Genomic DNA, 57,434 nt, shown 5'->3' on the forward strand with positions numbered 1-57,434 from the left:
GTTCGTGCGGCCTGACAAGCGTTTATTGCAAAAAGATTACCGTTCGAGGTAATTTTCATCAAATCGCGTTATTTCGCTACGATTTGCCTGGTAACTGTGCAAATTCCTGAGCAAAAGCACGGACCTGCGCCCAGTCTGTGTACTCGACTTCTTTCGTTGAATCGGTTTCTCCACCGGTCATCCGCATAATTAATTGAATCATAACCCGATCAAACCAGCGATAACGCGGATAGTAGAGCGCCCCTGCGAACACGGCGCAGCAATCGGGCTGCCACGGTGAAGCCGCCAGAAACTTCCGGGTATAGGCATTCGTCTCGGGAGAACGTTTCTCCGGTTTACGCGCCGTCAGGTTCACCGAGAAGAATCCGCTGGTACGCTGCTGAAGCGCCTGAAGATGTTGCTTCACAAATGTGTCGACGACCGGCTGAAAATGACCGTAGCGGATGGAGGCGCCGATCAGCACGCGATCGTAGTCTGCCCATACAGGCTGAGGTGCATCCTGAATGTTCATCAGGTCACAGGGTTGCTGCGGACGGATCGCTTCAGCAAGCGAAGCGGCAATCTTCTGCGTTTGTCCGTCACGGGTCGAATAGAGAATCAGCGCTTTCATATCAGCATCCTTATTAATTATTCACGCCAGAATGTCGGCGTGAACAGCACCAGCAAGGTGAATACCTCGAGGCGTCCGAATAACATAGTCGAGATCAATATCCATTTCGCTACGTCATTCATTGAAGTGAAGTTATCGGCGACCACGCCTAAGCCTGGCCCAAGGTTGTTCAGGGTGGCGGCAACAGCGGCGAAAGCCGAGAAGTCATCTACGCCCGTGGCGATGATGGCCAGCATACTGACCAGGAACACCAGCGCATACGCCGAGAAGAATCCCCACACGGCTTCAAGGATGCGTTCCGGCAGCGCACGATTGCCCAGCTTAATGGTGTAAACCGCATTCGGGTGAACCAGACGTTTAAGCTCACGGTTGCCCTGCTTGCACAGCAGCAGGATGCGGATCACCTTCAGGCCACCGCCGGTAGAGCCGGCACATCCGCCGATAAAGGCAGAGCACAACAGCAGAACCGGCAGGAACAGCGGCCAGCGTGAGATGCTGTCGGTAGTGAACCCCGCCGTCGTGGCCATCGAAACCACCTGGAAAAAGGCCTGGTTCAGCGTTTGCCAGCCATCCGAGTAAACATGATGGAACCAGAGCACCAGCGTGCAGATCAGCACCAGCGTCAGCTGCACGCCAATGAACATGCGGAACTCAGGGTCGCGCCAGTAGACGCGCGGATTGCGTCCGCTGAACATGGCAAAGTGCAGGCCGTAGTTACAGCCGGAGATCAGCAGAAACACCGCCACGATAGTGTTGATGGTGCCACTGTTAAAATAGCCGATGCTGGCATCGTGGGTTGAGAAACCGCCGATAGCGATGGTCGAGAAACTGTGACCGATGGCATCGAACGCTGGCATGCCCGCCAGCCACAACGCCAGCGCACAGGCTACGGTCAGCAGGACGTAGATCAGCCAGAGTGTTTTGGCTGTCTCGGCAATACGTGGCCGCATCTTGTTATCTTTTAATGGCCCCGGCATCTCAGCACGATAGAGCTGCATGCCGCCGACCCCCAGAATTGGCAGGATCGCCACGGCTAACACGATGATCCCCATCCCGCCCAGCCACTGCAGCATCTGCCGATAGAAGAGGATCGCTTTAGGCAGCGAGTCCAGCCCCACCAGCGTCGTGGCACCGGTGGTCGTCAGACCGGAGAAAGATTCAAAGAAGGCGTCCGTCACCGAAAGGTGCGGCTGCTCGGCAAAGATAAAGGGCATCGCCCCCACGCTGCCCAGCACCGTCCAGAACAGCACGACGATCAGAAACCCTTCCCGCGGCTTGAGCTCGGTTTTCTTTTTGCGGTTCGGCCACCACAGCAGCGAGCCAATCACCAGCGCCATCATAAAGGTCTGGCTAAACGCCCGTCCTGCACCATCGCGATAAATCAAGGCGACCAGGCCAGGCAAAATCATCGTCACTGAAAAGAGGATCACCAGCAGACCGACTATGCGGGTAATGGCGCGAAAGTGCATTCAGCCGTTCCTTTAAAAAAAGATGAAGATCAGGGTGTGAGCGGGACAAGCGATAACGCTCCCCGACTAAAGTCTGACAGATTTTTTTTGAATCCGTCGATCTGCCCGTAAGGCACGGCCAGTGTCAACGCGATACGATCCTGAAAGTCGCTCTCCGTCACCTTAGCGCCGAAACGCTGTACCAGCCGTTCGATATCACTCAGCTGCGGATAGTCACATTGAAGAGTGAAGAACTTCATTGGCACTTTGCGCTGTCGTGGCAACTGCTTAAGGCCCTGCTGGACACCGCCGCCATACGCTTTCACCAGGCCGCCGGTTCCCAGCATAATGCCGCCGTAATAGCGCACCACCACAGCGGTAATCTCGCCAATACCGGCGCCCATCAGTTGCGCCAGCATCGGTTTTCCCGCCGTGCCCGACGGCTCACCATCATCGGAAAAGCCGAGCTGCTGAGAATCATCCGGCGCGCCCGCCACCCAGGCCCAGCAGTGATGCCGGGCGGCAGGATGCTCGCTTTTCACCTGCTGAACAAAAGCACGCGCCGCCTCTGCTCCCTCGGTGTGCGCCAGCAGCGTAATGAAGCGACTCTTCTTGATCGTCTCTTCACTGCTGCTCACGGGCACAGCGGGAATATCAAAAGCCTCCATATCAGGCCAGATGCAGATCGCGGGTCATGTTCTCAACGCGATGCGCATGGATCACCACGTTATCCTCGATACGAATGCCGCCATAAGGCTGCAGCGCATCGATCGCCTGCCAGTTGAAGTGCTGACTGAAACGTCCTTCGCGCAGCGGTGCCAGTAGCGAGTCAATAATATAGAAGCCCGGCTCGATGGTTAAGACCATGCCCGGCTGCAGCACACGCGTGCAGCGAAGATAAGGATACTGCGCGGGCGCCGCCAGGTGAGTGCCCTGCTCATCCTGCATGAAACCGGCCACATCGTGTACCTGCAGACCCAGAGGATGCCCCAGACCGTGCGGCATAAACGGCCCGGTCAGATCCTCAGCCACCAGCGCCTCTTCACTTATTCCCCGGACCAGCTCGAACTTCAGCAACATCTTCGCAATACGATGGTGCATCTGGAGGTGATAATCGGTGTAACGTACGCCCGGTTTCAGCGTGGCGATCAGGGCCAGCTCTTCAGCATTCATCGCCTCCACCATTCTGGCATAGAGCGAACTGCTCTGGGCGGCATAGCTGCGGGTCAGATCGGCGGCATAGCCCAGATACTCGGCGCCGGCATCAATCAGAAAGCTGTGACGTTTCGCGGGCGGCTGATGGTCCAGTCGGGTGTAGTGCAGCACCGCAGCGTGTTCATTCAGCGCAATGATATTGCCGTAGGGCACGTCGGTGTCGCGGTGGCCGGTCGCGGTCAGGTAAGCCTGATTGATGTCGAACTCGCTTAAGCCCGCCGAAAAGGCCTCTTTCGCTGCACGATGGCCCGCAACCGCCAGCTTCTGCGCCTGGCGCATACAGGCCAGCTCATAATCTGTTTTGATGCTGCGGTGGAAGTGCAGGAAGTCGATAACCGCTTTGGGGTTGATATTGTCTGAGGCGATGCCGAGCTGGGTGGCACGCGCGCTGACCGGCCCGATATAGGCGACGTTATCGCGCTTAGCAGGCAGCAGCTGCCCAATCTCCTCTGCATTTTTCAGACCGACAACGTCAACATCTTTCGTCCAGAAGCTATCCGGCAGCGGCTCCACGTTATGCCAGTAATCCACCGGCGAGTAGAACCAGAGTTTCGGTTTGTTTACGCCGTCGATCCATAACCAGCAGTTGGGAACCTGCGTCACCGGAACCCAGGCTTTAAACTGGGGATTCACCTTAAAGGGATAGGTGTGATCATCCAGAAACACCGTCAACAATTCACCGGAATGGATCAACATGGCATCCAGTTTATTGCGTGCCAGCACCTGCTGCGCCCGTTGTTGCAACGTGGCGATATGCGCGTGATACAAGGTCTTCAGTGAATCCATTGACGTCTCTCCAGTGTCGCGAAATGGCCGCAGTTTAGCATACCCCTTGCACAGATGACGAAGTCGACGCAGCTGTGATCTTGTTAGCAAATAAGCAAAGAGCGGTTTGCAAAAAATTAACATCACTCCCACACTCACGATCATCTGGTATGACCAGATCACCTTTCGCGGTTTCAGGAGACGCACATGCTCTACCAAGGCGCTAACCTTACTCTTCACTGGCTGGACGATGGCATCGCCGAGCTGGTTTTTGACGCTACCGGCTCGGTCAACAAGCTTGATACGCAGACTGTCGCCAGTCTGGGCGAGGCGATCGCCGTGCTGGAACAGCAGCCCGATCTGCGCGGCCTGCTGCTGAGCTCCGCTAAACCCGCCTTTATTGTCGGCGCGGACATCACCGAGTTTCTCTCGCTGTTTGATGCCCCGACCGAAAAGCTGAGCCAGTGGCTGAGCTACGCCAACAGCATCTTCAATCGTCTGGAAGATCTTCCGGTGCCGACCCTGTGTGCCATTGACGGCTATGCGCTGGGCGGTGGCTGTGAATGCGTGCTGGCCACCGATCTGCGTATCGCTACTGAGGACGCCCGCATCGGTCTGCCGGAGACAAAACTCGGCATCATGCCCGGCTTTGGCGGCAGCGTCAGGTTGCCGCGCCTGCTGGGGGCTGACAGCGCACTGGAGATCATCGCCGCCGGCAAAGATGTCGACGGGGCCGCAGCCCTTAAGCTCGGTCTGGTCGATGCGGTGGTTGCCCGCGACAAACTGCGCGAGGCGGGCATCACCATGCTCAAAGCCGCGGCCAGCGATGGCAGCTGGCGGGCGCGCCGTGCGCCAAAACTGGCCCCGTTAAAACTCAGCCCGATCGAGGCGGCCATGAGTTTTACGATTGCCAAAGCCATGGTGATGCAGACTGCCGGTAAGCACTATCCCGCTCCGCTGATGGCAGTCAAAACCATCGAAGCGGCGGCCACGCTGGGCCGCGATGATGCACTGAAGCTTGAAAACGCCGCGTTTGTGCCGCTGGCGCAGTCTGATGAGGCGCGTGCTCTGGTCGGCATCTTTCTCAACGATCAATACGTTAAAGGCCTGGCGAAAAAGCGTGCCGCCGAAAGCGGTGCGCCTGCTCAGGCGGCGGTACTGGGCGCAGGCATCATGGGGGGCGGCATCAGCTACCAGTCTGCGTGGAAAGGCGTGCCGGTCAGAATGAAAGACATTAATCCGCAGGCGTTGACCCTGGGGATGAACGAAGCCAGCAAGTTGCTCAATAAGCTGCTGGCGCGCGGTAAAATCGATGGTAATAAACTCGCCAGCGTGATCGCCACCATCCAGCCCACCCTGAGCTACGCCGGTTTTGAACAGGCCGACGTGGTGGTTGAGGCGGTGGTAGAGAACCCGCAGGTCAAAGCCAGGGTGCTGGCTGAAACCGAACAGCATCTGCGCGAGGATGCGATTCTCGCCTCCAATACTTCGACGATTCCGATCAGCCAGCTGGCTCAGGCGCTGCAGCGCCCGGAAAATTTCTGTGGCATGCACTTCTTTAATCCGGTGCCGCGTATGCCGCTGGTTGAAGTGGTGCGCGGCGAGAAAACCAGTGAAGCGACCCTGAGTAAAGTGGTGGCCTGGGCCAGTAAGATGGGGAAAACCCCGATTGTGGTCAATGACTGCCCCGGCTTCTTCGTTAACCGCGTGCTGTTCCCCTACTTCGCCGCGTTCAGCCTGCTGCTGCGCGACGGCGCCGACTTCCGCCAGATCGATAAGGTGATGGAAAAACAGTTTGGCTGGCCGATGGGCCCCTCCTGGCTGCTGGATGTGGTCGGTATTGATACCGCGCATCACGCGCAAAGCGTGATGGCAGAGGGTTTCCCGGATCGTATGAAGCATGACTACCGCGATGCGATCGACCTGCTGTTTGAAGCCGGGCGCTTTGGCCAGAAAAATGGCAAAGGCTTCTGGCGCTGGGAAGATGACAAAAAGGGCAAGCTGAAGAAAGTGCCGGATGCAGAGGTGGATACGCTGCTGCTGCAGGTCTGCCAGCCCGCACGGGTCTTCAGCGATGAAGAGATCCTGAACCGCATGATGCTGCCGATGCTGAATGAGGTCGTGCGCTGCCTGGAAGAGAAGATTATCGCTTCGCCTGCTGAAGCCGATATGGCGCTGGTTTACGGTCTCGGCTTCCCGCCTTTCCGTGGCGGAGCTTTCCGCTACCTCGACACGCTGGGCAACAGTAACGTCGTCGATCAGGCACGGCGCTACAGCGCGCTCGGTGGCCTGTACACCCTGCCCGCGCTCCTGGTCCAGAAAGCCCATCAGCATGAAAACTGGTATCCCGCTGCCAAACCGATTGACGAAGCTGCGCTGAAAAGCGCCTGAGGGCATAAAAATGGAAAATGTGGTGATTGTTGATGCGGTACGCACCCCGATGGGCCGCTCAAAAGGCGGCGCCTTTCGTCATGTGCGTGCTGAAGATCTCTCTGCGCATCTGATGCGCGAAATCCTGAGCCGCAACCCGGCGGTGGATCCGGCATCGCTGGACGATATCGTCTGGGGCTGCGTTCAGCAGACGCTGGAACAGGGATTTAATATCGCGCGTAATGCCGCGCTGCTGGCCGAAATACTCCATTCGGTGCCCGCTACGACCGTTAACCGCTTATGTGGCTCCTCCATGCAGGCGCTGCACGATGCGGCCCGCGCCATTATGGTCGGTGATGCGCAGTGCTGCCTGATTGGTGGCGTGGAGCATATGGGGCATGTGCCGATGAATCACGGCGTCGATTTTCATCCTGGCCTGGGTCGCACCGTGGCGAAAGCGGCGGGCATGATGGGCTTAACCGCCGAAATGCTGGCGCGTATGCATCACATCAGTCGTGAGCAGCAGGATGCGTTTGCCCTGCGCTCCCATCAGCGAGCCTGGCAGGCGACACAGCGCGGGGACTTTGCAAACGAGATTGTCGCGACCTATGGCCATGACAGCGACGGCATCCTTAAACGCTATACGTTCGATGAGGTGATCCGCGAGGAGACCAGTGCCGAAGGCCTTGCCGCACTGAAACCGGCATTTGATCCGGTCAATGGCACCGTCACGGCCGGCACCTCGTCCGCGCTGTCAGATGGCGCGGCCGCGATGCTGGTAATGAGCGAATCACGTGCCCGGGAATGGGGGCTGACGCCACGCGCCCGCATCCGCAGCATGGCGGTGACAGGCTGCGATCCGTCGATCATGGGCTACGGTCCGGTACCGGCAAGCAAGCTGGCACTGAAACGGGCAGGACTGAGCATCAGCGATATTGATATCTTTGAGCTGAACGAAGCTTTTGCCGCGCAGACACTGCCCTGCATCAAAGATCTGGGTTTGCTGGAGATGATGGATGAGAAGGTCAATCTGAACGGCGGCGCGATCGCGCTGGGCCATCCGCTCGGCTGCTCCGGCGCACGTATCAGTACGACGCTGCTGAATATTATGGAACGACGGGATGCCCGCTTTGGTCTGGCCACGATGTGTATCGGGCTGGGTCAGGGGATCGCTACCGTATTCGAACGTCTGTAATACGTTGAGTCTTACTTTGTCAGATTTACCCGCCGTTACCGGCGGGTTTTTTCTCGCTGCGGCAGGCCGCTACCGGCCATCAGATAAAGGCAAACGCATCGCCATACATCTGTGACTCCACGGCACCACGTTCGGCACAGAAGCGATCGCGGGCAATCTTCGCCATCTCAAAGCGGCCGGCAATGTAGATCTCATGCTCACTCAGCGTGCTGAAGTCCTGCATCACTGCCGTCAGGACCGTACCTGAACGACCCTGCCAGCCCGCTTCCGGCTGCTCGACCACCGGAATCACCTTCAGGTTAGGATGCTTCACCGCCAGCGCGTCCAGCTCTTCCAGATCGTACAGATGCTTAAGCTCACGTCCGCCCCAGTAAATGGCGATATCGCGTTCAGGCTGTTCCGCCAGCGCCGTCAGCAGAATCGAGCGGGCATAGGAGAAACCGGTGCCACCGGCGATCAGAATCAGCGGCTTGCGGCTCTCTTCACGCAGCCAGGCATCGCCGTGCGGGATATCTACCGTGATCTGTCGATCGTTGCGGATCCGATCCATTACGGCCATGGCGTAGAGATTGAGATCGGAGGCACCGATGTGCAGCTCAATGATCTCTTTTTCCATCGGCGTGGAGGCCAGTGAGAAGGGACGCTTGTCACGCTCATCCATCACTACCATCAGATACTGCCCCGCGCGAAAGGTGAATTCCGCTTCCGGGATCAGGCGAACGCGATAGACCGTGTCGGTAATCGCCTCAACCGAAGTTACTTTACAGCTTAACGTTGTCATGCGTTCCCTCTGTCGGGTCGTCTTTATGGTTGTGCTCGCCATCAACGCTGTGGCGGCTGATCAAAAATACCTAGCTCATCCCAGATAGCATCAATGCGCGCGGTCACCGCAGGATCCTTGACGATGGGTGTGCCCCATTCGCGCTGCGTTTCACCCGGCCACTTATTGGTTGCATCCATTCCCATCTTCGACCCCAGTCCGGAGACGGGTGAAGCGAAATCGAGATAATCGATCGGGGTATTTTCCACTAATACCGTATCGCGGGCCGGATCCATTCGCGTCGTAATCGCCCAGATCACATCGTTCCAGTCACGCGCATTAACATCATCGTCACACACAATAACAAATTTGGTGTACATGAACTGCCGTAAAAATGACCAGACGCCAAACATGACACGTTTGGCGTGTCCGGCGTACTGCTTTTTAATGGTGACGACGGCCAGCCGGTATGAGCATCCTTCCGGCGGCAGATAGAAGTCCACGATCTCCGGGAACTGCTTCACCAGAATCGGCACCAGCACTTCATTCAGCGCCACACCCAGCACCGCAGGCTCATCCGGCGGCCGACCGGTGTAGGTGGAGTGATAGATAGCCTGACGACGCTGAGTAATATGCGTGACGGTAAAGACCGGGAAGCTATCCACTTCATTGTAGTAGCCAGTGTGGTCGCCGTAAGGGCCTTCAGGGGCCATATCCCCCGCTTCGATATACCCTTCGAGCACAATCTCCGCGCTGGCGGGCACTTCGAGGTTGTTCGACAGACACTTCACCACTTCGGTTTTGTTACCGCGCAGCAGACCGGCAAAGGCATATTCCGACAGGGTATCCGGTACCGGCGTCACGGCACCAAGGATAGTGGCGGGATCAGCACCCAGCGCCACAGACACCGGAAAACGCTCGCCCGGATGCGCTTTTGTCCACTCCAGATAATCCAGCGCGCCGCCACGGTGCGACAGCCAGCGCATAATCAGCCGGTTTTTGCCTATCACCTGCTGGCGATAGATGCCGAGATTCTGCCGCTCTTTGTGCGGTCCGCGCGTCACGGTCAGACCCCAGGTAATCAGCGGAGCCGCATCGCCCGGCCAGCACCGCATCACCGGGATACGCGTCAGATCGACCTCATCGCCGCTGAACACCACCTCCTGACAGGGGGCATTACGCAGCCGTTTGGTCGGCATATTCAGCACCTGCTTAAACTGCGGCATCTTGTCGAACAGATCGCGGAAACCTCTTGGCGGTTCCGGCTCTTTCAGAAAGGCCAGCAGCTTACCCACTTCGCGCAGGGCGCTGACATCCTCCTGGCCCATGCCCATGGCCACGCGCTTTGGCGTGCCAAACAGGTTGCACAGCACCGGCATGTCATACCCTTTGGGGTTTTCAAACAGCAGAGCGGGGCCACCGGCACGCAGGGTGCGGTCGGCAATTTCAGTCATCTCCAGTTCGGGATCGATCGACTGGGTAATGCGCTTTAGCTCACCACGCTGTTCGAGCAGCGCGAGAAAGTCTCTTAAATCGTGATATTTCATGCGGCTTTAACTTTCCGGCCAGAGTGAATCGGCCATTATAGGTCTGATTAGGCGGATATGCTGAGGTTTATACGACAGCCGCCGTGATGGTTATCGAGTCTGATACAGAGCGGTAGCAGACGTCAATTTTCCGTCGCGGTTTCTGCCATGATCCGGCAGGTTAAGAAAAGTCTCAGTTTATTTTCACCAGGGGACGCTTTACGCTGCCCCTGCGCTATAACTCTGGCAGCAGGTTTGCTATTCTTAGCGTCCATTCGATGGGAGCAGTTATGGAATCCTGGTACTTACTCTATTGCAAACGTGGACAGCTATTACGCGCGAAGGAGCATCTGGAGCGGCAGGAAGTGCATTGCCTGAGTCCGATGATCGCTCTGGAAAAGATCGTGCGCGGTAAACGCACCACCGTGAGTGAGCCTCTGTTTCCTAATTACCTGTTTATCGAGTTCGATCCCGAAGCGATTCACACGACGACGATCAGCAGCACGCGCGGCGTCAGCCACTTTGTGCGCTTCGGCACCGCGCCTGCCACGGTGCCGACGGCCGTGATCGAAGCGCTGGAAACCGACGTCCCGCAAATCCTGCTCGACCCGGAAACCCCTCAAAGCGGCGATGAAGTGGTGATCACAGAAGGTACGTTTGAGGGGCTGCGCGCCATCTTTGCTGAACCGGATGGTGAAACGCGCTCAATTCTGCTGCTCAATCTGCTGAACAAGCAGGTGATGCGCAGCGTCGATAACAAGCAGTTCCGTAAAGTTTAAGCCAGTCTGAACAGCGTCCGCGCATTCTGATCGACACGGACCGCCAGCGCCTCAGCACTCTCGCCACGCCAGGTTGCTACCTGATTCACAATATGCGGTAAAAAGCAGGGCTCGTTGCGGCGCGAGGTCGGACGCGGACGCATATCGCGCGGCAGCAGATAGGGCGCATCCGTCTCCAGCAGCAGACGGTCGGTCGGGATCAGCGGCAGCAGCTCACGCAGTTCCAGCCCCCGTCGTTCGTCGCATACCCAGCCCGTAATCCCTACCGATAAGCCCATCGCCAGACAGGCTTCCAGCTCATCGCGCGTGCCGGTAAAGCAGTGGATCACCGCGCCAGGCAGTTTTGGCAGCCAGGGGGCCAGGACTGCGGCAAAACGCGCATGGGCTTCGCGGCAGTGCAGAAACACCGGCATATTGAGTTCGGCCGCCAGCGCCAGCTGCGCGTCAAACGCATACTCCTGCTGCTCATGCGCGGAGAGGTTGCGGTTGAAATCGAGTCCGCACTCACCGATAGCCACTACTTCCGGTTTTTCCGCCAGACGACGCAGGGTACTGGCGATTTCCGCAGACCACTCGCTGGCGTGATGCGGGTGAACGCCCGCGGTGGACCAGCAGAAACCCGGTTGATCTTCAGCCAGCCGCTGCGCCTGCTGGCTCTCCAGCGCGTTGGTGCCGGTAATCAGCATCCCGGTGACGCCCGCATCACGCGCGCGTTTAACCACCTTTTGCCGATCGGCGGCGAATTGCGTGCTGGTCAGGTTTACACCGATATCAAACATAATTTTTCCCACAGTTTATAAAACAAAAAACCGCCCATCAGGGCGGTTTGCAGCGATCGCTTCCCGCCAGGGCGGGTAAGAGTGTCAGCGTCAGGAGTCGGTGTTCTCTTCCTCATCCTGCAAGCGGCGGCCTTTACCCACGTAGTAACGGGAAAAGAATACGCCGACTTCAAACAGGCAGTACATCGGAATAGCGAGCAAAGTTTGGGAAAAAACGTCCGGCGGTGTGAGCAACATCCCAACCACAAACGCGCCCACCAGAATATAGGGACGTTTCTTTTTCAAATCTTCCGGGCTGGTAATGCCAGTCCAGCAGAGCAGCACGATCGCCACCGGCACCTCAAACGCCACACCAAAGGCCATAAACAGCGTCATGACAAAATCGAGATACTTGGCGATATCTGTCGCGACGGTGACGCCAATCGGCGCGGTCTTGGTGAAGAAGCCAAATGCCAGCGGGAAGACCACGAAATAGGCAAAGGCCACACCGAAGTAGAACAGAAAGGTGCTGGAAAACAGCAGCGGCATCACCAGCCGGCGTTCATGCCGGTATAGCGCCGGGGCGACAAAGGCCCAGACCTGATAGAGGATCACCGGCACCGCAAGAAACACCGACACAATGATGGTCAGCTTAATCGGGGTAAAAAAAGGCGAAGCCACATCGGTCGCAATCATGCTGGAGCCGACCGGCATCTGGCTGATTAACGGGGCCGCAATCAGCTGATAGATGTCGTTGGCGAAGAAAACCAGCACCAGAAAAATGGCTAAGACGGCGATGATGCAGTTCAGTAATCGCTTACGCAGCTCAATCAGATGACTGATGAGCGGTTGGGTATCTTCAACGGCCATTATCGTTCATCACCTGCAGAAGAGGAGGGTGCGGCAGGACGCCCGGCATCAGCCGTTCTGACCACATCGCCAGCGGGCGCCTGCGCGGGTGCGCTGGCCGTACCGGAAGAGGCAGCAGAGCCGTGCGCAGCCGGATCGGAGGAAGCCGCAGCCGGTGCCTGCGCGGGTGCGCTGGCTGCACCGGAAGGGGCAGCAGAGCCGTGCGCAGCCGGATCGGAGGACGCCGCAGCCGGTGCCTGCGCGGGTGCGCTGGCTGCACCGGAAGGGGCAGCAGAGCCGTGCACAGCCGGATCGGCGGACACCGCAGCGGGTGCCTGCGCGGGTGCGCTGGCCTGCTGTTCTGCCGTCGCCGGAGTTGCCGCAGGCTCAGCGGCCGGCGGTGGCGTGGCGTTGTGCCGGGCAGAATGGATGGTGTTAGCCTCGTCTTCCTCTTTTTCAATGTCGATGCTCTGACTGACCGAGCGCTTCATTGAATCCGCGGTTTTACGCAGCTCTTCCATCGACTCTTTCAGCTCAGGGGAGAGAGTGCCGCGGCTCGCCTCTTCCACCTTTTTCAGGCTGTCCTGCAGCTCCTGCAGCTTCAGCTCCTGCGCCAGTTCATGTTGTACATTGGCTGCCAGCGAACGAATCGCCCGGATCCAGCCGACCACGGTTTTCACCGCAACCGGTAAACGTTGCGGGCCGAGAACAATCAGCCCGATAACGAACACCAAAACCAGTTCACTAAAACCAATATCGAACACGGTTTACACCTGCTTGTCGTTCTTGGCTTCTTCTTTGTTAGCCGACGTGGGCTGTTTGTCCGCCAGCGTTTTCGCCGCGAAGTCAGCGTCCTGATCTTTCGGTTGATCCTTTTTGTCATCTTCATCGCTCATGGCTTTTTTGAAACCACGAATCGACGAACCTAAATCTGACCCCAGATTACGTAACTTGTTGGTACCGAACAGAAGTACAACAATCACGGCAATGATTAACAATTGCCAGATACTGATACCGCCCATGAGATAGCCTCTGATGTTCTATGAAAATGATGAGGTAATGCACCACAGCGAGCCCTTCTTAGCCGGGCCTGAACCAGCGACATTACCTTTTTTTAGCCAGACGTGACAATCAGTTTGTCTTACGCCAGCCGATAACCCAGGAGACGATTCCCGCCGCCATCAGCACCGCCGGAAAGAAGTCCCAGTCCGGCCTGGCGAGCAGAACCGCTGTTCCGCTTAACAGCAGTGTGGCTCCGACACCAAACAGGTAACGCGCCTGATGATGACGGACGCGCTGCACATTCAGATCGCCCACTAATTTATCGACGCTGTGGCGCAGAAGTTTGTGCTGACGCATGCTGTCGTAAAAGAGTTCGGGCAGCTCGGGTAACTTTTCAGCCCAGAATGGCGCTTTCTCTTTAACCGCCCGCACCAGCGCGGAGAGTCCCACCTGATCCTTGATCCACTCCTCCAGGAATGGCTTCGCCGTCTTCCACAGGTCAAGCTGGGGATAGAGCTGACGGCCAATGCCTTCCACGTAGAGCAGCGTTTTCTGCAGCAGCACCAGCTGCGGCTGCACTTCCATATTAAAGCGACGGGCCGTGTTAAACAGGTTCAGCAGCACATGCCCGAAGGAGATTTCAGCCAGCGGCTTTTCAAAAATCGGTTCACAGACGGTGCGAATCGCAAATTCGAAATCTTCCACGTTGGTATCAGGCGGCACCCAGCCGGAATCCACATGCAGCTCCGCTACCTTGCGATAGTCGCGGTTGAAGAAGGCGATAAAGTTTTCCGCCAGATAGCGCTTATCTTCCTTGTTCAGCGACCCCACAATCCCGCAGTCGATACCGATATATTGCGGGTCTTCAGGATGTTCATAGCTGACAAAAATGTTGCCCGGATGCATGTCGGCATGGAAGAAACTGTCGCGGAAAACCTGGGTGAAGAAGACCTGCACGCCACGTTCCGCCAGCAGCTTCATGTTGACGCCATGTCGCTCCAGGGTCGCCACATCAGAAATCGGGATCCCGTAGATGCGCTCCATGACCATCATGGTTTCGCTGCAGTAGTCGGAATAGACTTCCGGCACATAGAGCATGCGGCTGTCTTCGAAGTTCCGGCGCAGCTGAATCGCGTTGGCGGCTTCACGCAGCAGGTTCAGCTCATCCAGCAGGGTTTTCTCATAGTCGCGCACCACCTCGACCGGACGCAGACGACGGCCATCCGGCAGCAGACGCGGCACCCAGCGAGCCAGACGATAGATCAGCTTCATGTCCGCTTTGATCACCGGCAGAATGTCTGGGCGGATCACTTTGATCACCACGGCCTTACCGTTCGATTTGAGCGTGGCGGTGTGCACCTGCGCGATAGAGGCTGACGCCAGCGGTTTGATGTCAAAATCGTCAAACCAGGTTTCAATCGGCGCACCCATAGAGGCTTCAATCTGTGCTTTGGCTTTGACGCCATCAAAGGGCGCGACACGGTCCTGCAGGATGGCAAGCTGATCGGCGATCAGCGGCGGGAAGAGATCCCGGCGGGTTGACAGCATCTGGCCAAACTTGATCCAGACCGGACCCAGTTGCTCCATTGCCATGCGCATACGGGCACCGACCGGTTCATGCTGATGCAGGTTAGGGATCCAGAAAACAGAGCGACGCCACAGGCGGAACAGGAAAGTAAGGCGTGTCTGAGGGATCAGTTCATCAAGGCCATAGGTCAGAAACACCTTCATGATCAGATATAAGCGGCGGATCTCTCCAAAACTCATTTTGCCTCCAGCTGCGCCAGACGCGCATCAAGCGCCTCAAGCGAACGTTCCATCGCATCGACCTCCTCAGAAAACCAGGCTAACTCCAGCGAGCCAGGCGCAACACGCCACTCTTCCGTGATGGCCTGTCCGAGATAATCCTGGCGACGCTGCACTTCACCTCTGAAAAAGCGCAAAGCCTGTTGTGAGCGCTGACTGATGCCCTGCGCAGCGATATCGCCGACCCAGGGCGCCAGATATTCTGCCGGATCCAGCTCCGCCAGATCCATCAGCGCAGAGAACTGCTGCACGACCTGCAGGTCGCCGTCGACCTGCAGCTCACCGCTGCGGATCAGCGGCGTCAGCTGCTGGCGATCGCGCAGCTTCGGCAGGGTTTTTAGCGACGTGATCACCGTGCAGTCGCTGCGATCCTGCCAGTCAGCCAGCACATCGAGCTGCTGTTCACTGAACACCAGCACCAGCGGATGAGAGAACTCTTTCAGGCGCAGCGTCAGTACTCTGCCATTCAGGCGTTGCCGCGCTGATCTCAGGCCGCGATCGCGATAAAGAATACGGTTCAGCGCCGTTTCCAGGCCTGCAGTAATCAAGGGCGTCAGGTTCATGACCATCTCACTCAGAACTTAAATCCACGATGCAGCGCCACGATGCCGCCGGTCATATTGGAGTAAGTGGTATTTTCAAAGCCAACATCGTTCATCATCGCTTTCAGGGTCTCCTGATCGGGATGCATGCGGATCGATTCGGCCAGATAGCGATAGCTCTCTGCATCCTGCGCCACCAGCTGTCCGATGCGCGGCAGAATATGGAACGAGTAGGCGTCATACGCCTTGCTCAGCGGATCCAGCACGGGCTTAGAGAACTCCAGCACCAGCAGACGTCCGCCTGGCTTAAGGACGCGGAACATCGAGGCCAGCGCCTTCTCTTTTTCCGTGACGTTGCGCAGGCCAAAGGAGATGGTGATGCAGTCGAAATAGTTATCGGGGAATGGCAGCGCTTCTGCGTTGGCCTGCACGTAACTGACATTGCCAACCACGCCCTGATTGCGCAGCTTTTCGCGGCCCATCTTCAGCATGGAGCTGTTGATATCGGCCAGAACAACCTGACCCGTTTCGCCGACCAGACGCGAGAATTTCGCCGTCAGATCGCCGGTTCCGCCCGCCAGGTCCAGCACGCGCTGACCGCGACGTACGCCGCTGCTGTCAATGGTAAAACGCTTCCAGATGCGATGGACGCCAAACGACATCAAATCGTTCATCAGGTCATATTTTGCGGCTACGGAGTGAAATACGTCCGCAACTTTGTCCGCTTTTTCGCTTTTGGCGACCGTCTGAAAGCCAAAATGGGTGGTTTCCTGCTGTGATTCATCTGCCATCGGTTTTACCTGCTCCACAAACAATACTTCCCGAAGTGTATCAGAGTCACGGAAGTCAGGCACGTTGCGCCCATACTATTCGTGGAGGCGTCTCACACGCGGCTCACGCTCCTCCCCCTCCCTCTCCTCATCGGCCTCCTCTTCCAGCCGGTTTTCCGGCATGGCGCGTTCGGCTAATTGCGGGTTGATGGGGCGTTTGATCTCCACGCCCAGCGCCCGGAATCCCTCGCTCTGGGCAATCAGGTTACCGCGCCCTTCTGCCAGCTTTTTCATCGCCTCGCGGTAGCTGTTCTGAGCCTTATCCAGGCTATGGCCGATCCCGCTCATATCATCCACGAAGAGCCGCATCTTGTCGTAGAGCCGCGCCGCCCGATCGGCTATCCGCTGGGCATTGCGGCTCTGGTGCTCATAGCGCCACAGATTGTTAATGGTGCGCAGCGCCACCAGCAGCGTGGTGGGGCTGACCAGCATAATATTCTGCTGCAGCGCCTCGCTAATCAGTTCAGGCTGCCGGTCAATCGCCAGCAGAAAGGCGGGCTCCACCGGAATAAACATCAGCACATAATCCAGCGACCGCAAGCCGGGAAGCTGCTGATAATCTTTTCGGCTCAGCAGGCGGATGTGCGCGCGCATGGCGCTGACATGCTCCTGAATAGCCTGCTCACGGGCGATTTCATCCTCTGCATTGAAATAACGCTCATAGGCCACCAGCGTCATCTTGGCGTCCACCACCACATCCTTGCCCTGCGGCAGACGCACAATCACATCCGGCTGCATCCTGCCCTGCTGTTCTGACTGGATGCTGACCTGCGTTTCATATTCGTAACCTTCCCGCAGCCCGGAGGCTTCCAGCACCCGGCTCAGTACCACTTCCCCCCAGTTACCCTGGATTTTGTTGTCGCCCTTCAGCGCCTTCGTCAGGTTAAGCGCCTCCTGCGCCATCTGCGCATTCAGCTGCTGCAGCTGGCGGATTTCGTGGGTCAGGGTATGGCGCTCGCGCGCCTCTGCGCCAAAGCTTTCATGCACCTGTCGACGGAAGCCATCCAGCTGCTCACGCAGCGGGCCGATCAGCCCGTTCAGGCTCTGACGGTTCTGTTCATCAACGCGACGGCCGCTGTTTTCGAAAATACGGTTGGCAAGGTTTTCAAACTGGGCGCTGAGACGCTGTTCGCTGTTGGTCAGCAGGCGCTGTTTCTCTTCTGCGGCGTAGCGGGTCTCTTCCAGACGAATGGTCACTTCGCGCAGCTCCGCTTCCTGCGCGCTGTTCACCTCCAGCTGATTGCGCAGTTCGCGATTAAGCTGTTCGCTTTCGTTACGCCAGTAATCGAGCTGCTGCAGCCGCTCGGTGGCCCCGCTCAGCGCGCCGTGAAGCTGACGCAGCTCCTGCTCGCGCTGCTGCGCCTGCTGCTGAAGCTGATCGATCTGCTGCTGCTGACGCTGTTGCGCCTCCTCCAGCAGACGACGCTCGGTCTGAAAACGGGCAACCAGATGACCGGCACGTAACTGTGCCAGCATCCAGCCAATCCCCGCCCCGGCAAGCGCCAGACAGGCGCTGATGATAATATGCTGATCCATGATTTCCCCCGACTCAGGCTGCTGAGGGAAAAGGTAGAGTCGCACTGTATGAATGTCCAGATAATTTTACCGGGATTCAGCGCCTTAGAGAGCCGCTACCAGTAGCCTTCCCGCCTGCCACTCGTCGATGAGAAAGAACGGCATGGGCAGCTGCCACTCGCCCTTGCTGACCTGCGCCAGATAGTGCCAGGTCCTCTCTCCGGCGGTGATTGCAACGCGCTGGCGGCTGCCATCCGCCGCCGCCGATTTACCGGTCATACTGGCAAACCCGGCATTGCTGCCCACATGGAAATGGGGCGTCTGCCAGCGTACGGGGGCATGGTCAGGCCAGGGACGGGCCTGATGAAAATGGAAAATTTCATCGTGGCTCAGAAGACTTTCACGCACCGTCGGCCATAGCGCCACCTTCAGGAAATACTGGTCGGTGAAGCGCTGGCTCCCCTGATACTGCGCAATGAAATCGCGCATCGCCTGCTCCACGTCCCGGAAGACGCCGTGACAGCCGCCCCACATGCCCGCCAGCAGCAGTTCGGTATGCGAGAAGTAATCACGCATATGGTGGAACCAGTAAGGCGAGGCGAGCCAGGCGTTAACCGCTGCGGCTTCCCGCTCCGAGAGCAGCGAGTCGGCATCGCGCACGATAAAGCGTTTCACCTGCGGATCGTCGAGCACCAGAAAACGCCACAGGGTTGGATAGAGCGTTTTCTCGTGCGACATATCGATCAGCCTGACGTGTGGCTGATCCAGACGCTGCCAGACATGCTGCGGCACGCTGTCGTCGAGATAGATAAGACAGCTCCAGCCGGGATAGAGCGCCGGTGCCACTTCCACGTTTTTAATTAAGGTTTCACAGTAGCGAGGCTGATCGCCATACAGAGAGAAGGCGATAACGTTCTGCTCTGGCTGGCTGAGATCGGCGGGTTCGGGCTGCGGGGCCGGAAACGCTGCGCGCTGCCCCTGACTGAAACGCACATCCGAGCGCATCAGCGAGGCCAGCCCATACTGCGCTACCTCCTCGCGTTTATTCAGCCAGCCGCACACTTCGGTTAAGCCATCCAGCCAGGTTTCGGAGGCGGTGGCCTGCACCGCAGGTGGCGACTGAAGGATCTTCTGATAGGTTTTGTACGCTTTGGCATGCTGGCCCAGACGCAGCAGGCAGAGAGCATAGTCGCTCAGAACCTGCATCTGATTCGGCATTGACCGCAGCACCTCTTCACAGCAGCGGGCGGCCAGCGCATAGTCGCCCTGTTGCATGGCGGCGCGGAAACGTTCGGCACTGCGTTCCAGCCGCGCATGAAGTGCGGCGGGATTGAGGCCAGGGGCAGGACGTCGGGCAGGAAAGGTAGGGCGCATAAACATCCTCAGGTTCTACTGATGCTACGCGCCGTTAACGACCAGCAGCAGGTTCCGGGCCCGGAAAACCTGCTGCCTGACGCGACCGTTACAGCAAGCGACGCGCCGCTTCGACCACAATCTTCACTGCGTCACTTTCTGTCTGTTTCATCGTGACCGCATCCGGGATCTCTTTCTGAGTACGGTTCACAATCACGCCCGCCACCATGCCGGCTCGCAGACCCTGGCTGGCGCACATGGTTAACAGTGTAGCGGATTCCATCTCATAGTTGAGGACGCCCATCTCCTGCCACTCCTTCATCGATCCTTTGAAGCGACTGACTACCCGTCCTGAAACGGTGTCGTAACGCTCCTGGCCCGGATAGAAAGTGTCAGAGGAAGCGGTGATGCCAATATGGGTCTTCGCGCCACAGGCTTCTGCGGCCGCGACCAGGGCCGTGGTGCAACTGAAATCGGCCACTGCCGGGAACTCCATCGGTGCGAAGTGCAGGCTGGCACCGTCCAGGCGAACCGACGCCGTTGTCACCAGTACATCGCCGACGTTGATATGAGGCTGGATCGCGCCCGTGGTGCCGACGCGCAGGAAGGTCCGCACACCAAGCTGCGCCAGCTCTTCAACCGCAATGGAGGTGGAAGGACCACCGATGCCGGTGGAGCAGACGACAACGGGCTTGCCATCCAGTTTTGCCAGCCAGGAGGTAAATTCACGGTGTGAGGCGAGATGCGTGGCATCTTCCATCAGTCCGGCAATTTTCTTCACGCGCTCCGGATCGCCGGGCACAATCGCCAGGGTAGCGCCCTGCAGGTCGGCTTTAGTCAGGCCCAGATGGAAAACGTCAGACTGTGTCATTTTCAGACTCCTGTTAAGGGAAAGTATTGCGCCACTTTACGTCAGCACGCCCGATAAATATGTGACAGCTTTCACTTAAGAAAATGAAAGTTACATTTTTCAGAATTCAAATTGAGATAACCATCACATAAATACATCTTCTTTACCGGGACTGTGCGCAGCGAGGCTGTGCCAGCGTTAGCGCAATGTTAAAGAGTGGGAGGATTGTATTCGCTGCTGACCCTGTGGCCCGGCACCTGGCGCGCGCGGTTTACAGCCAGGCTATAGTTACCTGATTGCGCAATTGCTTGCACGGAGAGACTCATGAAACCCAGTGATAATATGGCACAAAAACCGGCGACGGACGGCTTTGCCGCTGCCGTGCAGCCCACCGCCACCACCACCATTATGACCGATAGCCCGGCTATTCATGCGGGTGAAACCTCAGTGCCCAGCCAGGGCGAAAACATGCCAGCTTACTTCGCTAAGCCGCAGGGCGCAGACGGCCCACTGCCTGTTGTGCTGGTGGTGCAGGAGATCTTTGGTGTGCATGAACACATCCGGGATATCTGCCGCCGCCTGGCGCTGGAGGGTTATCTGGCTATCGCGCCTGAACTCTACTTCCGCGAGGGCGATCCGTCGGAATATCACGATATCCCGACGCTGTTCAGCGAACTGGTCAGCAAAGTGCCGGACAGCCAGGTGCTCTCCGATCTCGATCACGCCGCCAACTGGGCCGCACGTAACGGCGGCGACATCCGCCGCATGGGCATCACCGGTTTCTGCTGGGGGGGCCGCATCAGCTGGCTCTATGCCGCGCATAATCCCCAGCTGCGGGCCGCAGTCGCCTGGTATGGCCGACTGGTGGGTGAGCGCACCCTGAAGCAGCAGAAACACCCGATTGATATTGCTGTCGATCTCAATGCGCCGGTGCTGGGATTGTATGGCGGTCAGGATGAGGGGATCCCGCTGGAGAGCGTCGAGCAGATGCGTCAGGCGCTGCACGCCGCCAATGCCACCGCCGAGATCATCGTTTATCCCGAGGCGGGACACGCGTTTAATGCTGATTACCGGCCGAGCTACCATGCAGAATCCGCCCAGGATGGCTGGCAGCGGATGCTGGCCTGGTTCAGGCAGTATGGTGTTACCTCACGATAGATGAAAAACAGGGGCGCTTCTGCGCTCCTGTTTTTGACTGTCAGGCCGTCGGCTACACCCTCTCCCCGCGCAGGTTTTTCGCCGCCTGTACCATATTCGCCAGCGCCTGGCGCGTTTCCGTCCAGCCACGTGTTTTCAGACCACAGTCCGGGTTCACCCACAGCCGCGCTTCCGGGATGCGTTTCGCTGCCTTCAGCAGCAACGCTTCGATCTCCCCGACGCTGGGAATATTGGGCGAGTGAATATCATAGACGCCGGGGCCGATCTCATTGGGATAGTCGAAGTGTTCAAACGACGCCAGCAGATCCATGTCAGAGCGCGCGGTTTCAATGGTGATCACATCCGCATCCAGCGCCGCGATTGCCGCCATGATGTCGCTGAACTCGCAGTAACACATATGGGTGTGAATCTGGGTCTCATCCCGCGCCACGCCCGCCGTCAGCCGGAAAGCCTCCACCGCCCAGTTCAGATAACCGGCCCAGGCCGAGTGATGCAGCGGCAGCCCCTCCCGCAGGGCCGGCTCATCAATCTGAATGATCCCGATACCCGCCTCCTGCAGATCCGCCACCTCATCCCGCAGCGCCAGCGCGATCTGTTTCGCGAGGGTTTCCCGTGGCACATCTTCACGCGGAAATGACCAGCAGAGGATTGTCACCGGGCCGGTCAGCATGCCTTTGACCGGTCTGTTCGTCAGCGACTGCGCATAACGGGCCCATTCGACGGTGATCGGTGCCGGACGGCTGACATCGCCGATGATGACGGGCGGCTTCACGCAGCGCGAACCGTAGCTCTGCACCCAGCCATTGCGGGTAAAGGCAAATCCCTCCAGATGCTCGCCAAAATACTCCACCATATCGTTACGTTCCGCTTCACCGTGAACCAGTACGTCCAGCCCCAGCCGCTCCTGTTCGCGGATCGCCTGCCTGATATGCTCCGCGATGCCGGTGCGATAATGGCTGCTGTCGAGCCGCCCCTGCTTAAAGTCGAGGCGCAGGCGGCGAATCTCCGTGGTCTGTGGAAAAGAGCCGATGGTAGTGGCAGGCCAGGCGGGCAGGCGCAGTCGCTGATGCTGCAGGCGACTCCGCACCGGCCAGGCGCTCTGGCGTGTGCTCTGTTCGGGCGTAATGGCCTGCAGACGCTGCGTCACTGCCGCATTGTGCACCCGGCGGGAGTGGGCGCGGGCGCGAACCGGCGCGCTCCAGGCGTCCAGCGACGCTGCCTCGTTGCGGTTCAGCGCCTGGCTCAGCAGCGACAGCTCAGCACACTTCTGCAGCGCAAAAGCCAGCCAGCTTCTGACCTCCTCATCCAGATGCGTTTCAGTGCTGAGGTCGATCGGGCTGTGCAGCAGAGAGCAGGAGGAGCCGATCCAGAGTAACTGACGCCGGGCGACCAGCGGTTGCAGGCGATCAAACCAGTGGCGCAGATCGGTGCGCCAGACGTTGCGTCCGTTGATGACGCCCAGCGACAGCAGCCAGCTGGCGGGCAACTGCTGATGCAGCTGCTCAATATCGTCATCCCCATGCACCAGATCCACATGCAGCCCCTGCACCGGCAGCCTGCGGATCACCTCAAGGTTCTGCCCGATGCTGTCAAAATAGGTGGTCAGCAGCAGCCTGCAGTGACCCTGCAGGGCGTCATAGGCCGGTTGAAAAGCGTCGCGCCACGCCTGCGGCAGCTCAAGGGCCAGTGCCGGTTCATCAATCTGGACCCACTCAATGCCACGCTTAGCCAGTTCCGCCAGCAGCTGCTGATAGACGGGCAGGATCGCCGTCAGCAGCGACAGACGCTCAAACGGCGCGCCTTTGACCTTGCCCAGCCACAGATAGGTCACCGGGCCCAGCAGCACCGGCTTGATGTTATGCCCCAGCGCCAGTGCCTCATCCACCTCATCCAGCAGCTGCGTCCAGCTCAGCTTAAAGGTCTGATCCCGGCTGAATTCCGGCACCAGATAGTGATAGTTGGTGTTAAACCATTTGGTCATCTCGGCCGCCGCGACGGGTTCGCCGGAGGGGGCGCGTCCCCGGCCGAGGCGGAACAGCGTGTCGAGGTCAATCGTGCCCGCCGGGTTCTGATGGCGTTCAGGCACATTGCCCAGCATCAGGCTGGTGGTCAGCACATGATCATACCAGGCGAAATCCCCCACCGGCAGCAGATCGACGCCAGCTTCTTTCTGTTGCTGCCAGTGACGTGCGCGCAGCTCGCGCCCTGTCGCCAGAAGCGCCGCCTGGGTGCTGTCGCCCGCCCAGTAACGCTCCAGTGCTTTTTTCAGTTCACGATGCAGGCCAATACGGGGAAAACCGAGGGTATGATTGAGGATAGTCATGTGCCAGTCTCCAGAGAAAGGTTCACGGTGCTTTAACCGGGCAGTCAAAGATGTTTAGCCGTCCAGATGTTTACACTGCTATACTCTGCGGGTACTGTATGTTGCTCAAGCGCAATATGTTCATTTTCGATGTGAAGGACACTCATGATCGAACTCAAGCACCTGCGGACGCTTCAGGCTCTGCGCAATACGGGATCGCTGGCTGCGGCAGCGGCCCAGCTCCATCAGACGCAATCGGCGTTGTCTCACCAGTTCAGCGATCTGGAGCAGCGTCTGGGATTCCGCCTGTTTGTGCGTAAAAGTCAGCCGCTGCGTTTTACCCCGCAGGGTGATATCCTGCTGCAACTGGCAGAGCAGGTGCTGCCGCAAATCCAGCAGGCACTCCAGGCCTGCGACCAACCGCATCAGACCACGCTGCGGGTCGCTATCGAGTGCCACAGCTGCATTCAGTGGCTGACCCCGGCGCTGGATAAATTCCGTCAGAGCTGGCCGCAGGTGGTGATGGATTTCAAATCGGGCGTGACCTTTGATCCTCAGCCCGCGCTGCAACAGGGTGAGCTGGATGTGGTACTGACCTCCGATATCCTGGCACGCTCGGGTCTGTTCTACTCGCCGATGTTTGATTTTGAGGTGCGGCTGGTGCTGGCAACGGATCATCCGCTGGCGCAGCTGGAGCAGATCTCACCGGAAGATCTGGCCGATGAGGTCCTGATGATCTACCCGGTCCAGCGTCAGCGTCTGGATATCTGGCGTCACTTCCTGCAGCCCGCTGGCGTCAGCCCGGCGCTGAAAAATGTGGATAACACGCTGCTGATGATTCAGATGGTTTCCGCGCGCATGGGCATTGCCGCGCTGCCGCACTGGGTGGTCGAGAGCTTTGAGAAGCAGGGGCTGGTCGTGACCCGCACGCTGGGCGAGGGTCTCTGGAGCCGCCTCTATGCCGCAGTGCGCGACGGCGAACAGCGCCAGCCGGTGCTGGAAGCCTTTATCCGCTTTGCCCGCCAGCACGCCTGTGAGCATCTGCCCTTTGTGCGCGATGCCGCGCGACCAGGCGCCGTGCTGCAGCGTTAAGCCGATCGGCACAAACCTGCGCGGGCGCGGGCAAAATCCCCTATAATGCGCAGCCTGTCGACCGACCATGAGAAGATTTCACCATGACTAACAACGATATTCTGCGCAGCGTGCGCTACATGCTTAACCTGAGCGATGCGAAAATGGTGGAGATTTTTGCGCTGGCAGAGTGCGACGTGCCGCAGACAGATATTCAGGCCTGGCTGAAAAAAGAGGACGACGCCGCGTTTCGCCCCTGCCCTGACGTGCTGATGGGGTATTTCCTGAATGGTCTGATCTACTACCGTCGCGGTAAAAGTGAAGATGCGCCTGCGCCATCCATCGAGCGCAAAATGACCAACAACATCTTCATGAAGAAGCTGCGCATCGCTTTCGATCTGAAAACCACCGACATTCCTGAGGTGCTGAAGCGCGCGAACTTTACGGTTTCGCAGGCCGAAGTCGGCGCGATTTTCCGCAAGCCTGACCATAAAAACTACCGCGAATGCGGCGATCAGATTCTGCGTAACTTCCTGAAAGGGCTGACGATGATTCAGCGCCCTAAGAGCGAGAAGCCTGCCTGATCACGTGCCATACGGTCGGAAAGAGCGGGCGATGTCCTGAGCTGGACATCCATCCATTCCAATGCCTTCACCGTCGGTTTATTTACCTTATTCGCGAGGTTTTCTCCCTCGCGGGCCAGCACGTTACCGTGTTCAAACATTCAGGTTTGAACACGGTGGCAAACGTTTTTCTGCTTAGCGCTTTATTGATCAGCACACCCGGTATGCACTCTGATTGTCTGACGCAATAGTCATCAGGAGCCTGGCGAATAACGGTTCTGGTTCCTGTTGGTATGCTATCGATCGATGACTAACCTGTCGTGTGAGCCTGGGCTGGCGGATAGTATTCAGTTTCTGATGGGGGATTAAGCAAGACACGAATCCCTTGCAGCCAGACAGACTAGTTCTACAGGCAATTAACCCCATTAACTTCCTGGATATCGCCCACTCCTCTGCCTGTACCAATAAGCACGAAGAAGTCGTTAACGCTTCAGGGGTGACGCGCCTGAACGGCGAAGTGCCCGGGCCAGGATGGCCCGGACGACGAAAAAAGATGGCGGTGCTTTACGAGGCGACTACGTCAGTCCTGAAGGCTGAACCGGCATCAGCCCGCCGGTTCAGCATCGGTGTAGATACATTCACCGGTTTATCGATCGCGCCGCCCGACTACCCAGCGCTTATGCACCCACAGCGAGGCGACGATCACCAGCGCGCCCGCGATAAAGCTCGGCCAGTGCGGTTTCTCCTGCCAGATAGCCAGATTGACCAGCAGTCCGGCGGGAACGTGCATATTGTTCATAATGCCCAGCGTGCCGGCATCGACCTGCGTCGCCCCGTAGTTCCACATAAAATAGCCAAGCCCGGACGCCGCCACGCCCAGCCAGACCAGAATGCCCCACTGCAGCGAGGTAGTCGGCAATTTCTGTGGATTACCCCAGGCGGACCAGGCGAGCACCGCGATCGCGACCGCGCCCAGATAAAACCAGGAGAAGGCGGTGTGCTGCGGCATAGGCCGGGTCTCCTGCAGACGCTTATACCCCACCATTCCCGCCGCGAAGCAGATGTTGGCGAGCTGCACGAGCAGCAGACCAAACCAGAAATGATCGCTGACTTTGTCATAGCGGATAATCGCCGCCCCGGCCACCGCCAGCAGCGCACTGAAGATGTAGCCGATGCGCAATGGACGACGGCTGATCAGGTCATAAATCAGCGTCACATAGAGCGGCGTCATCACCGTAAACAGCAGGAACTCCGACACGCTGAGGTAGAGATAGGCTTCAAAGCTCAGCAGATACATCACGCCCAGCTGCAGCATCCCCACCAGCATGTAAAGCAGCAGCGTTGACGGCCGATAGCCGCGCCAGCGCAGAAAGGGTAAAAACACCAGCGCAGCCAGCGCCAGTCGCATCAGCACAGAGAACCAGCTGTCCACCTGACCGGCGAGGTATTCGCCAATCAGGCTGAACGAAAAGGCCCACAGAATAGTGGTAATAATCAGTAAGAACACGGTAACGATCCCGAAATGAACAGGCCGTCAGTGTAAACAATGTGTCGCCGCGAGGCTGCAAAATCTGGTTGACATCCGGTTATAAACCAGGCGACCGGAACAGCCGTTTCTGCGGCTATTTACACGTCCTGACATAACTGTCGCCGGAATCGGTTTTCAGCCAGACAAAATGCGCGAAATGATCCATCTCGTGATCATTTTCGCTCTCACCTGTAATAAAACTGTAACAAATGTGTCATTCATCACAGTAACGTTGTGCAACTGACACTATTCTTTGCGCGAAATGGAACATCTTTTGTCCATTTTATTCTGTCCACGTCCTGCCCCAACCTGCTGGGAATTAAAACCATAATGTGCCCTGGAGGGCCTCACTAATGCTGAGTATTTTTAAACCTGCACCACGTCAGCCGCAGGTGGCGGAGGATCGCATCGATCCTCTCTACCGTCGTCTGCGCTGGCAAATTTTCATCGGGATCTTTTTTGGTTATGCGGCCTACTATCTGGTCAGGAAAAACTTTGCGCTCGCCATGCCCTATCTGGTCGAACAGGGTTTTTCACGCGGCGACCTGGGCTTTGCCCTGTCGGGCATTTCCATTGCCTACGGCTTCTCTAAGTTCATCATGGGATCCGTCTCTGACCGCTCGAATCCGCGCGTCTTTTTACCGGCCGGTCTGATTCTGGCCGCCGCCGTGATGCTGATCATGGGGTTCGTTCCCTGGGCCACCTCCAGCATCATGGTGATGTTCGTGCTGCTGTTTATCTGTGGCTGGTTCCAGGGCATGGGCTGGCCGCCCTGCGGACGCACCATGGTGCACTGGTGGTCGCAGAAGGAGCGCGGCAGAATCGTCTCGGTCTGGAACTGTGCGCATAACGTGGGCGGCGGTATTCCGCCGCTGCTGTTCCTGCTCGGGATGGCGTGGTTTAACGACTGGAAAGCGGCACTCTATATGCCAGCCTTCGGTGCCATTGCGATTGCGATTCTGGCCTTTGCGCTGATGCGCGATACCCCGCAATCCTGCGGTCTGCCCCCGATTGAGGCGTACAAAAACGACTATCCACCCGACTATGACGCCAGCCACGAAGAGGAGCTGACGGCAAAACAGATCTTCATGAAATATGTGCTGCCGAATAAGCTGCTGTGGTACATCGCACTGGCTAACGTGTTTGTCTATCTGCTGCGATACGGCATCCTGGACTGGTCGCCGACCTATCTGCGCGAGGTGAAACACTTCACGCTGGATAAGTCCTCGTGGGCCTACTTCCTGTATGAATATGCGGGGATTCCGGGGACGCTGCTCTGCGGCTGGATGTCGGACAAAGTCTTCCGCGGCAACCGTGGCGCGACCGGGGTCTTCTTTATGACGCTGGTGACCATTGCGACCGTGATCTACTGGCTCAATCCGGCGGGCAACCCCGGGGTCGATATGACCTGCATGATCGTGATCGGCTTCCTGATCTACGGCCCGGTGATGCTGATTGGTCTGCACGCGCTGGAGCTGGCACCGAAAAAAGCCGCGGGAACGGCGGCAGGCTTTACCGGCCTGTTCGGCTACCTGGGCGGCTCTGTCGCCGCCAGCGCCATCGTGGGCTATACCGTCGACTACTTCGGCTGGGACGGCGGCTTTATGGTGATGATTGCCGGCTGCGTGCTGGCGGTGGTCCTGCTGCTGCTGACCATGGTCAGCGAACACCGGCACAAAAAGAGCCCTGCCTGTAGGCAATAAAAAAAGGGCCGGATAACCGGCCCTTTTTTATGCGGATGGCTTAAGCCAGATAGAGCGTGCGCAGCGTCTGCGGCACCGCGTCATCGGCATTGGAACCAATCACATCCAGCTCCGGCAACGTCTCTTTCAGCCGCTGATGCGCGTTCTGCATGATATAGCCCTTTCCGGCCATGCTCAGCATCTCCACGTCATTCATGCCATCGCCAAAGGCGATGCAATTTTCCAGCGAGTGGCCCAGCTGTTTCGCGACCGCTTCCAGCGCATGGCCCTTCGATACGCCGCCCGCCATCACTTCCAGACAGGTCGGCAGCGAGAAGCTGACATTCACCCGGTCGCCCCAGCGCGCTTCAATAGCCTGCTCCATCGGGATCAGATGCTCAGGATTTTCACAGGTGAAAAAGACCTTGCTGATGTTATCGGTGGGCAGCAGACCCGGCTCATAGACCTGGTAGTTAAACACCGACTCGCGGAAATAGTCCTGCTCAGCCGGGCTGGAACGGCTGACAAACCACTCATCGTCGCGATAAACGTGCGTCAGGATATCGCTGTGATGATATTGCAGGCCGAACAGATCGCTGGCGATATCCTCATCCAGATTGTGGCTGAACACCAGCTCACCGCGGGCGTTGTGTACGCGTGCGCCGTTTGAGGTGATCATATAGGCCGGAATCGCCAGGCTGTCGCGCATCTGGCCCACATCGATATGGTGACGACCGGTGGCGAAAATAAAGTGAATCTGTTTCGCGACCAGCTGCTGCAGCGTTTCACGCGCAAAAGGGGTCAGGCGATGTTCGGGAGAGAGCAGCGTGCCATCCAGATCGGATGCAACGATGTGATACATGAAAACCTCGGATAGCTGGTTCAGCCGGTGTTAACCGGTCGGATAAATAACGTCAGTGATGCGATGAAAAAAAGTCGACCACTGCATTGAGTGCCTCGGCACGCATCTCATCTTTTTCAAACAGGATCTCGTGACGCGCACCGTCGATCACCCGTGGCGTGTTGCCTTCACACGGATGACCCGCCGCGGCCATCGCGGCACAGAACAGATCCTGCGAGCGATTGTCGACCACCCGATCATCGCTGGCCTGCAGCAGCAGCAGCGGCGTGGTGATCTTATCAACCTGGCTGAGAATGTTGCGACCCGCATGGATGCCTTCACGCACCCAATGATAGGTCGGCCCGCCCATGCGAAGCGCCGGGTCGTCCGCATAAAACCGCAGATTGCGCCGGTAACGCTCGGCACTGTGTGTCAGCCGGTTAATGCCAAACGGGTGGGCGCGCCAGCGTCCGGTGCCCAGCGCATAGCCATCACGCACGACCGGTCGCTTCTCCGCCCAGTCCAGGATCCGGTGGGCCAGAAATGAGGGCAACGGTAACGCGATGCCAAACATCGGCGCCACCAGCGCCGCCGCATGAAAAGCCTGCGGCTGACGCGCCAGAAACAGCGTTAAGATCGCCCCTCCCATGGAGTGCGCCAGCGCGTAGCGCTGCTGATAGTGACCGCTGACGATCTCTTTCAGATAGAGCGTTTCCAGATCGTCCACATAGTGGGTAAATTCTGCCACATGGCCGCGATGGGTATCTTCCAGCAGGCGATCGGATCGTCCCTGACCGCGATGATCCAGAATGATCACATCAAACCCGCAGTGGAACAGATCGTAGGCCAGCTCAGGATATTTTATGTAGCTCTCGATGCGTCCCGGCACAATCAGGATCACACGCTGATGTTGCGGTGATGTGAAACGCACGTAGCGCAGCGTCAGATTGCCGACGCCGGTGAATTCACACTCTTCGCGGCGGTGCCAGAAGTCGAGCAGCGGCCCGGTGGCGAAGGCCGCAAAGGCTTTTTCCCGTCTCAGCCAGCTGGCTTTATGTTGATCCATTCGCCCTCCTGTTGACCGGATACCGGGTCCTGAATGCCCTGTGCAGGCCGTAGCGCCGCGCTTAATTCTGGCGTATTGTGTCACAATTCCGCTACTAATGAGAGCCTGACCCATGACCATCGAATGGTGGCTGACCTATCTGCTTACCACAACAATTCTCAGCCTGTCGCCGGGTTCCGGTGCCATTAACACCATGAGTACCGGGATCAGCCACGGCTACCGTGGCACGGTGGCGTCGATCTCTGGCCTGCAGGTCGGACTGGCGCTGCATATCGTGCTGGTGGGTATCGGGCTGGGCGCGCTGTTTTCTCAGTCGCTGCTGGCGTTCGAAATCCTGAAGTGGGCCGGTGCGGCCTATCTGGTCTGGCTGGGTATCCAGCAGTGGCGCTCCGCAGGCGGGATCGATCTGGATGCCGTTGCCAGAGCGATGCCACGTCGTCGTCTGTTCAAACGCGCCGTGCTGGTTAACCTGACTAACCCGAAAAGTATCGTCTTTCTCGCCGCCCTGTTTCCGCAGTTTATCCAGCCGCATCAGCCGCTCTTTATGCAGTATCTGGTGCTGGGCGTAACGACCGTGGTGGTGGATATCATCGTGATGATTGGCTACGCCACGCTGGCGACCCGGATTGCCGGCTGGATTAAAGGTCCCCGCCAGATGAAGTTAATGAACCGTATTTTTGGCGGACTCTTTATGGCGGTGGGCGCACTGCTCGCCAGTGCCAGAAAGATCGCCTGAGTCCTGCGCGCCGACCTGCCCGGGTCGGCGCCGCTCTTCCCCTCTTCCTGCCTCGCCGTTAAGGCGCACTCACCGGCAGCGCGCGCAGGACAATGATCCCCGGCTTAGACCGCATATATTCCCGGAAAGGCATATCAACCACTTTGCGCGTGGCGGCGAGCGAAGAGGCATTTCTGAACCATAACCGGCCATCATGCCGCACCGCGATGCCGGCATGGGTGGCATCCAGCCCCGGCGCGGTGGCGTAAACCCCCACGTAATCGCCGGTGCGGATCTGCGCCAGCACCTGGGGCGTGATGGCTTTCGCGGGCAGATAGGTAATGCGGCGGGAGATCACGCCGAGGCCGGGCACCTGCGGTTTTCCGCGCACCTCGCGATTCAGCAACTTCACGACCGTCACCGCCTGCGGGCTGAGGCTGCGCGTCATATCATCGGCATTACGCGGCGTTTCCGCGAACCAGTCAGAGAAGAAGTGGCGGCGGTTCAGGTAACGCACCTCGCCGCCCGCATAGCGGGTGCGGATCAGGTTCGCCTCAAAGCTGGCGCGGTCGCGGCTGTGACTCAGTGCCTGAACGTAATCCAGCAGCGTGAAGCAGTCCACGCCGTGAAAATTCACTACCAGCATTTCGGGGATATCCGGTGAACCCTTAAGCGTATGCGCCTGATAAGGCGTCCCGAGAAAGGCGGCGGAGATCTGCGCGATTCTCTCGCCCTGCGGCGCTGACAGCGGTGGTGCCTGCGCCAGGATCGCCGACACCCTCTCTTTTCTGGCCGGTTCTGGTGCCGGTGGAGGCGTGGCCTCCGGCGAGGCACAGGCGCTGAGCGCGGCTGCGATGAGCAGCAGTAACAGGGTTTTGATTCTGGTTATCCTCTTCATATCAACAGGCCATACGCACCGACCCTACCAGAGGCACGCGTTTCACTATTTAACAAATGATGAGGATTTATCTGCGGCTGTGGCAGAGAAAGGACAAAATCGCGGGCGGCAAATCAGAGAGAAACGGCAGAGGATGAGCTTTCTGCCGGTCGCGCCAGGCGCATTCCGGCAGAAAGATCAGGGTCCGGGCTTAACGCGAGATAATAAGGTGGATACCGAAACCAGCAAACAGCACGCCGGCCATGCCATCGACCCACTTGGCCAGACGCTGATACTTCGCCCGCATCCACGGCAGCGCAAAGATAGCCGCCACCAGCGCAAACCAGGCAAAGGTTTCGCCGATAATCAGCAGGAACAGGCCCCAGCGCTCCGCTGCACCCACATCATCACCGACGAACAGCGAGAAAACGCTGCCGAAATAGATAATGGCTTTCGGGTTCGACAGGTTGGTCAGCAGCCCCTTAAGAAAGCTCATGCCGCGTTTTGGCAGTTCCACCACCGGCTCATCCTGCTGCGGCTGTTTGTGACGCTGGCGGGCCGAGCACATCAGCTGCCAGCCCATCCACAGCAGATAGAGTCCGCCACCGACCATGATGATCTGATGCAGCCAGGCCATTTTTTCCAGGATCAGATGAAGGCCCATCAGCGCCACGCCCGCCCAGACCACAATCCCCAGCGTGATGCCCAGCACTCCCATCATCGCCTCTTTACGGGAGCGGCTGGCGGCAGTTTGCGACACGAAAAAGAAATCGGGGCCGGGGCTCATCAGCGCCACCAGATGCACCAGCGCGACCGTTGCAAATAACATCAGCATAATCAGTGTCCTTTACTCTTCATCGAGATGCTCTTTGATCATCACCAGGAAAGGTTTACCAAAGCGCTCCAGTTTGCGATGCCCGACGCCGTTAACGCTCAGCATCTCTGAGGCGCTGACCGGCATCTGCTCTGCCATCTCTATCAGCGTGGCGTCGTTAAACACCACATAAGGCGGAATATTCTCTTCATCCGCAATCGCTTTTCGCAGCTTACGCAGCTTGGCGAACAGTTTGCGATCGTAGTTGCCACCCTGAAACTTCGCCGGGCCGCTGCTTTTGGTTTTCGCGGTAATCAGACGCGGCACCGCCAGCATCAGGGGCACTTCGCCCCGCAGTACCGGACGCGCCGCTTCAGTGAGCTGCAGGGCGGAATGCATGGCGATGTTCTGCGTCACCAGCCCCAGGTGGATGAGCTGACGCAACACGCTGACCCAGTGTTCGTGGCTCTGATCTTTACCCAGCCCGTAGACCGGCAGTTTGTCGTGGCCCTGTTCGCGGATACGCTGGTTGTTCGACCCGCGCAGCACCTCGACGATGTAGCCCATCCCGAATCGCTGACCGACGCGATAGATGCCGGAGAGCGCTTTTTGCGCCTCGACCAGACCGTCATAACGCTTGGGCGGATCGAGACAGATATCGCAGTTACCGCACGGCTGCTGGCGACCCTCACCGAAATAGTTCAGCAGCACCAGACGACGGCAGGTCTGCGCCTCAGCGAACGCGCCCATGGCATTAAGCTTGTGGCGTTCGATATCCTGCAGCGGCCCGGGCACTTTCTCTTCCAGGCATTTACGCAGCCAGGCCATATCCGCCGGATCGTAAAGCATCATCGCTTCTGCCGGCAGGCCATCCCGACCGGCGCGCCCGGTTTCCTGATAGTAGGACTCGATGTTGCGGGGGATGTCGAAGTGCACCACAAACCGGACGTTAGGCTTGTTGATGCCCATTCCGAAGGCGACCGTCGCCACCACGATCTGCAGATCGTCACGCTGAAACGCTTCCTGCACCCGGCTGCGCTGTTCGCTGTCGATCCCGGCGTGGTATGCCCCGACGCTGAATCCCCGGCTTTGCAGACGCGCGGCGGTGTCCTCCACCTTCGCCCGGCTGTTGCAGTAGATAATGCCGCATTTGCCACGCTGATCCTGCACGTAGCGCAGCAGCTGATCGGTGGGCTTGAACTTCTCCACCAGGGTGTAGCGAATGTTGGGGCGGTCAAAACTGCTGATCTGGATCAGCGGGTCCTGCATATGCAGCAGGTTAACGATATCGTTGCGGGTGGTTTCGTCTGCGGTGGCGGTCAGCGCCATCACCGGTAACGCCGGGAAACGCTGACGCATCCTGCCGAGTGCGCCATATTCCGGCCGGAAATCGTGGCCCCACTGAGAGATACAGTGCGCTTCATCCACCGCCAGCATCGCGGGTTGCCAGTGCGCCAGATTCTCCAGGAAGTTATCCATCATCAGACGCTCAGGAGCGATATAGAGCAGCTTAACCCGACCCGTGCGGCAGTCCGCCATCACGGCCTGCTGCTGCTCGCGCGTCATAGTGGAATTAAGACAGGCAGCCGCCACGCCATTCGCCAGCAGCTGATCGACCTGGTCTTTCATCAGTGAGATCAGCGGGGAAACCACCAGCGTCAGCCCCTCGCGCACCAGCGCCGGGATCTGATAACAGAGCGATTTACCGCCGCCGGTGGGCATAACCACCAGACAATCGCGCCCGTTCAGCGCCTCATTAATGATCGTCTGCTGACCGGGACGAAACTGCTGGTAGCCGAAGGTATCCTGTAATACCTGCTGCGCCAGCGCTTCCTGATTGAGAACTGCCGAGGTTGCCACGCGATTCCTGTCTTACGTTAGGGATTAGAACAAGTCGTTAAGCGTTACACCCACACCCAGACGCGTCTGGCGATGGTTGTAATCGATCAGTGATTCACCGTAGCCGCTGAATACCTGAGTATAGAAGCGAACGTGCTCGCTGATAGGGTAGCTCCAGCCCAGGGTGGCGCCGCCATAACCGCTGTTCCAGTTATAGTTGCCCTCTACGCTGAAGATGTTGTCGCCCAGTTTATAGCCCAGACGGGTGCGATAATAACCCATATATTTGGTGATATCGGGATTGTCATCGTTGTTGGCCCCGTCAGGGATACGATACCAGGGCTTGATCTCCACCAGGAAGTTTCCGTTCTCGGCCATCAGACGCGCATAAACGCGGTTCCAGCTTCGTGAGGTCGGGTCGCTGCGTCCGTTGGATTCATGATTCAGACCCACTTCCACATCACGCAGTGTCCAGCCTGCCAGCGAATAGTCCGTGGCCCAGCCCAGAAAAATCTGCGGCTCATAGTTGGTTTCACGGAAAGGCGATGACTCGCCGCGATTCGACAGCTGCCACCAGGAGCGCTGGGTATAGGACGCGGCCAGCACCGAGTTGTCGCCCAGAATGCCGCGCCACAGCGGAAACGCCAGGCTGAGCTGGAATTTCACCTCATCCTTGCGGGCATTTTCTCCCCAGTTATAAGAGGAGATCGCCTCTTTGTTCATATCGCTGGTGTAGGTATAAAGCAGATAGTTGTTCTCATACGGGTAGAGAACAAAGGGGTTATCGTGCTTCTCCAGCAGGTTAGCAATAATGCTTCCCTGAACCTCTGGCGCGTCATGAACCTCTTTAATCTGGGCTTCATCCGCCTGCGCCAGCGCAGGGAAGATCAACATAGCCGCCAGCAAGGCGCGATGCTTACGCATAAAATTCTCCGGTGAGCGCTGCGTATCAAAATAACTGAAAGGGTGTCGTAAAAAGCAGGCCATTCTACACGCAAATGGCAGTGAGCATGAGTGCTGATTTCTTAAACTGGAAACACCCCCGCAGGCGGCATAGAATACACAACTCATTAACGTTCCGCGCCCCTCTGGCCCGATTTTTTCAGGACACATCATCATGTCATCACCCGTGCTGACACCGCAGGACGCTCGCCAGCTGGTCGGCGAAATTTTCGTTTATCACATGCCGTTTAATCAGGCGCTGGGCCTGGAGCTGATGCGCCTTGACGCCGACTACGCCGAGATCAGCTTCAGTAACAAAAGCATGCTGGTAGGCAACCAGGTGCAGCAGATCCTGCACGGCGGCGTGATCGCAGCCGTGCTGGACGTGGCGGCGGGCATGGTCTGCGTCAGCAATGCCTTAACCCGTCAGGAGAGCATCAGCGAAGCGGATCTGCGTCACCGGCTGTCGCGCATGGGCACCATCGATATGCGCGTCGACTATCTACGCCCCGGACGCGGCGAGCGTTTTACCGCCACCAGCAGCCTGCTGCGCGCCGGAAACAAAGTCGCCGTGGCGCGCGTAGAGCTGCACAATCAACAGGGTGACTATATCGCCACCGCTACCGCCACCTATCTGATCGGCTAATCATTTCTGGATTTCACATGGATACGCAACAGACCCGCCAGGGCATCTTTTTTGCCCTGGGCGCTTATTTTATCTGGGGCATCGCGCCCGCCTATTTCAAGCTGGTAAAGCAGGTTCCGGCAACGGAGATCATGACACATCGGGTGATCTGGTCTGCACTCTTTATGCTGCTGCTGATCACCGCAAGCCGCAGCTGGCCGACAGTCCGCTCGGTAGTGCGGCAACCCAGAAAAGTGCTGCTGCTGGCGGTCACCGCACTGACGATTGGTGGCAACTGGCTGCTGTTTATCTGGGCGGTCAACAATCAGCATATGCTGGAAGCCAGCCTGGGCTACTTTATTAACCCACTGATCAATGTGGTGTTCGGTATGCTGTTTCTGCGTGAGCGTTTTCGACGCCTGCAATGGCTGGCGGTGCTGCTGGCTGCCGTCGGCGTGCTGGTGCAGCTGTGGCAGTTTGGCTCGCTGCCGATCATTGCGCTCGGTCTGGCGCTGAGTTTTGCCGTGTATGGGCTGATGCGTAAGAAGATTCAGGTCGATGCGCAGAGCGGTATGCTGATTGAAACCCTGTGGCTGTTTCCACTGGCGGCGCTCTATCTGTTTGGCTTTGCCGACAGCAGCACCAGCCATCTCTCCGCGAATCCGCTCAGTCTCAACCTGATGCTGATCGCAGCGGGCATTGTCACCACCATCCCGCTGATGCTGTTTGCCGCAGCCTGTACCCGACTGCGGCTCTCGACCGTCGGCTTCTTTCAGTATCTTGGCCCGACGCTGATGTTCATCCTGGCCGTCGCGTTTTACGGTGAAACGATCACGCCGGACAAGATGGTCACGTTCGGCTTCATCTGGCTGGCGCTGCTGGTGTTTATCTGCGACGCGGTGGCGTTTTCACTCCGTGCCCGTCCGCGCATAGCGTGAAATAAAGCGGGCTAACGCTGGCCCGGTCAGCAGGATGGTAAAAAGACGCAGCGTCTGTAACGCCATCACAAACGCCATGTTGACCTGGGTGCCTGCCGCAATAATCGCCACCGTGTCCAGTCCGCCAGGGCTGGTGGCGAGATAGGCGGTCATCAGATCGATATCCAGCATCTGCGTCAGCATCCACGCCAGCCCGCCACATAACAGCATCAGCCCGAAGATCGAGGCCAGCATCTGTGGCAGCGTACGCAGGGCCAGCAGGAAAATCGGTCGGGTAAAGCGCAGCCCCACGCTCCAGCCAATCAGCGCGTAAGCCACCGCCAGCAGCCATTCCGGCACCTGCAACGCCACAAGATCGCTGCCGTTCAGCAGCGCGCCAGCCAGCGCAGGCAGCAGCAGCGCGCCAGAGGGGATGCGCAGACGGGTGCCCAGCCACGCGCCCGTCAGCATTATCACCAGGGTCAGCGCAAAACCGTAATTCAGGGCGGGAAACCAGGCTAACGACACGCTGTGCGCCTGATCGCCCAGCCCGATGCGCGCCACCAGCGCCGCCGCTGACGCGACAAACAGCACCCGCAGATACTGCATAAACGCCACCAGCCGCACGTCCGCACCGAAGTCACCCGCCATCGCCACCATCGCCGACGCGCCACCCGGCGACGATCCCCAGGCGCCGGTCGGACCGGGCAGATGGCTGAAGCGCACCAGCAGAAAGCCGGAGAGGCCGCTGGCCGCCAGCGTCAGCAGCAGCACCATCACAATAATCGGCCACTCCTGAATCAGCGGCGTCAGGATCGACGGCGACAGGCTCCGGGCGATCATACAGCCCAGCACGGCCTGAGCCAGCAGGAACAGCCGTTTATCAATCCGCAGCGTAGCGCCCGACAGCCCCATTACGACACCGACAACCATCGGCCCCAGCAGCAGCGCGGCTGGCACATGGAAAACGTGCAGCACCGCGCCGAGCAGCACCGAGATCAGTAGCAGCAGCGTCCACTGCACAGGCAATGACAGAGCATCCATAAGAAGTTAATTATTTGTAAAAACAGAAGGGTGAGATTACGCAGAAAAGAGGACGGGAGCCAGTAAAACGGGCCATCTCAGATGGCCCGCTACGTTATTACAGCCAGTTTTTACGCTTGAAGTAGAGATAGGGCGCGAGGCCGGCCAGAATCATCAGGCCAATCGCGCCGGGATAGCCAAAGCTCCACTTCAGTTCCGGCATAAATTCGAAGTTCATTCCGTAGCTGGAAGCCACCAGGGTCGGCGGCAGGAAGACCACGGAAACCACCGAGAAGATCTTGATGATGCGGTTCTGCTCGATGTTGATAAAGCCCATCGCCGCCTGCATCAGGAAGTTCACCTTCTGGAACAGCGACTCGTTATGCGGCAGCAGCGATTCGATATCGCGCAGGATTTCGCGCGCCTGCTCCAGCTGGTTGCCCGGCAGCCGCGCTTTACGCACCAGGAAGTTCAGGGCGCGCTGGGTATCCATCAGACAGAGGCGCACCTTCCAGCCGATATCTTCCAGCTCAGCCAGCCGTGACAGCGCCTGATCGTACTCTTCGCCCTGCTGACCTTCCATGATCACCCGGCTGAGTTTCTCCAGCGCGCTGTAGATGTTCTCGATCTCGTCCGCCAGCTGCTCGATTTTGGTCTCAAACAGATCGAGCAGCAGCTCAAAGGCGTTGCCGTCGATCAGGGTCTGGTTGCGGGCGCGCATGCGGTAAAGACGAAACGCGGGCAGTTCACGTTCGCGCAGCGTATAGAGCCGGCCTTCACGGATGGTGAATGCCACGGTGGAGTTACCGGCATGATCGTCAGCATCTTCATAGAAGAAGAAGGAGTGGATATGCAGACCATCTTCATCTTCGAAGAAACGCGCCGAGGCCTCAATATCTTCCAGCTCAGGCCGTGTCGCCAGGCTCTGGCCCAGTTCGGACTGCACCCGGTCACGTTCGCCCTCTTCCGGCTCGATCAGATCGACCCAGACCGAGGTGGTCAGTTTGTCGTTTTCGTCTTCCAGCTCCAGTCGCGTCAGGCGGCTGCGATCCAGTTTAAATGCGCTCAGCATAGCAATACTCCCCATTGCAGACTAAATGGGACAAGGCTGTCCGCCGTTCCTCAACAGGAACCGGCAACCTGAACACGGAAACAGAGTTTCAAAGGTAAATCAGTGCTGACTCGTGCGACGGAATCAAAAGGGAGGTCGCTGATAACCGCTAAGGCTACCCGCGTAAAGAGGTAGCCTTAGATGTTATGCCTGCTAAACAGGTCATTGAGCCAGCATCGACTGGGCGTGTCCAAGGCATTGTCCTCTCATGATAATAGTGGGCGCATGTTACGCTGAGACGAAAAAGCCGTCAACCGCACGCTAAAGCGTTTCCAGCTTCGCGTAGGCCGCCACCAGCCACTTGATTCCCTGCCCCTGAAACGCCACCTGCAGACGGCTGTGCTCGCCGCTGCCTTCCAGATTGATGATGGTGCCTTCACCAAATTTAGCGTGGTGAACACGCTGGCCCAGCGCGAATCCGCTGTCATTTTTGGTCACCGGCGCACCCATCCGCTGATGGTTCACCGGACGGCTGACGCTGGCGCGCAGACGCACCTCTTCGATGCAGGTTTCCGGCAGCTCACCGATAAAACGGGAAGGCCGGTGATACACTTCCTTACCATAGAGTCGGCGGGTTTCGGCGTAGGTCAGCGTCAGTTTGAGCATGGCCCGGGTCACGCCGACGTAGGCCAGACGACGCTCCTCTTCCAGCCGCCCGCCTTCGTCCAGCGACATCTGGCTCGGGAACATGCCCTCTTCCATGCCGACGATGAACACCTGGCTGAACTCCAGCCCTTTCGCCGAGTGCAGCGTCATCAGCTGAACCGCATCCTGCCATTTGTCGGCCTGACCTTCGCCTGCCTCCAGCGCCGCATGGGATAAGAAGGCCTGCAGCGGCATCAGATCCTCATCTTCATCCTGATAGCTGAACTGACGTGTGGCGGTCACCAGCTCCTCAAGGTTTTCGATGCGCGCCTGGCCCTTCTCACCTTTCTCCTGCTCATACATCAGCCACAGGCCGGAGTCTTTGATAACCCGGTCGGTCTGAACATGCAGCGGTAAATCGGCGGTTTCGGTGGCCAGTGAATCGACCAGCTCACAGAAGCGTTGCAGGGCGGAGGCGGCGCGACCCGCCAGCGCACGGCTCTGCAGCAGTTCGCGGGTTGCCTGCCACAGCGTCATCTGGCGTTCACGGGCCGTCTGACGCACCACATCCAGCGTACGATCGCCCACGCCGCGTGTCGGGGTGTTAACCACACGTTCAAAGGCGGCGTCATCATTGCGGTTCGCCATCAGACGCAGATAGGAGAGCGCATCTTTGATCTCCTGACGTTCGAAGAAGCGCATACCGCCATAGATGCGGTACGGCAGGCTGCTCTGCAGCAGCGCCTCTTCCAGCACGCGCGACTGGGCGTTGCTGCGATAGAGGATCGCGCAGTCGTTGAGTGCGCCGCCGTTCTCCATCCAGACCTTGATACGATTTACCACAAAGCGCGCTTCATCCAGCTCATTAAAGGCACAGTAGATGGAGATCGGTTCGCCGTCGCTGCCTTCAGTCCAGAGCTCTTTGCCCAGACGGCCATTATTGTTGGCGATCAGGGCGTTGGCGGCTTTGAGGATATTGTTGGTCGAGCGGTAGTTCTGCTCCAGTCGGATCGTTTCTGCTGCGGGGAAATCCTGCAGAAAGCGCTGGATATTCTCGACCTGCGCGCCGCGCCAGCCGTAGATCGACTGGTCATCGTCGCCCACGATAATCACCCGGCCGCTGTCGCCCGCCAGCATCCTGATCCAGGCGTACTGAATGTTGTTGGTATCCTGAAACTCATCCACCAGCACGTTGGTAAAGCGTTCGCGGTAGTGATTAAGGATGTGCGGCTTGTTAAGCCACAGCTCATGGGCGCGCAGCAGCAGCTCAGCAAAATCGACTAATCCGGCGCGATCGCACGCTTCCTGATAAGCCTGATAGATGCGCAGCCAGGTCTGCTCGATCGGGTTGCCGTAGCTTTCGATATGCTTCGGCCGCAGGCCTTCATCTTTTTTACCGTTGATGTACCACATGCCCTGACGCGCAGGCCACTGCTTCTCATCAAGGTTCATCGATTTGATCAGACGCTTGAGCAGGCGCAGCTGATCTTCGCTGTCGAGGATCTGAAAGTCCTGTGGCAGACCGGCATCAAGATGGTGGGCGCGCAGCAGACGATGCGCCAGACCGTGAAACGTCCCGATCCACATGCCGCCCTGGCTGGTGCCAATCAGCTGCTCGATACGGTGACGCATTTCCGCCGCCGCTTTGTTGGTAAAGGTCACCGCCATAATGGAATAGGGTGAGCAGTTCTCGACCGACATCAGCCACGCAATGCGATGCACCAGCACCCGCGTTTTGCCACTGCCCGCGCCTGCCAGCACCAGCAGGTTACTGCGCGGAGCCGCAACGGCAGCGCGCTGATTGTCATTCAAACCATCGAGCAGTTCAGAAACGTCCATAAGCACCGTTTACCAGAGAAAAAACGCCGTCGTCGCGCTGTTGCGTTCGCCTGCCGCAGGGTTGTCGACGCAGCAAACACCGCGACACAGACGCCGGATCGGAGACGGCGACAGCGCAGAAAAGAGATGACGACTGGATAAATTTACAGCCATTATAGCAGTGAGGTGAGTGATGCCAACCGCGAAATTTCAACATGCGGTAACAGACGCGCATCCGGGATGTGCATCAGATTGCCCTGCCGCAGATTAATCCAGCACGCCTGCAGCCCACAGCGCAGCGCACCCGCCACGTCAGTGGTGAGGTCGTCGCCCACATGCAGAATGTGCTTTGGCGCGATAGCCAGCCGCTGCGCAGCAAGCTGATACATATCCTGCCACGGCTTGGCGCGTCCGTCCGGTCCGGCGCGCAGGGTAAACCGGAAGTACCCGGCGATCCCCATTTTTTCCGGGCTGGCGTTGCCGTTGGTGATCGCCACCAGCGGCACTTTTTCCGCCAGCGCTTTCAGCGTCTGGTGCGTCTCATCCGGCATCTCAACCTGACTGCGCCAGTGGTGGAACACATCCATCACCTCTGTCGCACCCGCGCTGGCGTCAGCGGCAGAGAGGCCGGCATTCAGCATCGCCAGCTCGACCGAGCGGCGTCGCCACTCCGACACATCGTGATAGATCTCAGGCTCACGCAGCAGCAGCTCGTCACGCAGACGCTGATAATCCTGCGGCGTGAAGCTACGCAGCGCCGGATGATACGCCTGCAGCGCCGCGTGGGACGCCAGGGTCGTGCGACGGATCACCGGATGGTTATCGTAGAGCGTGTCATCAAGGTCGAAAGTCAGGGCCTTAATGGCCGACAGCGGACGATAAAACTTCATTCGTTCTTTCCTCGTTTGGCGCGGGGATGCGCAGCGTCATACACCGATGCCAGATGCTGGAAGTCGAGATGGGTATAGATCTGCGTCGTTGACAGGTTCGCATGCCCCAGCAGCTCCTGCACGGCGCGCAGATCGCCGCTGGACTCCAGCAGGTGCGTGGCAAAAGAGTGACGCAGCTTATGCGGATGAATATGGCTGGCGACACCCTGCCGGATACCCCACTCTGCAAAGCGCTTCTGCACATTGCGGGGCGAGATGCGGTTGCCGCGCGTCGAAAGAAACAGCGCATCATCCTGACCGCCAAAGGCTTCACGCAGCGGCAGCCAGTGCTGGATCCAGGTGATCGCCGTGCGGCCAATCGGCACCCGACGCTCTTTGCTGCCCTTTCCCACCACCCACACTTCGCCGGAATCGAGATCGACGTGGCGGCAATCCATGTTCACCAGCTCAGAAAGGCGCAGCCCGCCGCCATACATCACTTCGAGCATCGCCCGGTCGCGCACGGCCAGCGGATCGCCTAAGTCGATCTCCAGCAGCTGATTGACCTCATCAACATCGATGTTCTTCGGCAGATGACGCGCTTTGCGCGGGGTCATCACCCCTTTGGCCGGATTAGCGGCAAGCAGACCCTGGCTCACCTGCCAGTCGAGAAAACTGCGCAGGGCTGAAAGACGCAGCGCGAGGCTGCTGGCGGAAAGTCCGGCACGACGGCTGCGCGCCGCCATGCTGCGCACCTGCGCAGGCTCCAGTGCAGCCCAGCTGCTGAGCTTCATCTCATCAGCAATGGCCACCAGCGCGGCAAGCTGTCGCGCATAGCTGCTCTGGGTCAGAGGGCTGAGCTGGCGCTCCACCTTCAGGTAGCGCAGAAATCCGTCGATGGCCTCCTGCAGCGCCTGACTCATACGCGCTCAACCCAGCGGGCGAGCAGGCCCGGCATCATCTGTGACAGATGCTGCAACAGCAGCGTGCCCATACCCGATTGATAGTGCTGGCTGTCACGGCTGCTAAATACCAGCACGCCGAGTTCGCCCTCTTCGCCCATCAGCGACATCGCCACCGAGCCAATCGCTTTGGCCTGCGGCAGCAGCAGCAGCAGTTCCGGCCCGTTGAGGCTGCCGAGATAGTGATGCTGATTACCGAAGCGCTGAATGCGCAGCGGCTCAAATGCCTGACGCGACAGGCTCAGCTGGAAGAAATCGGAGGGTGCGCCCAGCAGCCATTTGTCGCTGAACAGCCGCACATTCGCGCCCGCCAGGCCCAGCTCACGCGCCCAGCGATGCAGACGGTTGAGCATATCCTGCAGGGAGTCCGCCGCGGCCAGATGGCTCTCCAGCGACAGCAGACGATCAAAGAGTTCGTGGTTGGCGCTGGCCTGTTCCATCAGCAGCGTGATCTCTTCTTCCAGCCGCTGGATATGGTTACGTTGCCGTGCCATATGCCACTCGACAAGCGACACGCTGCCGCGCACCGGGTGTGGCACGGTCATTTGTTCAACTTCGCGGGCATTGCGGATAAAGAATTCGGGATTCTGCCGCAGGTAATCACTGACGGCCTGATCGTCCAGCAGAACCGAACTGTCAGCCTGCTCTTCGATATTTTTCATAGATGAATAAACCCATCATAGACGTGTGTGGCAGGCCCGGTCATATAGAGCGGCTGACCGGCCCCTTTCCAGGTGATATGCAGCGTTCCGCCAGGCAGATCCACACGGACTTTCGGTGCCAGAATGCCCTGCTGAATGCCGCACGCAACGGCAGCACAGGCGCCGCTGCCGCACGCCTGCGTTTCACCCGCGCCGCGTTCATAGACGCGCAGGCGGATATGCTCGGGATTGACGATCTCCATAAACCCGACGTTGACGCGCTCCGGGAAGCGTTCATGGCTCTCCAGAATCGGCCCCAGCAGCGCGACCTGCGCGGTTTTAACGCTGTCGACCTGAATGACGCAGTGTGGATTGCCCATCGACACCGCACCCAGCATTACGGTCTGTTCTGCCACCCGCAGCAGATAGAGATTTTCCGCTTTATTGGCGCGGAAAGGCACCTGCTGCGGCTCAAAGTTGGGCTCGCCCATGTTCACACGCACCTGGTCATCAGGCGTGACGGTCAGGACCATGCGACCATTCTGGGTACTGACCCGGATGTCACTTTTGTTGGTCAATCCTTTCAGCTGCACAAAGCGGGCAAAGCAGCGCGCACCGTTGCCACACTGTGCCACTTCACTGCCGTCGGCGTTGAAAATACGATAGTGGAAATCGAGGTCGGGATCGTAAGGCGGTTCAACAATCAGCAGCTGATCAAAACCGATCCCCAGATGGCGGTCGGCCAGCCGGCGGATCAATTCCGGCGAAAAAAAGATATTTTGTGTCACCGCATCCACAACCATAAAATCGTTGCCGAGACCGTGCATTTTGGAGAACTGCATTTTTTGCTCCGCCGGATAAGCCATCAGATTAGTTCGCTTTTACGCCTGCATTGCCGGTTACCAGTCCGCCCACATCGGCTTTAGTGGCATTGGCTTTCTGACGTTCGGTCGGTGCCTGCTGTTTCTTCGGCTGATCCTTCGGCGGGAAGTAGAGCGGTCCTTTCAGGCCACAACCTGCAAGGCTGATTACTGCCACTGTCATGGCCAACAGGCTTATTACTTTCTTCATTCTTTATGCTCTTCATGTCCTTTACCTGGATGCTTATCATCGCAGTTGAAGGTGGAAAAGCAACAGGAAATCCCCGCAAATAGCGTGAACCGGGTGACAGGCCAGAAAGAGAGCGGCCACCTGCGGAGCGCAGGCAGCCCGTCAGCATCAATGCACCTGATAGCGCGGTTGATAGTCGCTGTTGTCGTTGTCAGGCTGCGACGTGCAGAGCTGCGTCAGCGTCTGACTGCGGAACGGAATGACCTGGAATCGCTCCCCGGTATTTACAATCTGGTAGAACTGCGGCAGGTTGAAGTTGATAAAGCTCGACCCATAGGTAAAACGGTCGTGCGACGAAGAGTAGAACCGGCTGACGTCGCGCACCAGCTCCTCTTTGCTGCCTTCGCAGTGATGATAAACCTCAACCCGGTTGGTCTCATCGAGGATATAGATGTTGAAGCCACGCTCATCGGTCGTGTTCTCAAAGAAGAACTGAATGATCCCTTCGCTGGCGTAGCCGTTGACCACCGGCGGCAGCGGCGTCTGATTGGTTTCGACTTTGATCGACAGGCCATGCAGCTTGTTGTTGGAGATCGCGCCATAAAATTCCACCGCGTTTTCCAGCTTCTGCACCGAAACGCTCATGCGTTCGAAGAAGAGCCCCCACGTCTGGCCCGCCATACGCAGGGCTTTGAAGCGGCCCGGCTCCTGACGTGTGCTGGAAAGACGCAGCTCGATACATTCTGACACCAGCTGCTGGACGCGCGTACGGATCAGCCCGCGCAGATGCTGGCTGTAACAGAACACTTCCACCGTATCGGGCGGCGACGCATCCTGATGCATCTTGCCCAGAATGGTTTTCAGCCCTTCGATCATCGCCTGTTCGCCGCTGAAGTGCAGCGTACGCACCTCATTCCAAGAGTTGCGATAGAGCAGATCGATACTGCCAATCAGGCACTGCTGCTGCTGACCAAAGCTGAAGACGTCCAGCTTGCGGAAGTCGAAGTGCACCACCTGATTGCGGAAGGCCGCCGTCGGATCGTGCTCAAGGTTGACGATAATCGCAAGGTGGCGGATTTCGCACGGGCTGTAGAGCGCTTTTGGCGTCGGCGCAGGCAGACGCAGCGGGAAGTGGCTGGAGACATCGTTCACCAGCTCCTGCAGCCGCGCCAGATCGCAGATCTCGTTGCCTTTAATATGCAGCCGGGTTTTACGGGTCAGCAGACCGTTGAACCACGCCCACGCCACCAGCTTGTTCAGGTAGCGGTTATATTCCAGGGGCTGATGGCTGATGATCGAATCCATGTCCGGCGCCTGGTTATAGAGATACCAGCCAGGACGGTTGGCGCGGCCAGGCGGCACATGAATAAAGGTCAGATTAGGCTCGGAGAGATCGGGCGAGATCTGAGGGTTAACCAGCGTGACCTTTCCCGGCAGCGCCTCGAAAGCCGCATAGAGTTTACGGGTCAGCACGCCGATATCCTGCGGGCTGGCGCTGACGCTTAAATTATTGCGGCGGGCAAAGCGGATCAGGTTGCGATAACTCTGCATCATCGCATCCAGCAGTTCGTTATGCGCTTCGCGCACCCGCTCGATTTTCCACTCTGCACGGTTGTCCAGAATGGCAATCTTCTCTTCGTTCCAGCCCCAGGCTTTCACCAGCTGCGATAAAATTTCGCGGCGCCAGCCGGTGCGTTGCTGATGATCATCAGTGCTGAGTTTTTCGCACACTTTCAGGTAGAAGCAGCGGCGCACCAGATCAAGACGCGGCTGATCGTCGATGCTGGTCAGATAATCGGTGACCCGCTCCAGCATCATGCAGTAGGGATCGAGCCCGAAACAGATAATTTCGCCGTCATGCAACCGCTGTTTGATATCCATCGCCAGCAGCTGTGTATTCGGATATTCCCAGCTGTAGGCTTCCAGCAGCAGCGTTTTCAGCACCGCTTTATAGGGCGAGTCGATGCTCTTATAGAGCTGCCACAGGCTGGCACCGAAATACTCTTCGGCCGAGAGCGTGCCAAGGCCACCCAGGTCGAGCCACTCATTCGGGGTCAGTACGCCTTTGGCATACAGCGACATCACATAGTCGTCGTAGTGATGCTCTTCTTCGCCCGGCACCATGTTCCACAGGATGCGTTTACCGGCCATGCGAACCGCCGTACGGTAGAACTCATCCAGCAGTAAAATGTGTTGGGTAGAACCGCAATCTTCTCCGCCCAGGCTGCCACTTTCGTTGTGGCGGAAACGGTTCTCATCGATCAGGAAGAAACTGACTTCCACGCCCATAGAGACGCACCACTTCTGCAGCAGCGTGCATTTGCGCTGCAGGTTCAGGCGCTCTTCATTATCCAGCCAGGATTGATGGCAGACCCAGATATCGAGATCCGAGACGCTGTTCTGGCCGACAGAGGAGGTGCTGCCCATCGAGTAGATGGCCGTGATTGGCCTTTCGCCCTTCGGCGCATCGGCATGGCGCAGGTCACTGTCGCCGGTCAGGTCAGCCAGCAGCTGGCATTGGTTTTCATCAGGCGTGAAAAAGCTGATGCCATGTGGAACGTTACCTTCAAGGTAACCTGGCATCTGCGGATGTTGATAATGTAATAAGGTTGGCAGCAGACTGTAGACACGCTGAAAAGCGGGCCCCATGGCAGCCAGCGCACGATCAACGCGCAGCTGGTTGATTGCATCCAGTCTCTGTTTCAGTGTCTCAATATAGAGGTACAAGACGTTTCGCCTGATTGTCCCAGTGTTTAAGCACCCTGTTTCCGCGCTCTGCCTCTGCTGGCGTAAAAAAGTGGGCAGATAATTGCTGGAAACGTGATCAATCTAACACCCGGCAGATTGACCGTAAAGAAAGTTGCGCTACTTAACAGTTTAGCACGTTCTGACCCGCTTCCTGCATTTTCAGCACCGGATCGCACGCGACGGCTTTAGAAACCGGGCCGTCAGCCGCGCGCCGACCCTTTTCAATCCGTTGAAACTGACAGTATTCGCCCAGAGATGATAGGATATTCAGTGAACGATAAAAATGGTTAACAGCATGTTAGACAAAATTTTCAGAATTGCTACAAGACAAAGTCCGCTCGCACTGTGGCAGGCACATTATGTTCAGCAACGCCTCATGAGCGCCCATCCGGGCCTGCGCGTTGAACTGGTGCCTATGGTCACCAAAGGTGACATTATCCTCGACACGCCGCTGGCGAAAGTCGGTGGCAAAGGGCTGTTTGTCAAAGAGCTTGAGCTGGCGATGCTGGAAGGCCGTGCCGATATGGCGGTACATTCCATGAAGGATGTGCCGGTCAGTTTTCCCGACGGGCTGGGCCTGGTGACCATCTGTGAGCGCGACGATCCGCGCGATGCGTTCGTTTCTCATCATTATGACTCTATCGATGCGCTGCCTCAGGGCGCCATCGTCGGAACGTCGAGCCTGCGTCGTCAGTGCCAGATCAGCGCGCGTCGTCCGGATCTGGTTATCCGCTCACTGCGTGGCAACGTCGGCACCCGCCTCGGTAAACTCGATGCCGGTGAATATGATGCCATTATCCTGGCCGTTGCCGGGCTGAAGCGGCTGGGACTGGAAGATCGCATTCGTCAGGCGCTGCCTGCCGACGTTTCACTGCCCGCCGTGGGCCAGGGGGCGGTCGGCATCGAATGCCGTCTCGACGACACGACCTTGATCGGCCTGTTACAGGCGCTGAACCACGCCGACACCGAAGTCTGTGTCAGAGCGGAGCGTGCCATGAATACCCGCCTGGAGGGCGGCTGTCAGGTGCCGATTGGCAGTTTCGCCGTGCTGGAAGGTGACGATCTCTGGCTGCGCGGCATGGTCGGCGCACCGGATGGCCGGGTCATGGTCAGCGGCGAACGCCGCGGCCCGCGCGCGCAGGCGGAGCAGATGGGCATTTCACTCGCCGATGAACTGCTGAACGGCGGCGCGCGTGAAATCCTGCAAGAGGTCTATCAGGGGCAGCCGCCGGCATGACCATCCTGGTGACGCGCCCGGAACCCGCAGCGGCAGAGCTGGTGTCACGCCTGCATGCCATTGGTAAACAGGCGTGGAGCCTGCCGCTGATCGAATTTGCGCCGGGCGCTGACCTCCCCTCTCTGCCTCAGACGCTCGCCGGCCTGCGCGCCGGTGACCTCGTTTTTATCCTTTCACAGCAGGTTATTCACTACGCACAGCACCGGATCAAAGCGTGGCCCCCTGAGCTGGACTATTATGCAATTGGTCGCAGCACCGCACTGGCGTTTCATACCGTCAGCGGTCAGCAGGTGACCTGGCCTCATGCGCAGGAAACCAGCGAAGAGCTGATCCGGCTGAATACGCTTCAGCAGGTGGCCGGTAAACGTGCGCTGATACTGCGTGGCGATCCCGGACGCGAACTGCTGGCAGAGACGTTAACCCGGCGCGGTGCCGAGGTGACGTTTGCTGCCTGCTATCAGCGCTGTCAGAAGCACTACGATGGCCCGGTTGAGGGGCGTCGCTGGCGCGATCGCGGCGTCTCTGTGCTGGTGGTGACCAGCGGTGAAATGTTACAACAGCTTTTTTCGCTGTTCCCCGCAGTTGATCGCGAGGAATGGCTGCTCAACTGCCGACTGATCGTCGTCAGTGAACGTTTGGCTACTCTGGCCGCAGGATTGGGTTGGCAGGATATTCAGGTAGCCGATGGTGCCGATAACGATGCGCTGCTGCGCGCGTTACGCTGAACTTTAATAATGGGATGTGCCACATATGACGGAACAAAAAGACTCCTCCGCCATGGTTGAAGAAACCACCCCAGCGGTCGACCGCTCTCCTTCCAGCAACAGCACACCACCGCGTCAGGCGAAAAATGGTGGCATGGTGCTGGGAGCAGTGGCGATTGTCATCGCGCTGGCAATAGGTGCGGGTTTATACCTTAACGGGAAACATCAGGCCGATTTGCAGGCACAAACCAATCAGAAGCTGAGCGATCAGTTAAGCGCGTTGCAGCAGCAGGCCAGCAGCGATAAACAGCAGCTGACACAGCAACTGAGTGGCGCAGAAAGCGCCCTGCAGACGGCGCAGGCCCAGCAGACCGCCTCTGCAAAAGAGCTGGAAACGCTGCGGGAAAAAATGGCCGTTATCTCCGGCAACGATGTGCGCAGCTGGCTGTTGGCGCAGGCGGACTATCTGGTGAAGCTGGCCGGCCGTAAACTCTGGAGCGATCAGGATGTCACCACCGCGGCGGCACTGCTGAAAAGCGCCGATGCCAGCCTGGCCGACATGAACGATCCCAGCGTCATGAACGTGCGTCGCGCCCTGACCCAGGATATCAGTAACCTCTCCGCTGTGACTCAGGTCGACTATGATGGCGTGATCCTCAAGCTCAATCAGCTGTCGAACAACGTTGATAATCTGCGTCTGGCGGATAACGACAGTGATGATGCGCCGATGGACAGCGATGGCGGCGAACTATCAGGTTCCGTGCGCGAATGGCGGCAGAACCTGGTGAAAAGCTGGCATAACTTTATGGATGATTTTATTACCATCCGCCGCCGTGACAACACCGCTCAGCCCCTGCTGGCCCCTAATCAGGACGTTTACCTGCGTGAGAATATCCGTTCACGCCTGCTGATTGCGGCGCAGGCTGTACCGCGTCATCAGGATGAGATCTACAAACAGTCTATCGATACCGTTTCGGCCTGGGTTCGCGCCTGGTACGACACCAACGATGCCGCCACCAAAGCGTTTCTTGCCCAGCTGGATGAGCTGAGCCAGCAAAACATCAATATGGATCTGCCGGATAACCTGGAAAGTCAGCCGCTGCTGGAGCAGCTGATGCAGACCCGCGTGCGGAACCTGTTAGCGCAACCTTCTGCCGCTGCTAATCAGCAGGGAGGCTAAGGATGCTTAAGGTATTTATCCTCTTTATCCTGCTGATTGCGGGCGTGGTGCTGGGACCGATGATCGCCGGTCATCAGGGCTATGTACTGATTCAGACCGATAACTGGAACATCGAAACCAGCGTCACCGGCCTGGCCATTATCCTGATCATCAGCCTGCTGGTGATTCTGGCCGTCGAGTGGTTGCTGCGCCGCGTGCTGCGCACCGGGGCACGTACCCGTGGCTGGTTTACCGGACGTAAGCGCCGTCGTGCCCAGCGTCATACGCAGTCGGCACTGATGAAGCTGGCAGAGGGCGATCATCGTCAGGCAGAAAAACTGCTGTCTAAAGATGCCGACCACGCCGATGTGCCGGTCGCGAACTATCTGCTGGCCGCAGAAGCTGCGCAGCAGCGTGGCGACGAAGTCCGTGCAAATCAGCATCTGGAGCGCGCTGCGGAGCTTTCTGAAAGCAATACCATCCCGGTTGAGATCGCGCGCGCGCGCATTCAGCTGGCACGTAACGAAGATCACGCGGCGCGTCACAGCATCGATCGTCTGCTGGAAGTGGCCCCGCGTCATCCGGAAGTGCTGCGTCTGGCTGAACAGGCCTATATCCGAACCGGAGCCTGGAGTGCCCTGCTGGATATTCTGCCTGCCATGCAGAAAGCGCAGGTCGGTGACGATCTGCATCGCGAAGCCCTGCAGCAGCAGGCCTGGCTGGGTCTGATGAATCAGGCAATGGCCGATCAGGGCAGCGATGGACTGAAGCGCTGGTGGAACACCCTGAGCCGTAAAACCCGTCAGGATACGACGCTGCAGGTGGCAATGGCGGATCATCTGATCGAATGCAACGATCACGACACCGCGCAGGCGATCGTGCTGGAGGGCCTCAAGCGTCATTATGACGATCGTCTGGTTCTGCTGATGCCTCGTATTAAAAGCGGCAATCCCGAAGCGCTGGAGAAGGCGCTCCGCCAGCAGATTAAACAGCATGGCGCTACGCCGCTGCTGCACAGTACGCTGGGACAGCTGCTGATGCGTCATGGCGAATGGCAGCAGGCGGCTGAAGCTCTGCAGCAGGCGCTGGAACAGCGTCCTGATGCGTTCGATTATGCGTGGCTCGCGGATGTTTACGATCGCCTGCATCGCCCCGAAGAGGCAGCGAAAATGCGCCGCGAAGGTCTGCTGCTGACGCTGAAGAGCAATCCCAACGGCTGATGCCGTCTGGAGACATTAAAAGCCGGGCTTGCCCGGCTTTTTTATGCCCTCTTCTCTCATCCCGCCCTGACGCAGGCAAAAAAAAACACCTGCCAGGGGCAGGTGCAAGATCAGGTCGGTAAGACAACCGGGAGATACCTGACTCAACGTAGTGTCTGTTAACCCTGTAAGGCTTGCGCGATACAGGCAGGCAGACAACAGGTATCTGAAAATTGGCTCTGCATCATTCCCAGGTTTATGTAGCATCAGCAGACATAAGAGGTGGAATGAGCATCTACAGCAGAAGTATTGCACAAGCCATGCCAGGTTGATGACTATTTTTTAAATAATTAAAATTCAGCTAGTTAGGCGCATCAGTCATCTGCGCTGCGGGGGTGTCAGGCAGGAACTGTCGGCATCCGGCGACAGCGGTGGCTTTCGCTGTCTCTGAATGGAGACAGCCAGCCGCGAATCTCCGTGAATCCAGCAATAACAAGGCGTTATCTGTCGGCGATTCACGACGCTGCGTTTATGTTCAGAAGACAGTGTCTGTTAAGGCTGACAGAGGCATGAATGCTGACAGAAAGATGTCAGAGGGCGGTCAGATCTGACTTCGATACATCGCCAGCCGGACGCGCAGGGCACAGGGTCAGAAGAGGAAAACGCCCGGCGCCCGGCTCAAACCTCCTTCGGAGGTCCTCATCCTCTTTTCCACAGACGAAAAAAAACCTGTCTTTTCAGACAGGTTTCTAAAAATGGTCGGCGAGAGAGGATAACGCCGCTCTTCGAGCTGCGCCCTTCGGGCCGTTGCTGACGCAACGTTGTCTCGCTGCGCTCGGCTCAAACCTCCTTCGGAGGTCCTCATCCTCTTTTCCACAGACGAAAAAAAACCTGTCTTTTCAGACAGGTTTCTAAAAATGGTCGGCGAGAGAGGATTCGAACCTCCGACCCACTGGTCCCAAACCAGTTGCGCTACCAAGCTGCGCTACTCGCCGATTTTTTTAAACTGTTTTGCCTGGTGCGAAGAGAGGGACTTGAACCCTCACGTCCGTTAAGACACTAACACCTGAAGCTAGCGCGTCTACCAATTCCGCCACCTTCGCGTATCCCAGCAAAATCTGGGGTGGCTAATGGGACTCGAACCCACGACAACTGGAATCACAATCCAGGGCTCTACCAACTGAGCTATAGCCACCACAATTCTTCATGATACAGATTACAAACCTGCAGCATTTAAATCTTTACTGCCAACCGCGGTAAATCAACCACCGAAGCTCATGCGCACAAACGATATGGCGCGCCCGACAGGATTCGAACCTGAGACCTCTGCCTCCGGAGGGCAGCGCTCTATCCAGCTGAGCTACGGGCGCGTAGCGCCGTTGCGGATGTGCATACTAGAGATAAGCGCCCATCGTGTCTAGTGCTTTTTAAATAAAAAGACGCGTTTGATTACGCTTTGTGCATTTTGTCGAGAAATAGCGCATTCATGCGCGGGCAGAGACTAAAAATGCGGCATATATCAGCAATATCAGAGATCGCCTCGCCAGTGGTAGCGCAAATATTTCAGCAGTTTTAGCTGCCGCCGCAGGCGGGAGGGCTGACGAATAAGGCGATAAAGCCATTCCAGCCCCAGCCGCTGCCAGATCAGAGGCGCACGCTTCACATGACCGGTGAAAACATCATAGGTGCCACCTACGCCCATATAGAGGGCATCAGGCCAGTGCGCGCGGCACGCCAGCATCAGCAGCTCCTGACGCGGCGATCCCAGCGCCACAGTCACCAGCTTTGCGCCGCTGGCCGCAATCCGGGCAAAGAGTGCATCCTGTTCGGCTGGCGCAAAATAGCCATCCTGCGCCCCGACAATATTGACATTCCACTGGCGGCGCAGCTTATCGCAGGTTTCATCCAGCACCTGCTGACGACCGCCGATCAGAAATACCGGCGTCCCTTCCCGCCCGGCACGCTCCATCAGTGCCTCCCACAAATCCGCACCCGCAATGCGCTGCACCCGCGCCCGGGGATACTTCTTGCGAATTGAACGCACAATGCTGATGCCATCCGCGTAGGCATATTCCGCCTGGGTCAGCAGCGTGCGTAGTCCCTCATCCCGCTCAGCGGTCAGGATCTTCTCCGCATTGATCGCCACCAGAATGCCGCTGCGTACCTGCTGCGGCGGCATCAGAAAACTCACCGCCGACGGCATGTTCTCGAAGCCATACAGCTCAACGCCACGAATCCGGTACTGCGGCGTTTCCGTTAACTTTGTCATATCTTCCGTTAATCCCAGAGGTTAATCAGAGCGGGCTGTGCACGACCCGCCTGCTGCGGTCGCGAATCAAACCTGCGCGATCCAGTAACCAGAAAAGTAATTTAGCCATGCCCAGGCAGGCAGCAAAAATAATGCAGAAAAACACCACGCGAGAGCCGAACGCATCGAGCCCTTCGCGTGCCAGCACGATCATGTTAAAGACCGCGCCAAAACAGAAGCTTTGCAGGATGGCGCCGCTGTAGCGATTGGTCTCAAGGCAGCCGCGCTGATAGATCGCATCAAAGGCCTTAATAATCATCCCGACCGCGACCGCGCCGGGAGGAATCGCCCAGACGCCGCCCATCACCACCAGCGAGCCTATCAGCGTGGGTGAAATCGCCAGGCCGGAGTGGTTGTTGAGCACTTCCCAGGTAAAGTAGTTCGCGCTGTTCAGCACCGCCAGCGGCCGATCCGGCCAGAGCCAGGTCGGAATAAACACATAAAAATCGCGCCATAGCGGGGCCAGTCCCTGGAATTCGATTCTGGCGTAGTTATCCAGCAGCAGGGCGAGGTTTTCCCACGGCGAGAACGTATCACGCGTCAGATAGAGGAAGGTATAGAACGCTTCATCGCCCATGACGTCCAGGTTATAGCGGCGCAGCGCCAGCCAGAACATCCCGGCAATCGCCATCACACCGGCGCTCGCCAGCATCCACAGCGTGATCCAGCCGCGGGTAATCCCGATAAACAGGAACAGGGCGAACGCGATAATGATATTGGCGCGGGTCCCCCCGACCAGCGCATAGGTCACTAAACCAAAGGTCACGGTGACCAGCAGGAACAGCAGCCAGTTGCGGCGCGTCGGGCGTAAAAAGTAGGGGATCAGCATCGCCGGAATAAAGAAGTAGAAAAATCGCTTAAGCGCCACGCCCGAGACTTCGCTGGAGAAGATCTGGTTGTAGGCGGTCAGGCGGAACAGCAGAAAGCCGTTGTGAATAAAGAACACCGTGACGGTGCCCAGCGCCACCAGCGCCAGAATCACGCAGGTCAGATGGGTTTCGACGCGATTCATCTGCAGCCAGGGTCTGGCCGGCGTAGGGCTGGCGGGCTTCAGCCGTATTTTATAGCTGACGTAATAGATGGCATAAAACGCCGTGGCCGACAGCAGCGCCTCCAGCAGATTTTCAACCGGCACAACATCGACATTAAAACGGAACACCAGCACCGAGGTCAGCGGGAAGCCGAAATAGAAAGTCAGCAGAAACAGCAGCGTGAAGAAGAGATGGAAGTTAAAACGGACACGCTTAAACTCCCGCCAGGTCAGGGTCAGGATAAAAACCAGCGACAGCAGATAGACCACCAGCAGGCCGCCAAACTGCATCAGACTCATGACAACTCTCCTTCGCTGAGCTGTAACGCCGCCCGCCATCCGGCCAGATAGCCCGGCGCAAAAAAGGCGATAGCCTGCTTATCACAACTCGCCAGCTGACGCCGCGCCTCAGCAATCACTGCAGGCGTCAGCGCATCTTCGCTGAACAGGACCGGCAGCTGCTGCTCAGCCACATCACGCCAGAATGGATTCTTACGGGTCAGGACAAATGGCACTCCGGCCTGAATCAGCAGGCAGAGCGTTCCCACACCCTGCTGACGTTCAAACATAAAATAACCGACATGGCAGCGCGCCAGCAGGGCCAGATAGTGCTCAAATGGCAGATTTTCACGGATCAGATTGACCTGCCCGTTCGGGAACAGCGTCTCTGCAGCGGCCTGAATCTGGCTGATATAGGCCTGGTTGCCCGGTGGATAGCCCAGCGGAACCTCGATGCGCACCTGCCCGCCAAACTGCGCGCGAATCGCCTTCAGCCCTTCAATATGCCGGTTACTCGGATCGCCGGAGTTACCCAGCAGCAACGTAAATGGCTCGGAAGGCGCAGACGCGATGGCGGCGGCGGGCATGCGGGTCGGGAAATAGAGCAGTGAACCGGGTACACGGCGATGGCGCTGCTGATAGTGATGCAGGTCGCCACGGGTCGCAAAAACCTGAGCCACGCGGCCCTGGGCGATCCGGCGAATTTGATAGAACAGACGAAACTTCAGGCTGCGCGAATCTTCATAGAGATCGGCTCCCCAGACGTGCCAGTAGATCTGTGAGCGGTGCAGTTTCCCGATGAGCAGCGCCAGCCAGATCCACGGGTTAAACTGTCCGTGACAGAAAAAGCGCTGCTGACGATGTCTGGCCCGCGCCACGACCGCCTGCGCCAGCGCTTTCTTGCTGGCAAAACATTCGATCTGCAACGCGCTGAAGGGGGCCAGGCTTTCGGGCTGCTGCGTCACCACCATAAAATGGCGTGGCGAAGCCACAGGCTGCTCAACGCTGAGGACGTCGTTGAAAAAGCGCAGCACCGTCTGATTGTGGTGGGGAATGTCCGATCCCAAAACGTGAATTAAAGTCATTTTTTCCGGCAGTAAACAATAAAAGCGCCACAGCACAGGGCAAAGTAAATCATATAGGTCAGCATATAAGCCTGTGCTGCCCCCGTTGCGCCATAGAGCGGGATCAGCCAGCGCGATAACAGGGTCAGCAGCAGGAACTGACTGATCTCAGTCAGAACATAAAAGCGCAGCGAGGCTTTGGCGATCACCAGATATCCGAAAACATAGGCGCCAACTTTAAAAACATCGCCGCACAGTTGCCAGACAAAGAGATCGCGCATTCCGCGAAACGCCTCAGAGAACAGCAGGCTGATAGCAAAATCGCGCAGCACCCAGACGCCAAAGCTGGCAACCGCGACGGCAGGCAGGACAAAGCGCAGCGCACGACCAATCTCACGCGCGATATCGCGTTTGTTGTCGAGCCGCGCCAGCGTCGGCAGCAGCCAGACGCTGAAGGTGGCGGTGATAAACTGCAGATAGGCATCGGAAATGCTGGTGACGCCCTGCCATAATCCGACCTGCGCCCAGCCCTGC

Annotated in this window: 52 protein-coding genes, 4 tRNA genes and 1 other RNA gene (1 of these 57 running past the window's edge); 14 read left to right on the forward strand and 43 right to left on the reverse strand. The window is 58.2% G+C overall.

What is annotated here, in order from left to right:
• Positions 1-76: 76 nt before the first annotated feature.
• From hemG to pepQ, 4 genes are read right to left on the reverse strand one after another with little or no spacing between them, the layout of a single operon-like run.
• Positions 77-610 (reverse strand): menaquinone-dependent protoporphyrinogen IX dehydrogenase, encoded by a 534-nt coding sequence (gene hemG / locus ACNY69_RS17035; RefSeq protein WP_111139734.1) that lies wholly within the window; start codon positions 608-610, stop codon positions 77-79.
• A gap of 17 nt (positions 611-627) precedes the next feature.
• Positions 628-2,079: a Trk system potassium transporter TrkH gene (trkH, locus tag ACNY69_RS17040; protein ID WP_111139735.1), complete on the reverse strand. Its 1,452-nt coding sequence runs from the start codon at positions 2,077-2,079 to the stop codon at positions 628-630.
• 29 nt (positions 2,080-2,108) lie between these two features.
• Positions 2,109-2,726 (reverse strand): IMPACT family protein, encoded by a 618-nt coding sequence (locus ACNY69_RS17045; RefSeq protein WP_293774115.1) that lies wholly within the window; start codon positions 2,724-2,726, stop codon positions 2,109-2,111.
• Between the two features lies 1 nt (position 2,727).
• Complete coding sequence (pepQ, locus tag ACNY69_RS17050) at positions 2,728-4,059, reverse strand: Xaa-Pro dipeptidase (protein WP_418799288.1); 1,332 nt, start codon at positions 4,057-4,059, stop codon at positions 2,728-2,730.
• A 186-nt stretch (positions 4,060-4,245) separates the two neighbouring features.
• Here pepQ and fadB point away from each other — a divergent pair, with 186 nt between their 5' ends.
• Positions 4,246-6,429: a fatty acid oxidation complex subunit alpha FadB gene (gene fadB, locus ACNY69_RS17055; protein ID WP_418799290.1), complete on the forward strand. Its 2,184-nt coding sequence runs from the start codon at positions 4,246-4,248 to the stop codon at positions 6,427-6,429.
• A 10-nt stretch (positions 6,430-6,439) separates the two neighbouring features.
• Entirely contained in the window at positions 6,440-7,603 is a 1,164-nt protein-coding gene (fadA, locus tag ACNY69_RS17060) for an acetyl-CoA C-acyltransferase FadA (protein WP_418799292.1), read from the forward strand.
• A gap of 79 nt (positions 7,604-7,682) precedes the next feature.
• Here the strand turns inward: fadA and fre are convergent, their stop codons facing one another.
• Both fre and ubiD read right to left on the reverse strand, forming a co-directional pair.
• Positions 7,683-8,384, reverse strand: a complete 702-nt coding sequence (gene fre / locus ACNY69_RS17065; RefSeq protein WP_111139740.1) for an NAD(P)H-flavin reductase — start codon at positions 8,382-8,384, stop codon at positions 7,683-7,685.
• 41 nt (positions 8,385-8,425) lie between these two features.
• Positions 8,426-9,910, reverse strand: coding sequence for a 4-hydroxy-3-polyprenylbenzoate decarboxylase (ubiD, locus tag ACNY69_RS17070; protein ID WP_111139741.1), 1,485 nt, complete (start codon positions 9,908-9,910; stop codon positions 8,426-8,428).
• Positions 9,911-10,179: 269 nt separating this feature from the next.
• Here ubiD and rfaH point away from each other — a divergent pair, with 269 nt between their 5' ends.
• Positions 10,180-10,668 (forward strand): transcription/translation regulatory transformer protein RfaH, encoded by a 489-nt coding sequence (gene rfaH, locus ACNY69_RS17075; protein WP_418799294.1) that lies wholly within the window; start codon positions 10,180-10,182, stop codon positions 10,666-10,668.
• Here rfaH and tatD read toward each other — a convergent pair.
• From tatD to udp, 10 genes are all read right to left on the reverse strand, one after another.
• The gene (gene tatD, locus ACNY69_RS17080; RefSeq protein WP_418799296.1) at positions 10,665-11,447 is read right to left on the reverse strand and encodes a 3'-5' ssDNA/RNA exonuclease TatD; all 783 of its coding nucleotides are present in this window, start codon (positions 11,445-11,447) and stop codon (positions 10,665-10,667) included. The two genes, rfaH and tatD, sit on opposite strands and share 4 nt — an antisense overlap.
• 90 nt (positions 11,448-11,537) lie before the next feature.
• A complete protein-coding gene (gene tatC, locus ACNY69_RS17085) occupies positions 11,538-12,296 on the reverse strand; it encodes a Sec-independent protein translocase subunit TatC (RefSeq protein ID WP_111139744.1) in 759 nt (252 codons plus the stop codon).
• Complete coding sequence (tatB, locus tag ACNY69_RS17090; protein WP_418799298.1) at positions 12,296-13,039, reverse strand: Sec-independent protein translocase protein TatB; 744 nt, start codon at positions 13,037-13,039, stop codon at positions 12,296-12,298. The genes tatC and tatB overlap by 1 nt, the downstream gene beginning before the upstream one ends.
• 3 nt (positions 13,040-13,042) lie before the next feature.
• Complete coding sequence (gene tatA, locus ACNY69_RS17095; RefSeq protein WP_111139746.1) at positions 13,043-13,297, reverse strand: Sec-independent protein translocase subunit TatA; 255 nt, start codon at positions 13,295-13,297, stop codon at positions 13,043-13,045.
• A 109-nt stretch (positions 13,298-13,406) separates the two neighbouring features.
• Positions 13,407-15,044 (reverse strand): ubiquinone biosynthesis regulatory protein kinase UbiB, encoded by a 1,638-nt coding sequence (gene ubiB, locus ACNY69_RS17100; RefSeq protein ID WP_111139747.1) that lies wholly within the window; start codon positions 15,042-15,044, stop codon positions 13,407-13,409.
• Positions 15,041-15,646 carry a ubiquinone biosynthesis protein UbiJ gene (gene ubiJ / locus ACNY69_RS17105; RefSeq protein ID WP_418799300.1) on the reverse strand — a complete coding sequence of 202 codons (606 nt, stop codon included), beginning with the start codon at positions 15,644-15,646 and terminating at the stop codon, positions 15,041-15,043. The genes ubiB and ubiJ overlap by 4 nt, the downstream gene beginning before the upstream one ends.
• An 11-nt stretch (positions 15,647-15,657) precedes the next feature.
• Positions 15,658-16,416 carry a bifunctional demethylmenaquinone methyltransferase/2-methoxy-6-polyprenyl-1,4-benzoquinol methylase UbiE gene (gene ubiE / locus ACNY69_RS17110; protein ID WP_008926452.1) on the reverse strand — a complete coding sequence of 253 codons (759 nt, stop codon included), beginning with the start codon at positions 16,414-16,416 and terminating at the stop codon, positions 15,658-15,660.
• Between the two features lie 75 nt (positions 16,417-16,491).
• Positions 16,492-17,991: a DNA recombination protein RmuC gene (gene rmuC, locus ACNY69_RS17115; RefSeq protein WP_367395979.1), complete on the reverse strand. Its 1,500-nt coding sequence runs from the start codon at positions 17,989-17,991 to the stop codon at positions 16,492-16,494.
• Between the two features lie 84 nt (positions 17,992-18,075).
• Positions 18,076-19,344: a tetratricopeptide repeat protein gene (locus ACNY69_RS17120; protein ID WP_418799302.1), complete on the reverse strand. Its 1,269-nt coding sequence runs from the start codon at positions 19,342-19,344 to the stop codon at positions 18,076-18,078.
• Between the two features lie 88 nt (positions 19,345-19,432).
• On the reverse strand, positions 19,433-20,194 hold the full coding sequence (gene udp, locus ACNY69_RS17125) for a uridine phosphorylase (protein ID WP_111139750.1): 762 nt from the start codon (positions 20,192-20,194) through the stop codon (positions 19,433-19,435).
• 303 nt (positions 20,195-20,497) lie between these two features.
• Between udp and ACNY69_RS17130 the strand changes: the two genes are divergently transcribed.
• A complete protein-coding gene (locus ACNY69_RS17130; protein WP_418799304.1) occupies positions 20,498-21,331 on the forward strand; it encodes a dienelactone hydrolase family protein in 834 nt (277 codons plus the stop codon).
• Positions 21,332-21,383: 52 nt separating this feature from the next.
• Here the strand turns inward: ACNY69_RS17130 and metE are convergent, their stop codons facing one another.
• The gene (gene metE / locus ACNY69_RS17135; protein WP_418799306.1) at positions 21,384-23,654 is read right to left on the reverse strand and encodes a 5-methyltetrahydropteroyltriglutamate--homocysteine S-methyltransferase; all 2,271 of its coding nucleotides are present in this window, start codon (positions 23,652-23,654) and stop codon (positions 21,384-21,386) included.
• Between the two features lie 144 nt (positions 23,655-23,798).
• On the opposite strand from metE, the gene metR reads away from it, so the two are divergent.
• Together metR and ACNY69_RS17145 are read left to right on the forward strand one after the other, a co-directional pair.
• Positions 23,799-24,725 (forward strand): HTH-type transcriptional regulator MetR, encoded by a 927-nt coding sequence (gene metR / locus ACNY69_RS17140; protein WP_111139753.1) that lies wholly within the window; start codon positions 23,799-23,801, stop codon positions 24,723-24,725.
• An 83-nt stretch (positions 24,726-24,808) separates the two neighbouring features.
• A complete protein-coding gene (locus tag ACNY69_RS17145) occupies positions 24,809-25,288 on the forward strand; it encodes a YehS family protein (RefSeq protein ID WP_418799308.1) in 480 nt (159 codons plus the stop codon).
• Between the two features lie 625 nt (positions 25,289-25,913).
• On the opposite strand, the gene ACNY69_RS17150 is transcribed toward ACNY69_RS17145, so the two are convergent.
• The gene (locus ACNY69_RS17150; protein WP_111139755.1) at positions 25,914-26,774 is read right to left on the reverse strand and encodes a carboxylate/amino acid/amine transporter; all 861 of its coding nucleotides are present in this window, start codon (positions 26,772-26,774) and stop codon (positions 25,914-25,916) included.
• A gap of 374 nt (positions 26,775-27,148) precedes the next feature.
• Here ACNY69_RS17150 and glpT point away from each other — a divergent pair, with 374 nt between their 5' ends.
• A complete protein-coding gene (gene glpT, locus ACNY69_RS17155) occupies positions 27,149-28,498 on the forward strand; it encodes a glycerol-3-phosphate transporter (protein ID WP_418799310.1) in 1,350 nt (449 codons plus the stop codon).
• 40 nt (positions 28,499-28,538) lie between these two features.
• Here the strand turns inward: glpT and yigL are convergent, their stop codons facing one another.
• Positions 28,539-29,339: a sugar/pyridoxal phosphate phosphatase YigL gene (gene yigL / locus ACNY69_RS17160; RefSeq protein ID WP_293774095.1), complete on the reverse strand. Its 801-nt coding sequence runs from the start codon at positions 29,337-29,339 to the stop codon at positions 28,539-28,541.
• A 52-nt stretch (positions 29,340-29,391) separates the two neighbouring features.
• Positions 29,392-30,384 (reverse strand): lysophospholipase L2, encoded by a 993-nt coding sequence (gene pldB, locus ACNY69_RS17165; RefSeq protein WP_418799312.1) that lies wholly within the window; start codon positions 30,382-30,384, stop codon positions 29,392-29,394.
• Positions 30,385-30,496: 112 nt separating this feature from the next.
• Between pldB and rhtB the strand changes: the two genes are divergently transcribed.
• Entirely contained in the window at positions 30,497-31,120 is a 624-nt protein-coding gene (gene rhtB / locus ACNY69_RS17170) for a homoserine/homoserine lactone efflux protein (protein ID WP_111139759.1), read from the forward strand.
• Positions 31,121-31,178: 58 nt separating this feature from the next.
• Here rhtB and ACNY69_RS17175 read toward each other — a convergent pair whose 3' ends face one another.
• The 4 genes from ACNY69_RS17175 to pldA form a co-directional block, all read right to left on the reverse strand.
• Positions 31,179-31,997: a DUF1460 domain-containing protein gene (locus ACNY69_RS17175; RefSeq protein ID WP_418799314.1), complete on the reverse strand. Its 819-nt coding sequence runs from the start codon at positions 31,995-31,997 to the stop codon at positions 31,179-31,181.
• A 190-nt stretch (positions 31,998-32,187) separates the two neighbouring features.
• Positions 32,188-32,811 carry a threonine export protein RhtC gene (gene rhtC, locus ACNY69_RS17180; protein WP_111139761.1) on the reverse strand — a complete coding sequence of 208 codons (624 nt, stop codon included), beginning with the start codon at positions 32,809-32,811 and terminating at the stop codon, positions 32,188-32,190.
• Positions 32,812-32,823: 12 nt separating this feature from the next.
• Positions 32,824-34,650: an ATP-dependent DNA helicase RecQ gene (gene recQ, locus ACNY69_RS17185; protein WP_111139762.1), complete on the reverse strand. Its 1,827-nt coding sequence runs from the start codon at positions 34,648-34,650 to the stop codon at positions 32,824-32,826.
• 24 nt (positions 34,651-34,674) lie between these two features.
• On the reverse strand, positions 34,675-35,553 hold the full coding sequence (pldA, locus tag ACNY69_RS17190; RefSeq protein ID WP_111139763.1) for a phospholipase A: 879 nt from the start codon (positions 35,551-35,553) through the stop codon (positions 34,675-34,677).
• Between the two features lie 193 nt (positions 35,554-35,746).
• On the opposite strand from pldA, the gene ACNY69_RS17195 reads away from it, so the two are divergent.
• The gene (locus ACNY69_RS17195) at positions 35,747-36,217 is read left to right on the forward strand and encodes a thioesterase family protein (RefSeq protein WP_111139764.1); all 471 of its coding nucleotides are present in this window, start codon (positions 35,747-35,749) and stop codon (positions 36,215-36,217) included.
• Positions 36,218-36,234: 17 nt separating this feature from the next.
• Positions 36,235-37,134, forward strand: a complete 900-nt coding sequence (rarD, locus tag ACNY69_RS17200) for an EamA family transporter RarD (RefSeq protein WP_111139765.1) — start codon at positions 36,235-36,237, stop codon at positions 37,132-37,134.
• On the opposite strand, the gene ACNY69_RS17205 is transcribed toward rarD, so the two are convergent.
• The 10 genes from ACNY69_RS17205 to ACNY69_RS17250 all read right to left on the reverse strand — a co-directional run bounded on the left by ACNY69_RS17205 (position 37,105) and on the right by ACNY69_RS17250 (position 47,899).
• Complete coding sequence (locus ACNY69_RS17205; RefSeq protein ID WP_293774085.1) at positions 37,105-38,157, reverse strand: AbrB family transcriptional regulator; 1,053 nt, start codon at positions 38,155-38,157, stop codon at positions 37,105-37,107. The two genes, rarD and ACNY69_RS17205, sit on opposite strands and share 30 nt — an antisense overlap.
• Before the next feature lie 97 nt (positions 38,158-38,254).
• The gene (gene corA / locus ACNY69_RS17210; RefSeq protein ID WP_111139770.1) at positions 38,255-39,208 is read right to left on the reverse strand and encodes a magnesium/cobalt transporter CorA; all 954 of its coding nucleotides are present in this window, start codon (positions 39,206-39,208) and stop codon (positions 38,255-38,257) included.
• 176 nt (positions 39,209-39,384) lie between these two features.
• Positions 39,385-39,441, reverse strand: a complete 57-nt coding sequence (gene ysgD / locus ACNY69_RS17215) for a YsgD/CorL family protein (RefSeq protein ID WP_353887304.1) — start codon at positions 39,439-39,441, stop codon at positions 39,385-39,387.
• 67 nt (positions 39,442-39,508) lie between these two features.
• Positions 39,509-41,671, reverse strand: coding sequence for a DNA helicase II (gene uvrD / locus ACNY69_RS17220; protein ID WP_128085406.1), 2,163 nt, complete (start codon positions 41,669-41,671; stop codon positions 39,509-39,511).
• 152 nt (positions 41,672-41,823) lie between these two features.
• Positions 41,824-42,540 (reverse strand): 5-amino-6-(5-phospho-D-ribitylamino)uracil phosphatase YigB, encoded by a 717-nt coding sequence (gene yigB / locus ACNY69_RS17225; RefSeq protein ID WP_418799317.1) that lies wholly within the window; start codon positions 42,538-42,540, stop codon positions 41,824-41,826.
• Positions 42,537-43,442 carry a tyrosine recombinase XerC gene (gene xerC / locus ACNY69_RS17230; protein WP_293774081.1) on the reverse strand — a complete coding sequence of 302 codons (906 nt, stop codon included), beginning with the start codon at positions 43,440-43,442 and terminating at the stop codon, positions 42,537-42,539. Before xerC ends, yigB begins: the two co-directional genes overlap by 4 nt.
• Positions 43,439-44,143, reverse strand: a complete 705-nt coding sequence (locus ACNY69_RS17235; RefSeq protein WP_111142003.1) for a DUF484 domain-containing protein — start codon at positions 44,141-44,143, stop codon at positions 43,439-43,441. The genes xerC and ACNY69_RS17235 overlap by 4 nt, the downstream gene beginning before the upstream one ends.
• Entirely contained in the window at positions 44,140-44,964 is an 825-nt protein-coding gene (gene dapF, locus ACNY69_RS17240; protein WP_111142006.1) for a diaminopimelate epimerase, read from the reverse strand. The genes ACNY69_RS17235 and dapF overlap by 4 nt, the downstream gene beginning before the upstream one ends.
• A 28-nt stretch (positions 44,965-44,992) precedes the next feature.
• Complete coding sequence (gene lptM, locus ACNY69_RS17245; RefSeq protein WP_418799320.1) at positions 44,993-45,193, reverse strand: LPS translocon maturation chaperone LptM; 201 nt, start codon at positions 45,191-45,193, stop codon at positions 44,993-44,995.
• 147 nt (positions 45,194-45,340) lie between these two features.
• Positions 45,341-47,899, reverse strand: coding sequence for a class I adenylate cyclase (locus ACNY69_RS17250; RefSeq protein ID WP_111142001.1), 2,559 nt, complete (start codon positions 47,897-47,899; stop codon positions 45,341-45,343).
• A 316-nt stretch (positions 47,900-48,215) separates the two neighbouring features.
• On the opposite strand from ACNY69_RS17250, the gene hemC reads away from it, so the two are divergent.
• The 4 genes from hemC to hemY are packed head-to-tail and all read left to right on the forward strand — an operon-like array spanning position 48,216 to position 52,240.
• Positions 48,216-49,157: a hydroxymethylbilane synthase gene (gene hemC, locus ACNY69_RS17255; protein ID WP_111142005.1), complete on the forward strand. Its 942-nt coding sequence runs from the start codon at positions 48,216-48,218 to the stop codon at positions 49,155-49,157.
• Positions 49,154-49,882 carry a uroporphyrinogen-III synthase gene (hemD, locus tag ACNY69_RS17260; protein WP_111142000.1) on the forward strand — a complete coding sequence of 243 codons (729 nt, stop codon included), beginning with the start codon at positions 49,154-49,156 and terminating at the stop codon, positions 49,880-49,882. Before hemC ends, hemD begins: the two co-directional genes overlap by 4 nt.
• A gap of 25 nt (positions 49,883-49,907) precedes the next feature.
• Positions 49,908-51,041: a uroporphyrinogen-III C-methyltransferase gene (hemX, locus tag ACNY69_RS17265; RefSeq protein WP_111141999.1), complete on the forward strand. Its 1,134-nt coding sequence runs from the start codon at positions 49,908-49,910 to the stop codon at positions 51,039-51,041.
• Between the two features lie 2 nt (positions 51,042-51,043).
• Positions 51,044-52,240, forward strand: a complete 1,197-nt coding sequence (gene hemY, locus ACNY69_RS17270) for a protoheme IX biogenesis protein HemY (protein ID WP_111141998.1) — start codon at positions 51,044-51,046, stop codon at positions 52,238-52,240.
• A gap of 735 nt (positions 52,241-52,975) precedes the next feature.
• Here the strand turns inward: hemY and ACNY69_RS17275 are convergent.
• From ACNY69_RS17275 to wzxE, 9 genes are all read right to left on the reverse strand, one after another.
• A non-coding RNA gene (locus ACNY69_RS17275) (RtT sRNA) lies at positions 52,976-53,105 on the reverse strand.
• Positions 53,106-53,137: 32 nt separating this feature from the next.
• Positions 53,138-53,214, reverse strand: a tRNA-Pro gene (locus ACNY69_RS17280).
• A gap of 21 nt (positions 53,215-53,235) precedes the next feature.
• A tRNA-Leu gene (locus ACNY69_RS17285) sits at positions 53,236-53,322 on the reverse strand.
• Positions 53,323-53,338: 16 nt separating this feature from the next.
• Positions 53,339-53,414 (reverse strand) — tRNA-His (locus ACNY69_RS17290).
• 98 nt (positions 53,415-53,512) lie between these two features.
• A tRNA-Arg gene (locus ACNY69_RS17295) sits at positions 53,513-53,589 on the reverse strand.
• A gap of 158 nt (positions 53,590-53,747) precedes the next feature.
• Entirely contained in the window at positions 53,748-54,488 is a 741-nt protein-coding gene (gene wecG / locus ACNY69_RS17300; RefSeq protein WP_111139462.1) for a lipopolysaccharide N-acetylmannosaminouronosyltransferase, read from the reverse strand.
• A gap of 25 nt (positions 54,489-54,513) precedes the next feature.
• Positions 54,514-55,857: an ECA oligosaccharide polymerase gene (gene wzyE, locus ACNY69_RS17305; protein WP_111139461.1), complete on the reverse strand. Its 1,344-nt coding sequence runs from the start codon at positions 55,855-55,857 to the stop codon at positions 54,514-54,516.
• A complete protein-coding gene (gene wecF, locus ACNY69_RS17310) occupies positions 55,854-56,921 on the reverse strand; it encodes a TDP-N-acetylfucosamine:lipid II N-acetylfucosaminyltransferase (RefSeq protein ID WP_111139460.1) in 1,068 nt (355 codons plus the stop codon). Before wecF ends, wzyE begins: the two co-directional genes overlap by 4 nt.
• Positions 56,918-57,434, reverse strand: partial view of a lipid III flippase WzxE gene (gene wzxE, locus ACNY69_RS17315; protein WP_418799324.1) — the end only. The gene runs 734 nt beyond the window's last position; 517 of the gene's 1,251 nt are visible here — the last part of the coding sequence; its start codon lies beyond the right edge, outside the window; it ends in the stop codon at positions 56,918-56,920. The genes wecF and wzxE overlap by 4 nt, the downstream gene beginning before the upstream one ends.

This window comes from Pantoea graminicola (assembly GCF_048452665.1).
Taxonomy (GTDB): domain Bacteria; phylum Pseudomonadota; class Gammaproteobacteria; order Enterobacterales; family Enterobacteriaceae; genus Pantoea.

Coding starts and splice junctions, on each gene's coding strand:
- hemG (WP_111139734.1), bottom strand. CDS start 610: ATGAAAGCGCTGATTCTCTATTCGACCCGTGACGGACAAACGCAGAAG.
- trkH (WP_111139735.1), bottom strand. CDS start 2,079: ATGCACTTTCGCGCCATTACCCGCATAGTCGGTCTGCTGGTGATCCTC.
- ACNY69_RS17045 (WP_293774115.1), bottom strand. CDS start 2,726: ATGGAGGCTTTTGATATTCCCGCTGTGCCCGTGAGCAGCAGTGAAGAG.
- pepQ (WP_418799288.1), bottom strand. CDS start 4,059: ATGGATTCACTGAAGACCTTGTATCACGCGCATATCGCCACGTTGCAA.
- fadB (WP_418799290.1), top strand. CDS start 4,246: ATGCTCTACCAAGGCGCTAACCTTACTCTTCACTGGCTGGACGATGGC.
- fadA (WP_418799292.1), top strand. CDS start 6,440: ATGGAAAATGTGGTGATTGTTGATGCGGTACGCACCCCGATGGGCCGC.
- fre (WP_111139740.1), bottom strand. CDS start 8,384: ATGACAACGTTAAGCTGTAAAGTAACTTCGGTTGAGGCGATTACCGAC.
- ubiD (WP_111139741.1), bottom strand. CDS start 9,910: ATGAAATATCACGATTTAAGAGACTTTCTCGCGCTGCTCGAACAGCGT.
- rfaH (WP_418799294.1), top strand. CDS start 10,180: ATGGAATCCTGGTACTTACTCTATTGCAAACGTGGACAGCTATTACGC.
- tatD (WP_418799296.1), bottom strand. CDS start 11,447: ATGTTTGATATCGGTGTAAACCTGACCAGCACGCAATTCGCCGCCGAT.
- tatC (WP_111139744.1), bottom strand. CDS start 12,296: ATGGCCGTTGAAGATACCCAACCGCTCATCAGTCATCTGATTGAGCTG.
- tatA (WP_111139746.1), bottom strand. CDS start 13,297: ATGGGCGGTATCAGTATCTGGCAATTGTTAATCATTGCCGTGATTGTT.
- ubiB (WP_111139747.1), bottom strand. CDS start 15,044: ATGAGTTTTGGAGAGATCCGCCGCTTATATCTGATCATGAAGGTGTTT.
- ubiJ (WP_418799300.1), bottom strand. CDS start 15,646: ATGAACCTGACGCCCTTGATTACTGCAGGCCTGGAAACGGCGCTGAAC.
- ubiE (WP_008926452.1), bottom strand. CDS start 16,416: ATGGCAGATGAATCACAGCAGGAAACCACCCATTTTGGCTTTCAGACG.
- rmuC (WP_367395979.1), bottom strand. CDS start 17,991: ATGGATCAGCATATTATCATCAGCGCCTGTCTGGCGCTTGCCGGGGCG.
- ACNY69_RS17120 (WP_418799302.1), bottom strand. CDS start 19,344: ATGCGCCCTACCTTTCCTGCCCGACGTCCTGCCCCTGGCCTCAATCCC.
- udp (WP_111139750.1), bottom strand. CDS start 20,194: ATGACACAGTCTGACGTTTTCCATCTGGGCCTGACTAAAGCCGACCTG.
- ACNY69_RS17130 (WP_418799304.1), top strand. CDS start 20,498: ATGAAACCCAGTGATAATATGGCACAAAAACCGGCGACGGACGGCTTT.
- metE (WP_418799306.1), bottom strand. CDS start 23,654: ATGACTATCCTCAATCATACCCTCGGTTTTCCCCGTATTGGCCTGCAT.
- metR (WP_111139753.1), top strand. CDS start 23,799: ATGATCGAACTCAAGCACCTGCGGACGCTTCAGGCTCTGCGCAATACG.
- ACNY69_RS17145 (WP_418799308.1), top strand. CDS start 24,809: ATGACTAACAACGATATTCTGCGCAGCGTGCGCTACATGCTTAACCTG.
- glpT (WP_418799310.1), top strand. CDS start 27,149: ATGCTGAGTATTTTTAAACCTGCACCACGTCAGCCGCAGGTGGCGGAG.
- yigL (WP_293774095.1), bottom strand. CDS start 29,339: ATGTATCACATCGTTGCATCCGATCTGGATGGCACGCTGCTCTCTCCC.
- pldB (WP_418799312.1), bottom strand. CDS start 30,384: ATGGATCAACATAAAGCCAGCTGGCTGAGACGGGAAAAAGCCTTTGCG.
- rhtB (WP_111139759.1), top strand. CDS start 30,497: ATGACCATCGAATGGTGGCTGACCTATCTGCTTACCACAACAATTCTC.
- ACNY69_RS17175 (WP_418799314.1), bottom strand. CDS start 31,997: ATGAAGAGGATAACCAGAATCAAAACCCTGTTACTGCTGCTCATCGCA.
- rhtC (WP_111139761.1), bottom strand. CDS start 32,811: ATGCTGATGTTATTTGCAACGGTCGCGCTGGTGCATCTGGTGGCGCTG.
- pldA (WP_111139763.1), bottom strand. CDS start 35,553: ATGCGTAAGCATCGCGCCTTGCTGGCGGCTATGTTGATCTTCCCTGCG.
- ACNY69_RS17195 (WP_111139764.1), top strand. CDS start 35,747: ATGTCATCACCCGTGCTGACACCGCAGGACGCTCGCCAGCTGGTCGGC.
- rarD (WP_111139765.1), top strand. CDS start 36,235: ATGGATACGCAACAGACCCGCCAGGGCATCTTTTTTGCCCTGGGCGCT.
- ACNY69_RS17205 (WP_293774085.1), bottom strand. CDS start 38,157: ATGGATGCTCTGTCATTGCCTGTGCAGTGGACGCTGCTGCTACTGATC.
- corA (WP_111139770.1), bottom strand. CDS start 39,208: ATGCTGAGCGCATTTAAACTGGATCGCAGCCGCCTGACGCGACTGGAG.
- uvrD (WP_128085406.1), bottom strand. CDS start 41,671: ATGGACGTTTCTGAACTGCTCGATGGTTTGAATGACAATCAGCGCGCT.
- yigB (WP_418799317.1), bottom strand. CDS start 42,540: ATGAAGTTTTATCGTCCGCTGTCGGCCATTAAGGCCCTGACTTTCGAC.
- xerC (WP_293774081.1), bottom strand. CDS start 43,442: ATGAGTCAGGCGCTGCAGGAGGCCATCGACGGATTTCTGCGCTACCTG.
- ACNY69_RS17235 (WP_111142003.1), bottom strand. CDS start 44,143: ATGAAAAATATCGAAGAGCAGGCTGACAGTTCGGTTCTGCTGGACGAT.
- dapF (WP_111142006.1), bottom strand. CDS start 44,964: ATGCAGTTCTCCAAAATGCACGGTCTCGGCAACGATTTTATGGTTGTG.
- lptM (WP_418799320.1), bottom strand. CDS start 45,193: ATGAAGAAAGTAATAAGCCTGTTGGCCATGACAGTGGCAGTAATCAGC.
- hemC (WP_111142005.1), top strand. CDS start 48,216: ATGTTAGACAAAATTTTCAGAATTGCTACAAGACAAAGTCCGCTCGCA.
- hemD (WP_111142000.1), top strand. CDS start 49,154: ATGACCATCCTGGTGACGCGCCCGGAACCCGCAGCGGCAGAGCTGGTG.
- hemX (WP_111141999.1), top strand. CDS start 49,908: ATGACGGAACAAAAAGACTCCTCCGCCATGGTTGAAGAAACCACCCCA.
- hemY (WP_111141998.1), top strand. CDS start 51,044: ATGCTTAAGGTATTTATCCTCTTTATCCTGCTGATTGCGGGCGTGGTG.
- wecG (WP_111139462.1), bottom strand. CDS start 54,488: ATGACAAAGTTAACGGAAACGCCGCAGTACCGGATTCGTGGCGTTGAG.
- wzyE (WP_111139461.1), bottom strand. CDS start 55,857: ATGAGTCTGATGCAGTTTGGCGGCCTGCTGGTGGTCTATCTGCTGTCG.
- wecF (WP_111139460.1), bottom strand. CDS start 56,921: ATGACTTTAATTCACGTTTTGGGATCGGACATTCCCCACCACAATCAG.